This window comes from Nocardia sp. bgisy118, from assembly GCF_057708605.1.
In genome coordinates this window covers 1-57,671 of the sequence record NZ_JBYISM010000035.1, presented here as the reverse complement: position 1 = coordinate 57,671, position 57,671 = coordinate 1, and the positions used below count along the sequence as shown (strand labels likewise).

The window sequence follows — 57,671 nt, the reverse complement described above, 5'->3', positions numbered from 1 at the left end:
GCTTCATCGGCGACACAGTGCCTACCGACAAGTTCTTCGAGAACCGGCAGAGGTACGAGAGGCTGCACCGGATTACGGTGCGGTTGATGATGGGTGGGTTGGGGACGTTGGTGGTGGGGATCGCGGTGCTGGGGGTGGCGGCGTGGCAGTTCAAACATGCGGGGCGGTAACACCCACCTATCACTTTGCGCCGACAGTGCTCCTCAGCTCGGGCAAGACCGCCTCCAACAACCCTGGTGTCTTGCTGCCGCCGTACACCAGCTGACGATCCAGCAAACGATTCCCTGATTCACAGGACGTCTCGCTCACCAACGTGCATCCGTGACATGCCGAAAGATTCAACAGGGATGTCCCCTGACGATCGCTTTCGATGCACACGGGGTCATTCGAGCAGACATCACCATCGTCGAGTGCGGCAAGCATCAGTGGGATCAGGCGACCGGGTTCGCCGAGACGGACCAGGCCTCCTAGTGTGCCCTGGGCATCCCCGGCAGCAGTGTAGATAAGAATGCCCGCGGTCCGATCGGGGCGGCTCGAGTTCGCGTAAATCCGTTCCTGCAGGGACGCGGACGAATATCCGCTAGCGAAGGCGAGCCGACGAATCAGCAGGTGGGCAATAGTATGCAGAGCAATGTATCGAGGTTCCGGCTCGTCCAAACGGTGCGCCCACTGTAGCTCGCGACGTCGCGTCAGTAGCAAACCTGCCCGCTGTTGCACTCGGGTGTCGGACTCCCATTCGGCGATCCGGTCTTCGTCGAATCTGATGAAGAATCCCTCCCCGAACAGCTCGAGCGCCGGGAAGATCGGCCGTCGCTTCCGGTCAGGTCCGAGATCGGCCGGTATTCGCTCCGCTTGCGCGTTGTACCGCCTGAAGCCTCTGAGCGCCCTGACCTCACGCACCCTCCGGACCTGACCGATTCCCGAGATACACGCAGCCAGTGCCTGATTGCCCGACATCGTTGAATCGACCGGCCAACCATCGACAACGAAATTGCTTTCGCTGCAGTCTCGACGGGTGCCGAGTTTTCCGAGGAACGCAGACCACTCGCCGTCCTTCAAGTCGAGCACTAACGACTCATCCTCTTCGGTCGTCTTCTGGTTTGCGAGCGCTAGTACCATTTCTTTGTCGATGCCGAGTTCCTCGGCAATCCAGCCTGCGACTAGGTCGGCTTGTGGTCCGCCGTTGTCGCCCTCGACCCTCTCGAACAGCACATGGCCGCGGACGCGGTCTTCCAATTCCTTCGATTGCGGCCGCGCTTCGGGGATATCCAACGCGGATACCCGTTCTGCGATGTAGTTGCCCGTGGCGCCGCGCTGAACGGCGAACAACGGGTGTTCACACGGCTGCTCGACAAAGTCCCTGTCCTGCCACGGCTGCCGCCCCTCGCATCTGATCCCGTCGCGACGAAGCGAACCAGCGCCTACCAATTCCGCGAGCGATCGTGCTCGGTTGCAGCCTCCACAAGTGACACGCAGCGACGCGAGACCTTCGCCATGTTTCCTCGACCGGACGAACAGCAGCTCCTTGTACGCACGGCAGAATCGGACCTCATCGGTCACCCCCTCATCATGACCACGATGCGCCCATTGAAACCAGTTGATGTCCTGCACATGACTGCCGCCTTCGCAGATGGCCACGTAACGCATCGGAACCAGCACTCCACCGCAGGCGCAGGAGTTGCTCCAGCGTCCCTTGTTCCGCTCCGAATATCTCGACAGCTTCGAACAACGCTCACAGAACCGCCAGGCCGGGAACCTCCAATATAGGAGTGCCGCAGTATCCTTGGCGCTTCTGCCAGCATGCGCGGGCGGCTGCCGGAGTTCGCCTGGCCCAAGGCGCGAAAGCAATCGCTCACAGCTGATCTCCGGCGCCGACCGCCGGTCCCACCACGACGTATCGGACGCGATTATCGACTCGCCGCGCACATCCGCGATCGCACCTACACCGAACGGCGTGATCGTCTCCGAGAGCCGAAGGTCATGCTTGATCCGTTCCATGTTGTCCCTCCTCATTCGGCTCCCGAACCTCGACAGCGACATTCGGCTCCACCGACCGCATAGAGTCACCGACCAGCCATCCTTCGCCAGCCTGTCCGAATCGCTTCAGCAGCGCCTGATCGGCCTGATTGCGCCGGTCGTAGCGAAGCGAACCGTTCTCCTCCCGCGCGGCGCGAGCGCGGCGATCCCACTCACGAAGAAGCATCCATATCTGCTTCCTCGTCTCCTCTTCCTCGATCGAATCGGATCGCTCGACATAGGTCATGAACTGTTCGACCAATTTCTCGACTCGCGGCCGGAGCATGTCATTGTCGAGATCGAAGAAAATCGCCGCGGCGTCGGACGCGAGCATCGGAATGGTCTGCCGGACCAGGGCAACGAGGGCACCCGCCAGCGAACGTTCCCGTGAGGCCATCGACCACGGAGTGACACTGGTCGGCTCGACACTTCGATACAACGCTTCGTGATAGCCACGGAAGGTCTCGAACTGAGAGCGGTCCCGGGCGCGGTTGGACCGGAACAACGTAACGATGATGCCGTTGTTCTTTCCGCGCCCCACGCGACTGGTCGCCTGAATGTACTCGGCAGTCGTCTTCGGCTGTCCGACCATCAGCATCAGCGCGAGCCGTGGGATGTCGATCCCCACCGACAGCATGTTCGACGACAGCACGACATCGATCGCCTCGTCCGTTCTGTCCGCGGTTGACCTCAGTTCACGCAGGTCATTCGGAAGCTCCTCTGGGCCCTTTCGGCTCGTCAATTCCAGCACGCGGCCTGCCCGGACGCGCCGCAGCGGAATCCCGAGTCGATCCGCGCGCGTTTCCAAGCGTCCATTGACGTCATCGACCACCAACGTCCCCGATCGTCCGAGCTCTCGGAGACTGTTGTGGTACATGACCAGCGTCCAGAAAGCGTCCCGTGACGGCCCATCCTCGGATTGGCCGGTCAGCACTTCCGGAATCTCGACCAAGGGCGCGGTCGTCGCTACCAGGGCGGACGCTTGCGACAGCGACTGGGGCATGAGTCCCACGTACAAGCGCCCTTCGCCGGACTTGACCGGCCGAGAGAAGAATGTGCTGTCGTCGTCCAGACCGGCTGGTGGATACAGCTGAACAGAACGACCATACAGACCTTGAATCTGCTCACCGGAAGCGCGGATCGTCGCCGTCGAGGCCACGATCTTGGGGCTCGTGCCGCCGCGCGAGAGAAGTAGCTGGATCACCGCATCGAAAACCGCCACCGTGGTCCCGAGCGGACCGGACAACAGGTGCAACTCGTCTTGAATGATCATGGACGGCTGCTCGTAGTTCGTGGACAGCCCGAGCAGGCTGCCCGCTTCGGGTTTGAACTGCAGCCTGGCGAACTTGTCGACGGTGGCGAGCAGAATCGTTGGCGGATTCTGGTATAGGACATCGTCGATCACCGACAGCGGTAGCTCATCGTGAAACTCACAGTTCATATCCGTGCAGTGCATGATGACGTCGTGGCCGACCAGCTTGACCCCATAACTGCTGCGGTCGGACGACCTCTCCGCGGGTACCAGCGGAGTAAAGCACCACGGGCAGCTCTCGACCTGAAAGCTGTTCGCCTCTTCAGGACGCGCCGCGCGGTGCATCCGCTCCAGGGCTTTCTTGGCCTCACCGAGTGTCGCCGGTGTTGCCTCGTTTCCGACCCATAGGCCGATGGAGAAACGTGCCAGGCCCTTGGCTCGAGGATCAGACTTCCGCAGAATCTCCATCGCACAAATCAGCGCGGCCGCCCGCTGGAACTGCTGAGCTGTCAGTAGGCGAAGCGTGTACCGTGTGATGACTGCGGTTCCGCCCCCTTCGATGCCATACGCAAGGCGACGTCGGAAGACCTCGATGGCGGCTAGGCCGAGGTATGCCTCGGTCTTGCCGCCGCCGGTGGGGAACCAGATCAGGTCTACCACTTCGCGATCCGGGTGGTGTGCGTCGACGGTGGAAGCCAGCGAAACCAGAAGGAAGCCGAGCTGGAATGGCCGCCACTTCGGCTCTTCCGGCTCGTCGTTTCGAGTCTTCAGGGTTTGCAACATCTGCAGACGCATCGCTGCCATCCCCATCGAAAAAGCCTGCCGCAGTGTGCCATTGCCAGGCACACGGAGTTGCTTGACACCTTCCTCCATGCGCCGAACCGCAGAACGTGCGCGGCCCACGACCGCCTTCGCGACGGCGGTGTGGTCGTCGAAGGTCCCGACTCGTGCCTCCTGTTCCGTGACCCAAACGGCGAAGGCCGAGACGAACGCGTCGAGTGACGCGAGCACTGGCTCCGGTTCGGTGTCCATTCGTGCCAGTTCGTCCAGGCGAAGCGCTCGCGCTTCCGGCGAGCCCGGGGCAAACCCGGTTGTCTCGATTTGGGGAACGACGAACGACGGGACCGGATCGAGAAACACTTTGGCACAGCGACCAGCCTCGAACTTCCAGTCTGCTGCCATACCGTGCCCGACGCCGTAGATCTTGCGATTCCGGTAACGCAGTCGCAGCTCGGTGGCTTCCTCGTCGATCTCGAACGCTCGCGACGAGAAGTACTCCTGGATCTGCCCGCCTGCAGCGGCCGTCACCTCCAGCTCCACCTGGAACAGCATCCGTGGAATGTCGAGCTTGTCGTCGCCGGTGGTACTCGTGTGGACCTTGATGTGCACCGTTACCAAGTGGGAGTCACCGAAAGGTCGCCACAACGATCCGACTTCGAACGGCACTTCACCCGTCACCCGAAACTGCGAGCGTCGACCGACTCCCAGTCTGATGTCGGAGAACTCGAAGGGCTGCCGCTGCCAGCGTGGCGGGCCGTCGTCGACGATCGGGGCATACGTCCCACCTGCTACCCGACAGACAACCTCGGTGCTGTCGGTGACGAACGACAGCGCAACCGATGTCGGTCGCCACTCCTCGGCAAGAGGCACCCCTGCGCCCGACTCCTCGATTTCGCCTGCAGGAACGGTCGCATCAAGTTCTGACTCGTCCTCCGCACGGTCCTCATGGGAGCCCGCCGAACTGAATTGGGCTGGGAACAGCATGCCCACCGAGTACTGGAGGTTGGGACGATTGAAAAGGACTTCGTCGTAGTCACTCTCCGGCCCTATGTAGGCCGCCCGCAGGTGTTCGAGTGCACTCTTTTGCGTCTTGGTGAGGGTCATCTGATACCTCCTCGCTGCTGCGCGAGTTCCTGAAGTCTGCGCTTGTCGTCCTGGGTTGCGACGATGTGGAGCGACACACGGGCTCGGGTGATCGACACGTAGAACGCAGCGACAGCCGTATCGTCGAAGTCGATAGGCAGATCGCACACGATCACATGCTCGACCTCAAGGCCTTTGGTCTGCTTGGGGTGCTTCACCATGAAGCTGTCGAGGGGCATCTGCTGCGTTCGACCGGATACGGAGATGATCCAGATGTCCTTGCGTGCAGCACCTTCCGACGCCAGCTCCCGCGCGATACGAGCCGCCTCGGTGACTCCAAAGGTCTGATCCGTCCAGTGCCATTGGATTTTCTCGCCGTGCACGATGCCCGGATCTCCAACATCGGCACCCAGGTAACCCTGAACGACGTCGACGATCGCTTTGGTGTTGCGCACGTTCCGACTCAGGTCGAAGGACGGCGCCTCATCCGCGATCAGATCGAAAGTATCCTGGTCGAATCGACCGTCCACGTGCGCCTGGTTGTTCGGATCCAGGAACATCCTCCATCGACCCTTGGCCCGACCACCCGCGATGACGGTATCCAATCGGTCCATCGCGTCCGCCGTCATCAAGTCCTGTGCCTCGTCGACGAGAACAGCCTCGTATCGTTTGTCACCGGTCAGTCTGTCGAACGGCAAGACGTCAATCGTTCGCCCCGCGACAAGTGGAGCGAACAGGTCGGCAAGGGCATGCGAATGGAAGGTGATCAGAACCGATCGCCCCGCATCGGCCTCGAGCTTGGCGGCCTCGGCCAACACCAGCGACTTTCCTGTCCCCGCACCGCCGAATACGAACATCCGCTGGTTGCGAGCGAGCGAAGCCAGCACTCTGGCCTGCTCCTCGGTCGCCTTGTTCTGCTCCTCCAGAATTGCTCCGCGCTGTGCGTCGACAACCGGCATCCGAGTGAACTCCCCGAACAACCGTTCCATGAGGCCCTTGGCGGAGGCTTTCTTGACATTGCCGGGTGCTGAGCGGGCGCCGGCCACGACGGCATCGAGCGCTGCCCTGAGACCCGCGACAGTCATCTCGTTCTTGGCGAACCAGTGCGTCGGCGACCACCCGATCGAATGCGGAGGCGCATCGATGTCCGGCGTGATGACTACGGCCTCGTGCGCGAACCACCCAAGCCCTTCCTCTCGAAGGATGTCGCGGAGGGCGAACATCGCCGATTGCGCCTGTGTCATAGGCGATTCTGACAGCTTGTGCCACTCGCCGTGCCGATCAACGGACCACCAGGCGCCACTGTGCTTCCTTATGCCTCCCCCCTTCACTTCGACGACCACGACGACACCGCGCCAGAGGATGACGAAATCGGCTTCCGCCTGCTGTTTGTGGGCATGCGAACGAAGATTTACCGAGTGGAAAGCGACACTGTACTCGGGCCCTTCAATCGCCTTGAGCAGTTTGGCGACTCGCCGCTCCGCATCGCTCCGCGCGCTACGAACGACCTCCGCAAGATCCGGAACGATGATCATAGACGGTGTTCCTCCCACAGATCGGCGTACTTGCGGAACCCGAGAAAGTCGTTGTTGTCACCGAAGTTGTCCTCCAGATCCACAATTCGACACAGGGCGCTGCCCTGGTTCGCCGGACCACGCAGGCCACGCCCAGCCATCTGGATGTAGGCATTCGGGCTGAACGTGGGGCGCGCGATGTAGAGAGTCCGAACTCCGGGTGCATCGAACCCCTGGACCAGAAGGTCACAGTTCGTCAGGACGTCGATCTTCCCTTCCTTGAACTGCTGAATGACTTCCCGACGCCGTTGCCGACCCGTATCGCCGCTGACCGATTCTGCCGTGATTCCGCGATACGACAGGATCGCCGCGAGAACCTGCGCAGAGAGCACGCTCGGCATGAACACCAGGACAGAACCATCGGCAACAGTGCCTTGCTTGTGCTCAGTGCCGAGGATGTGTTCGACGAGAATTGCCATCCGCTTATGGTCCTGGCCGATCTTATCCAGGACGCTGGGTCGGATTGCCTTGAACTTCGTGGCGTGCTTCTTCTCCGCGTCGTCCATCACCACGGTATGACCCGTAGGCAACACCTCGTGTTGCACACGTGCAAGGATGCCAATGTCGGCCAGCTTCCGATACGCATCGTAGTCGAACGCCCGTAGGATTCGGTTCCCAAACCGTGAGGCCAGTCGCGCTGACGCGTGATCGGAGTTGCCTTTGAACGGTGTTGCGGACAGACCGACCAGCGGTCGTGCGTATCCGTGGCCCGCGACACCCAACCAATCGAGAATGCGGGTGTACCGCTCGGAGTCACCGGCGCGGTGGCCTTCGTCGATGATCACCGCGGCGGGTTCGCTGAGCCACTGATATTCGGGCCTGGTGATCGCCTCGTCGAGCTGGGCGTCGGTGGCGACCACGACACTGAACTCGGTGTCCGGTTCATGTATCTCGTTGCTACCCCAAAGCCGACAGATCGTCAGCGGGCGTTCGTCTTTGAGCCCACGCCAGACCGTGCTCCATGTCTGGACAGCCTGTTCACACAGTTCTTGCGACTGCGCGATCCACAGGATGGTGCCTCGCATCTCGTCGTCCCGGAAGAGCTCGAGCACGGTTTGGGTCGCGACACGAGTCTTTCCAGACCCAGTCGGCAGCTCGACCATTGCCTTGTAGCAGCGGCCCTTCTCGTCCTTCCTGGTGAGAACGTCCCGGAGCTGCACCCTGATCGTTCGCTGGAATTCATGGAGCGACGTCAATCTGGTTGCTCCGGGAACGATGAACTCCGCTTCCTCCCTACGGTTGGGCCGACCGGCGAACTCGGGTCCGAATCCCATCTTGCGTAGCCACGAAATAGTGGGTCCGCGACCGGCCCATTCCGTCGGGACATCGGGGAATCCTTCCCGGCGAAAGGCACCTGCGAGCCTCTCGATCGTGTCGGACCCGTAGACCGTCAGACACAGTTTGGCGACCGAGGTCGCCTGGTCTACCAAGCCTTGCGCTTCCAGTGCCTTCCAGAGACCACTCGGCAACGCGTCCCGGAGATCATCTTCACCGATGTAAATGTCGATGCGTTCGACGTCACCGTCCGCCGCCTGCGCGCGCTGGCGCAACGATTCGAGCCGGTGGTCGATGCCTGCCTGCCGAACCCTTTCGAGGTCAGCGTTGTTCATACGAAGCTCGAACGCCTCGTTCAGCGTCTCGAGGAGTGCGCGTTCCTCGAACTCAGACTGTACGAACAAATCCGAGCCGGACAGGTGCCAGTCGAGCGACTGATCCTCGACTCCGTCGGCGGTGGTAACACGCTTGATGATCTGTATCGCCCTTGTCACCGTTGCCGCCGAGAGCTCTTCGGCAAAAGTACTGCGGAGTCCAGTGAACACATCCAGCACACGTTCTGTGGCCTGCTGGCCATCGCAGTGCATCGAGAATTCGAAGGTGTCCTCGAACCGCTGGCAACCCACGGTGTCGATCAACTGCTCCGCGAGTTCCTCATCGGCCATCAGATACGGGCGATGCCGCCCAGCCAAGAAGGATCGTTGTTCGCCGTTCACTGCGATAAAAACAGATTTCGGAGAACGTGATTCGAATCCGCGACCTACATGTGCTGGGACTGCGGGTGGGTACCCCTCGGGGTAAGCGATACTACTTGCCACCACAATGAATTCACCCAGCAATCTGTCGCTTATCGTGGGCGGCAGCAGTGATGTCGCAAGTCCTTCCGCCAGTATCGATTCCGGGACGCTCTCCAACTCGTCGGCAAGCTCCAGTTTGTCGACGAGGTCACGCGCCCCCTCGAATAGCGGCAAGATCGCCTTGTACTGCACAAGCGAAGGAGCAACAACGCCGCTCGGCCTCCGGTAGCCGAGCGACGAACGTACGAGACCAGCTCGGTCGGCCGCCCAGTGCACGGGCGAGGTCACCTCGTAGGTGACACCGGAGTCGATGTCTTCGCAGTCCCACACAGCGTCGCTGAGCGACAGGAGATCACAGGTCCATTTCGTGCGGACTGCCTCGGATACCTCGGCCTCCTCCAGCATCATCAGCATGGAGAAGGGTCCCGGCGAGTGACCGGATTTGGGATACAAACTCATGCGCTCCACTGGTCGCTCACCAGCGCCGAGGATCTGGTTGACGACCTCGAGAACCCACTTCTCGTACTCGTCCTTGAAGGGCTCATCATCGAACGAATACTTCTTGACGGGCGTCTGAACGACTCCCAGCGCATGTGCTACGTCAGGCATGCATCGGGAGCGATCGAGAGAGCACTCTGGATAATGGTGGGCCAGCAATTGGTCGATGTCGAAGGTCTGCAGCGGCCACGCCCAACCACCGTCACACGTAGGCACTTTGATGACGTGCCGACGATGTGCTGTCAGCACTCGGACCGCTACAGGTACCGAGACATTCAGCACGGCGTCCCACAACCGAGTCAACTCATCGTCGGATGCCGACTCCGACAGCTGCTCGACTCGGGCGGTGAGGATCGCTTCGGGATCGAGCTTTCGAAAGCCAGCCTCCTGCAATATCTTCTGGACACCTGGCTGCGCGAGAAAGGCTGGCGCGACAAACTCTGCGCCATCGATCTCGAGATCTTCCTCGCGCTCGAGAAACACCATCGACTTGTCATCGAGCGACTTCATTCCGTCGGTAGTCGGGATCACCTTGGCGTGGACGATCCCCGGGATGTTCCTATGCTCGACAATGAACTTGAACGCAGCGAGCGTCGACTTGATGTCGTCTCCCTCAGCCCACTCCCGCAACCAGGAGAGCAGACCACGCTTGGGCATGGCCTCCAACGCCCGCTTCGCATCGCGGGTGTCCTCGTCGAGGATCGCCTCACCGACGCCCCGTACAAGTAGCGACCGAAGACGCGCGACCCGCTGCGGGGAGGAGTAACAACGCCAGTGGGGAACGTCGGAGCCAGTATTCGGTGATTCACTCCACTGCTTGTGCCACAAGTCCTTCTGTGGAACCGTCAGATCCAGTGGACGCAGAGAGCCACAGTGCTGAAAAGCTCCGCAAGCGTCCGGAATCAGCGCCATGGATTCGGACAGACGAGGCACCGCCGAACACAGGACGGAGTCGCCGAAGGAACGTTCCTCGCGGCCACGGGCAGGAAGGTAGTCGAGGTGTGCCGCGGGATCCTCGGAGGTGGGGATTCGCGACAACAGCCCGATGAACACCTCGGCGAGCGTCCCGAGTATCTCGCGGTTGTATTCATTGCGCAGCAACGTAGTTCGGTCGTCGTTGACACTCCATGGGGCATTGAACAGTGCCGATGCCGAAGTCTCGTCCTGCAATGGGAAATACGACCAGAAGCGACCGACGCGGCGCTGCGAGTGCCGGACCGGCACTGCGACTGTCACTTTTACCTTGTTCCGTGACACCGCTTCGCCGACCAGCTGCCGCGCCGCCTTCGACGGCGCGTGCATCTTGTCCTCGATGATCCATTCCTCACCGCTGCCATCAGGCCTTTCGATCTTCAGCAGACCGTTTCCGAGATCCCTGGATACGTGACTTGTCTCGAATCCACCCGCACCGAGCACACGGAGCCGGATCTCACGCACCGACCTGACGAACAGCAGGAACTCGGAAGCAAAGGTCTCGATCTCCCTCCGCAATTGTTCCAGGTTCACCGCGTTCGGAAGTTTGACGATTGTGGCTGCCCACTGCGACAAGTCGGCGAGAACCGGATCGATCGCGAAATGCTCATCCGGATCGATCAAGGTTGCGGTTCGCAGGATCGGGTATCGCTTCGCCCCGGAACCCACATCCACGAGGGCCGCGGACGCCCGTGGTGAGTTGAATTCGAACGATACGGAACGACTGAAGACCTGCGGCGCACGAGTCACGGCGAGAACCGACTTGAATCCGAGACCGAAACGCCCGATCTCGTCGCCTCGCTTCGCGCTGAGGTGGGCGTGTTCGATCGCTGTCAACCCAGACTTCGAAAAGGGGCGTCCCGCGTTCGCGCAGTATAGAGTCGATCTCTCTGGATCGAGGACGATCTCGACTCGCCCCGAGCTGTCACCGCCGCCCGCCATAGCGTCGGCGGCGTTCTGCACCAACTCGAGCAGGGTGCGGTTCGCGTAACCGCCGGTGCGAATCGATTCCTCGTGGTTTGCATGCTCGATCACCAAGTTGGGGTTCGCACGATATGAAGCGATTGCCCGGCCGAACTGGTCTTCGACATCCCGCATCAGGTCCGGATCCGGCGTCCATGCGCCCCCTGCTGTGTGATTCACTGCCATCCTTCTCGATCTTGGTCCAATGAAATTGTGCTGCGGCGAACGCGATACCAGCAGCACGAGCCGACTAATCGTTCACTGGCGAAAGGAAGCTCGAAGACCTTGGGCACCAACTCGATCGAAGCGCTTCGCTGTGACGTCGCCGGGCTAGACGGTTTAGGAAGAGCTCACCTCAGGTGCTGAGCTACGTCGAGCAACTCTCTGCGCGATCCACAAAACTGGTTGCTCCGGAGTGGCGACAGGATCGCCAATCGTGGTGACGGTTTGGGATGCGGGCCGACACCGCGTCTGGCCGGTGGTCGTGATCCGCGGCCAGAATCTCTGTCGACGGCCTGTAGGGCTGCGCCAGGCGGGATGCAAACGACAACGAGACCGCTGCAGAGATTGCGGTGCACGAGCAGCTCGCGAGCACCTCGGTAGGCGCGGCTTCGTCGGGAAACGTGGGCCGTCGTTCGGACCATCTGTCAACCCCTTCACCCCTCAATCCCACTGTCGCACAACTGAGTCGACGACGGGAGCTTTACACCCCCATGCCGGATAACCCTATGCCCTTTGGCTAGAAGTTTGTCAACGACTGTGCGCCGATTCCACGACGCGCACAAGGCCCATCGTTCGGCGAGCTGCAACTGCTACAGCGGCGGGATCTCGCACTCCCCGAGACTCCAGGTAGACCTCGCTGCCACGTGAACACGAGGCGATGCCCGAGCGCTAGTGCCTCGTCCAAGTAGGTTGCCTCGGTAACCGGGTGTCGGGTTGATCGTGGGCCTGTGGCCGGTGATGCTGCCGGTGGAGGTGGTGCCGGTGGCCCGGAAGCCGGAAGTGTTTGTGCGAGAGGTGACCCCGGAGGAGGGGCGCCGGTTGCAGAAGATCACCAAGACGAGCAAACAGCCGATCAGGACGCGACGAGCGATCGTGGTGATGGCCTCGGCCCAGCGGCAGCCGGTTCCCGCGATCGCTCGGTTGATGCAGGTCAGCGAGGCGTATGTGCGGCAGGTGATCCACGAGTTCAACGAACGGGGGTTCGAGGCTTTGGACCCAAAATGGAGCGCGGGCAGGCCGAAGAAGGTAGATCGGGCGACGCGTGAACGCATCGCCTGCATCGCCCGGTGCTGCCCGCGGGACCTGGGCTGGCCGTTCTCGGTGTGGAGTCTGTCGAAACTGCGAGAAGTGTTGCTCAGCAACGGAATCGCCGATATCAGCCGCGAAACTCTGCGCAAGATCCTCAAAGCCGAGGGGGTGTCGTGGCAGGCGGTCAAAACCTGGAAAGCCGGGACCGACCCCGAGTTCACCGCGAAGATGAACCGCGTCCTGGACCTCTACGACCACCGGCCCACCGATGGACGGGTGGTCTGCGTGGACGAGTTCGGACCGCTGAATCTGCAACCCCGCGCTGGTCGTGGCTGGTTCCCACGACGAACCCCGAAACGGCTGCGGGCGACCTACCGGCGCACCCAGGGCGTGCGGCACCTACTCGGCGCTCTGGATCTGGCGAGCGGCAAGCTCCACTATCGGATCCGGGATCGTAAGCGATGGCAGGAGTTCCTGTCGTTGCTGAAGTCGCTGCGGGCGCGCTGGCCTGGCGAAAGGCTCTACGTCATCGTCGACAACTTCTCCCCGCACAAGCGAGCCGAGGTCCGCGCCTGGGCCGCGGTCAACGACGTGGAACTGGTGTTCCTGCCGACCTATTCATCGTGGTTGAACTGGATCGAAGCCGAATTCGCCGCTCTCCGCTATTTCGCGTTGAACGGAACCGACCACCGCAGCCACAACGAACAGGACGCCGCGATCGGCGCCTACATCCGCTGGTACAACCAGCACGCCCAACCCAAACGCGACTTCGCCGTCAACTCCAAGATCCGGCAACCTGATTACCTACCGAAGGTTGCTTGACGAGGCACTAGAACAGCGGCCTCTGCTCAGGAAGCGGATTGGCGACGATCGGCGGCTCTCCGGAAGATGCCCGCCGACAAACTTCGCTCCAGCTGGTGTCAACAGCCCGCCGAGCGTCTTCGGGGTCCACCTGTTTGCCCAACGCGGCCGATAGCACGTGCAGCGCAAACACCGGAGGCACCGCATTGCCGATTTGCTGGGCTATGTCGCCGCCTCTCCACGGATAGTCGAGCGGGAATGTCTGCAGTCGACCTGCCTCCTCCGGGCTGAACCGCCCTTCGGCACCCCCTTGTAGGACTCGATTTCGGGAGATCTTTCCGGTGACCGTCGCCGAGGGCTGATCCGAAGTGCGTCTTCCACGCAGTTTCGGATTCCCTCCGGTGCCGTAGTTCGAGATCACTTCGAATGGGTCGGCCCGGTGCGGCAGCGCCTCGCCCATCGTTTCCCAAGGCCGACGTGTCGAGTCACCGGCCGAGCGCAGGACACCCTTGCGATATGGGCGGTGCGTAGCTTTCGGAAGCTTGTACTCACCTTCCCGCGATGCGATCAGTACTGCCCGACGGCGGGTCTGTGGTACGCCGAACTCCTCGGTACGAAGTACACCGTGGTCGACGTGATAGTTCAGCTTGTCCTCGAGAACCTCACGCATCGCTGCCCACACCGGTTCTACAGCAGGAACCTGCTCCAGGACAATGGTTTTGAACGGCCTCCGATCGCGATGAGCTTCCAATACCCACCGTAACGGCTCCAACACCAACCCGGTTCGCTCATCGTCCAGTTTCGCAACCTCGTCGCGCACGTCCTCGCCTGCCCCCATTCTCTCGATGAACCCCAGCACGCGATCCAGCGCTCGGCGACCGCTTCCGGTGCCTGCGACGGTGAAAGTCTGGCAAGGGGGCCCACCCACGAGAATCGTCGCCCCGGGCACGGATCGCGGACCGTACTTCCGCACATCGTGGACACTGTCATTCAGCTGGGCGGCGCCGCGGGTCGCGCAGGCATCAGCATCCCACTCGAGTCCGTAGACAGACAAGCCCATCCAGCGGGCAGCCACATCGAGCCCTCCGGGTCCCGCGAACAGATCGACCATGTCGATCTTGTCCTGTCCGATCAGGACCTCGGGAAGTGCAGGCATGACAGTGGATAATAGTCATGTGGCGCCAGTGCAGAGTGAACGGTCACCCGCTCAGTGCCGCACGTAGCGCCAATCCGATTGCGTGCGCCGCTGGCGGAGGCGTCGCGTTTCCGATTTGCCGATACCTGGCAGTCTTTCGCCCACATACCTGCCAGTACGATGGAAATCCTTGAAGCAGCGCGACTTGATCGACAGTCAGCTTCACCAACTGATCCCGTTCGCCGACAGGGTTCCAGTGGAATCCGGCTTCAGGAGGAGCGTCTATCAGCGATGCGCCGTTCACGCCCAATTTGGCCCAGGCCTGTTGCGATCCGCGGGGACCCAGGTCTGCGCCGCCGCGATCCCAGGAACCACCCACGACAGTCGGGGCCAGATCGTCAGCGTACGCGGCCCATTCGGCTGCTTGTTCCCAACCCCGTGATGCCATCGAATCTCGCAGTACCGACCCGACCGTGAAGTGTCGTGACGGCGCTCGCCTGGCCAGACCTGCCATGAACAAGTCGACACCCCCGTCGCGGAATGCCACAAGAATCCCGAGGAGGCGGTGCTGTGGCACGGCAAACTCGGAGGCGTCGACCATCATCCAGGCGTACTCGTATCCTACTGCGTCTAGATACTTCTCGACGTACGAGCGACTGGCGGCATACTCGGCTCGACGGACCAGGTCAGGAACATTCTCTACCAACAACGCGCGGGGTCGCAACTCCGAGACGAGACGGCCAGTAGCTTCGAGCAATTCCAGCTCTTCGCTGTCGCCCCTTGCCCGAGATGCCGTCGCGGAGGACTTCACCCTTGGCAGACCCGCCGAGATCAAGTCGATCTCATACCCCGAATAGAGGTCACGGAGTGGGTCCACCGCGTGGATACTGCGATGGAGAACAGCCCATTTCGGACGATTCGTACTCAAGGTTGCACAAGCCTCCTTGCGATAGTCCACGAGGACAACCGGGTCAAACCCTGCCTGCTCGAGCCCGAGTGCCAGTCCGCCTGCGCCCGCACACAACTCGATGGATCGGAGACACTTGATCGTGCCGACCAGACCACTGTCGATCTTGCCACCCATCGACGCCCACCTCCAGCGCCCTACATGTCAGATTGGTCCAGGGTAGCGAAGGACGGTCGTGCAGTCCCCGCCGCCGTTTATTCCTCCGATTCGACGATTGGTCGAGCCTGGCCGCATGCCCTACGTCCCCGGTCCCCGGTCTCGCACCACCTGCACATAACACCCCGTCGCCGTCGAAGGCGCGACAAAGCCGAACGTGATTACCACTTGCTTGGATCGATGTCCCGTTCGGCCCGGACCCAGCCGCCCTCACGGCTCGAGGCGCGGCGTGGAGCGCGCCGAACGGCGCTGCCGCATATCGTCGCCGAGACCGAGCAACTCGCGCGGCCTGCCAACATCCTCCACGAATCATGGACGGACAGAAGAGATGGGTCGAGAAAGTGCTGTGGCAGCCCGCAATCACCTGTGCCGCAATGACGCTCACGCTGGCAGGAGGCGGCTGATTACTTCCGTCAGCTGATGCACATTGCGGCATTCGTGCATCGTCACGTGATCCGCGTAGGTCAACGCGGCGGAATCCCCCGTGGCCCACGACCGGGCCGGTTCCGGGTTCAACCAGTGGGCGTGTTTGGCTCGGTCGGTCATCGCCTCCAGGGCGGGGAGGTTGGGGTCGGTGCGGTTGGTGCGGGCGTCGCCGAGGATGAGGAGGGAGGTGCGGGGGCCGAGGGCTTCGAGGTGGGTGTCGGCGAAGGTGCGGAGGGCTTCGCCGTAGTTGCTGCTGCCGAAGCGAGAGACGTTCGCCTCGCGGATGATTCGGGTGGAGAGGCCGGGCTGGGGTGGTTCGCCGGGGGTGAAGAAGCCGGTGATCTCGTCGCAGGTGTCGATGAAGCCGAAGCTGCGGACTTTGCTGAATTGGTCTTGCAGCGCTTGGACGAGTTGGAGGGTGAATTCGGCGAAGCCGGTGACGGAACCGGAGAGGTCGGCGAGGACGACGAGGTCGGGGCGGCCGTGTTTGCGTGCGCGCAGCACCGGGTCGACGGGGACGCCGCCGGTGGCCATGGAGCGGCGTAGAGTGCGGCGCATGTCGATCTGGCCGCGGACGGCTTTGCGGCGGCGGGCGGCGAGGCGGGTGGCGAGTTTGCGCGCCAAGGGGTTGACGAGGCGGCGCATTTCGGCGAGGTCTTGTTCGCGGGCGCCGAGGAAATCGATCCGGTCGGTGGCGGTGTCGACGCCCCGGCGGGCGATGTAGTCGGTGCCGCGCAGGTCGGCCGAGCGCAGGCGCGCCTCGGTTTGTACGGCGCCGCGGAAGGCACGCAGCCGACGTTGCGCCTCGATGGTCTGGACGGCGGAGTCGAGTTCACCCGCGCCGCTCATGCCTGCGACGATCCGGTCCAGAAGTTCTTCCGGGCGAAGGGCTTTCATGGTCTGGTATGAGGACCAGCCCGCTCCGGAGGCGGTGGTGACCGGTCGGGAGGGTTGACCCGCACCGCCCACTCCGCCGTAACCGCCTAGCTCGGTGAGTGTTTGGCGGGCGAGTTCGGCGAGGGCGGCCTGATCATCGGCGGCCAATGCGGCGGTCAGACGCTCGCGCAGCGTGTCGATGGATTCGGGAACCGTTGCGGGCGTTGGCCGCTCGGCGGTCAGGAAGTAGAGGTCGAAGAGTTGGTCGAAGACGGCGCGCTGGCCGTTGCGGCGGAGCAGGCAGGCGGCCAGACCCGAACGCAGGCGGTCGCGGTTCTCGATGCCGAGCGCGACGATCGCCGCCGCGGCGTCGACGGTTTCGCTGGGTCCCGCGTGGATGCCGTGTTCGCGCAGCAGGCCGACGAAGTCGACGAGACGGTCTGTCAGCGTCTCGTCGGAACCGACCCGCACGTCACGGTGGGACGGCGCGCTCACCATAGAGCCCTTTCCCCGGACCACCCGAGGCGCGACCTACCGCTGCCGCACCGACGGTCTCGCAGCTGGACGACACGAAATCCCCCACCGACGAAGGCGATTCGACAATTGCCCAGCTGCGGGACAACGCATTCGAGGCCGGATCCCTTCATCGTCCGTCGCGCTCCGCGTCCGACAACGCCAGCTTCTCGACCGCGATGCGGTGGTCCGACTGATACTTCAACAGCACACCCAGTGTCGAGCGCACAACGCCGTTGGTCAGGTTCCGCGCCCCCAGCGCCACGAGCGTCTTCGCCCAATCGACGGTCTCGGCGATCGACGGCGATTTGCGCAGCGGCAGTTCGCGCAGCGCGCCGACCACCCGCACGATCGGCTCGCCGAGCGCCTCGTCCAGCTCGGGCACCTTCATCCGGACGATCGCTCGCTCGAGTTCCGCCGTCGGGTAGTCGATGTGCAGGTACAGGCAGCGCCGCTTCAGCGCCTCGGAGAGGTCGCGGTTGGCGTTGGAGGTGACGAGGACGAACGGCTTGCGCACCGCGGTGACGGTGCCGAACTCGGGGATGCTGACCTGGAAGTCGCCGAGCACCTCGAGCAGCAGTCCTTCGAGTTCGACGTCGGCCTTGTCGAGTTCGTCGATGAGCAGGACGGTGGGTTCGGGGTTGCGGATGGCGGCCAGCAGCGGGCGGTCGAGCAGGAACTCCTCGGTGAAGACGTGATCGCGCGTGCGGTTCCAGTCCTCGCCGTCGGCGGCGGTGATGCGCAGCAGCTGCTTGGCGTGGTTCCACTCGTAGAGGGCGCGCGCCTCGTCGATGCCCTCGTAGCACTGCAGGCGGATCAGTTCGGCCTGGGTCGCCGCGGCGACGGCCCTCGCCAGCTCGGTCTTGCCGACGCCTGCGGGACCCTCGATCAGCAACGGCTTGCCGAGGTGTCCGGCGAGGAACACGGCCGTGGCGATATCCAGGGACGGCAGGTAACCCGCCGCGGTCAGACGCCGGGTCACCTCGTCGACCGAATCGAAGAACTTACTCATCGGTAGCCAGTGTAGAAGGACTCTTCGACGCCGCACGCTCGACCGCCGAACCGCACACCCCGCGACGGGCTCGGCCCGGTCTCACGCCTCCGGTTCGGCGGCGACGACGCGCCCGGTCTCGATCGCCTCGAGCAGCGCCTGGTGATCGTCGAGGGTCTGGTCCGCATACGCGAGGGCGAACGCCGCCATCGCGCGATCGAACGCATCACCGGTCCCGAGATACGCGGCGATGGCGACGCGATCGCCAGAGCGGGCGTGGGCACGCGCCAGGCTGTATCCGCACAGCGTGGCGTACTCGGTCAGCGCCGCGAAGGGCATGTCCTCGATCACCGCGGAGCCCTTCATGTCTCGCAGCTGACGCCAGTAGTAGTGGCGACCCTCCGGCCCGGTGGCCCAGCCGAGGAAGATGTCGCTGGCGGCCTGCATGAGTCGCTGCCCGTGGACCACCCGGTGGCCTTGGTGCCGGAACTGACTCTTCGTCAGATGCGGGCTCAGCACCGACTCCTGGGCCTCTTTGACCTGGAGGAACAGCGGACCGGAGGTGTCGCGGTCGACGAGCAGGCCGATGAAGCATCTGGTGCCGACGCTGCCGACGCCTACCACCTTGCGGGCGACCTCGACCAACCGGTGCCGGTCCAGCAACACCCGGCGCTCCTCGGGCAGGCTGCGACGGTAAGCGGCGAATACCGACGAGACCGCCTCCTCTTCCGCCGGTTCGAGGGGCGTGAGCAACGGCGGACGGTGCCGGATCCGGACGCGACCGTCGGCGCCGGGCTCGGTGAGCTTCTCCAGCGCTTGCAGGCTGGTGCGGGCGCGCGCCGACGCCAGCGTCCGTTCGACGCCCTTGCGCCGCTTGGGATTGCGCACCACCGCCGCGACAGCGTCGGCGTTGACCTGCTGGTACCAGACCGTCATGCCGTCGAGCGCGGCGAACCGGAGCATCGCTTCGCGGTAGCCGCGGGCGGCGGCAAGCACGGCTTGCTCCGCGTCGACGTCGGGGCGGCCGTTGGCCCGCGCGGCGACCGCGATGCTGGCGGCCAAGCGCTTCACATCCCATTCGAACGGACCCGGCAAGGTCTCGTCGAAATCGTTCAGGTCGAACACCAGCGAGCGTTCCGGCGAGGCGAACAGGCCGAAGTTCGACAGGTGCGCGTCACCGCACAGTTGCACGGTCAACCCGGTGTTCGGGGACGCGGCCAGATCGGCGGCCATGATGGCGGGCGCGCCGCGCAGGAACGGGAACGGCGCGGCGGCCATCCGCGCATAGCGAATGGGAACGAGCTCGGGGACACGGGTGGCAGCCTGGCGCTCCAGCGTGGTAACCGGATCGATGCGGTCGGCCGCAGATTGCCAGGCGCCGAGCGCGGAACGCGAGATCCGTTTGCGCGCCGCGCGTCCGAGCTCGGCGGCGGCCGAATCGGGTGACACCACAGACAGGGTTGTCATTTGCCCAGTCTGGCGCGTTGCGACCGCCGTGGCAAGGCTCGAGAGGCATCGTGGCGAGTCGGAACCGATTCGCGGGGAACCTTACACGCCGGGTCCATTGCCAGATAGTTGCTATTCGCGGGGTACAGGCACTGAGACGAGGTGAGCGCTCCGAACGCACGGGACGACGCGGCCGGTCGGCGGATACGTCTGCGGCGCAACGAGTACGCCAGGGCGGTCCGGTACAACCCCGGCGTCACACTCAGGGGATCCCCCCATCGGGGTAGTACTTCGGACTGAAAGTCTTCTCGAATGCCGATCTCCCAGTGACGTTTCGGCCCGAGTGGTGCAGAGTGTAGGCGTGCGGTCGCCCGCACGGCGGTATGTCCAGGGGGTCGCATTCCGGCGACGACGACGGCACGTCATGTCCCGACCCGTTCGCCCAGCTCAGGCGGACGTATCTCCGCGAGGGGATGGCGAACGAGCAGTTCGCCGCAGCGTGAAAGGATTGATGTTGTCCACCACAAGCAAGTCCGCGACCGGACGGATGCTGGCCCGCGTGGCCGTCGCAGGCGCGGTCGCCGCAATACCTTTGGCCGCCTTGGCCGTACCCGCAACGGCCGAGCCGGGCGCCCCCACCCTCACCGAGGTCCGCCACCACCCCAAGGATTGCCACGGGGACTGGGGCTGGGATCTCTGGGACAACGACTGGAACCGGTGGAACCAGTGGGATCGTTGCGACGGCTGGCACGACAACGGCTGGCACGGCAACGGTCACTGGGGCTGGCCGCGCGGCGTCTTCTTCGGCAGCAGCTAGACGCACAGCACCTGATAACAGAACGGCCCGGCACCTCGAGGTGCCGGGCCGTTCTGTGCCGCAACGATTACGCGGTCTCGGTGATCGGCCGGTCGACCCAGCTCATCAGGCCGCGCAGCTTGGCGCCGGTGACCTCGATGGGGTGCTCGGCGTTCTTCTTGCGCAGACCCTCGAGCTCCTTGTTGCCGCCCTCGACGTTGGCGACCAGGCGCTTGACGAAGGTGCCGTCCTGGATGTCCTTGAGGATCGCCTTCATCCGCTCCTTGGTGTCGGCGTCGATGACGCGCGGACCCGACAGGTAGCCACCGAACTCGGCGGTGTCGGAGACGGAGTAGTTCATCCGCGCGATGCCGCCCTCGTACATCAGGTCGACGATCAGCTTCAGCTCGTGCAGCACCTCGAAGTAGGCCATCTCCGGCGCGTAACCGGCCTCGACCATGACCTCGAAACCGGTCTTCACCAGCTCCTCGGTACCACCGCACAGCACGGCCTGCTCACCGAACAGGTCGGTCTCGGTCTCTTCCTTGAAGGTGGTCTTGATGACGCCGGCGCGGGTGCCGCCGATGCCCTTGGCGTAGGACAGCGCCAGCGCCTGGCCCTCGCCCTTCGGGTCCTGGTCGATGGCGATCAGGGCGGGAACACCCTTGCCGTCGACGAACTGGCGACGCACCAGGTGGCCGGGGCCCTTCGGCGCGACCATGCCGATGGTCACCTCCGCCGGGGGCTTGATCAGGCCGAAGTGGATGTTCAGGCCGTGGCCGAAGAACAGCGCGTCGCCGTCCTTCAGGTTCGGCTCGATATCGTTGGTGAAGATGGACGCCTGCGCGGTGTCGGGCGCCAGCACCATGATCACGTCGGCCCACTCCGAAACCTCGGCCGGGGTACCGACGGTCAGGCCGGCTTCCTCGGCCTTCGGGCGCGACTTCGAACCCTCAGCGAGACCGACGCGGACGTCCACGCCGGAGTCGCGCAGGCTCAGCGAGTGCGCGTGGCCCTGGCTGCCGTAGCCGATGACAGCGACCTTGCGGCCCTGGATGATCGACAGGTCGGCGTCGTTGTCGTAGAACATCTCGACTGCCACTTGGTTGGTTCCCTTCTAGTGATTCTTGATAGGTCTGTTTGTCCAGCGCGTCGCGGTGCTAGCGCGTCGCGGTGATCGATTTCGGCCCGCGGCCGACAGCGACCACACCGGACTGCACGATCTCGCGGATACCGTACGGCTCGAGCATGCGCAGCAGCGCGTCCAGCTTCGACCGGGTTCCGGTCGCCTCGACGGTCAGCGCGTCGGGCGAGACGTCGATCACCTTGGCGCGGAACAACTGCACCGCCTCGATCACCTGGGTGCGCACGCTGGCGTCGGCGCGCACCTTCACCAGGATCAGCTCGCGCGCCACCGAGGCGTCGGCGTCCTGCTCGACGATCTTGATGACGTTCACCAGCTTGTTGAGCTGCTTGGTGACCTGCTCGAGCGGCAGGTCCTCGACCGTCACGACGATCGTCATGCGCGAGATCTCGGGGATCTCGGTGCCGCCGACCGCGAGCGACTCGATGTTGAACCCGCGGCGCGAGAACAGGCTCGCCACCCGCGCCAACACGCCCGGCTTGTCCTCGACGAGGACGCTCAGGGTGTGGGTGCTACTCATGCCTGCCCCTCGCTGACGCTCGGTGCCGGCATGCGTAGCGCACGCTGGCACATGATTCGTTCGCTGCGCTCACTCACGCCTCGGTCCCCTTGTTCTTCTCGTGCGACATCGCCTCGTGGATGACGGCGGGCTCGGCGGCCTGCTCGTCCTCGTCGAACAGCGGCCGGATGCCGCGCGCGGCCATGATCTCGTCGTTGCTGGTGCCCGCGGCGACCATCGGCCACACCTGCGCGTCCTTGCCGACGATGAAATCGATCACCACCGGACGGTCGTTGATGGACTGCGCCTCACGGATCGCGGCCTCGACGTCCTCTTCCTTCTCCACGCGAATGCCGTGGCAGCCCAGCGCCTCGGCCAGCTTGACGAAGTCGGGGATGCGCAGGGTGTGCGTGCCGAGGTCGGTGTTGGAGTAGCGCTCTTCGTAGAAGAGGGTCTGCCACTGCCGGACCATGCCCAGGTTGCCGTTGTTGATCAGCGCGACCTTGATCGGCACGCCCTCGACGGCGCAGGTGGCCAGCTCCTGATTGGTCATCTGGAAGCAGCCGTCGCCGTCGACCGCCCACACTTCCTTGTCCGGCGCGCCCATCTTGGCGCCCATGGCGGCCGGGACGGCGTAGCCCATGGTGCCGAGACCACCGGAGTTCAGCCAGGTGCGCGGCTTCTCGTACTTGATGAACTGAGCGGCCCACATCTGGTGCTGGCCGACGCCCGCGCAGTAGATCGCGTCCGGACCGGCCAGGCGGCCGAGCGCGTCGATGACGAACTCCGGCGACAGCGAGCCGTCCTTCGGCGGGGTCCAGCCGAGCGGGTACTGCTTGCGAATGCCGTCCAGGTAGGCCCACCACTCGGTGAGCTCGAGCAGCGGCGCCTCGCCCGCGGCCGGATCGGACTTCAGCGTCTCGATCAGCTCGGTGATGACCTCGCGGCAGTCGCCGACGATCGGGACGTCGGCGTGCCGGTTCTTGCCGATCTCGGCCGGGTCGATGTCGGCGTGGATCACCTTGGCGCCGGGCGCGAAGGAGTCCAGCTGGCCGGTGACGCGGTCGTCGAAGCGGGCGCCGAGGGTGATCAGCAGGTCGGACCTCTGCAGCGCCGCGACCGCGCCGACGGTGCCGTGCATGCCGGGCATGCCCATGTTCAGCTGGTGGCTGTCCGGGAACGCGCCGCGCGCCATCAGGGTGGTGACCACCGGGATGCCGGTCAGCTCGGCGAGCTCCAGCAGTTCGGCCGAGGCGTCGGCCTTGATCACGCCGCCGCCCACGTACAGCACGGGGGCCTTGGACTCGAGGATCATCCGCGCGGCCTCACGCACCTGCTTGCCGTGCGGTTTGGTGACCGGACGGTAGCCGGGCAGCCGCATCTCCGGCGGCCAGCTGAAGGTGGTCTGCGCCTGCAGCACGTCCTTCGGGATGTCGACGAGCACGGCGCCCGGCCTGCCCGAGGCGGCCAGGTAGAAAGCCTCGGCGATCATGCGCGGGATGTCGACGCCGTCGGTGATCAGGAAGTTGTGCTTGGTGATCGGCATGGTGATGCCGGAGATGTCGGCTTCCTGGAAGGCGTCGGTGCCGATCAGGCTGCGGCCGACCTGGCCGGTGATCGCGACGATCGGCACCGAGTCCATCTGGGCGTCGGCGATCGGCGTCACCAGGTTGGTCGCGCCGGGACCGGATGTGGCCATACACACACCGACCTTGCCGGTCGCTTGCGCGTAACCGGTGGCCGCGTGACCCGCGCCCTGCTCGTGGCGCACCAGCACGTGGCGGACCTTGGTGGAGTCGAAGAGCGGGTCGTACACCGGGAGAATCGCGCCGCCGGGAATGCCGAATACGGTGTCGACGCCGAGCTCCTCGAGCGAGCGGACGACGGACTGCGCGCCGGTGACCCGCTCGGGCGGGACCTGGCGGCGGTTCGCCGCGGTCGTCGAGTTGCCAGCGGGCGATGCCTGCTGAGTAGCCGAAGGCGCTGACCTGCGGGCCGAGGGCCCGGGCCGTGCGGTTGGTGCGCTCACCGTCTTCGTTTCCTAACTTGTCGTTCTTGACCCCGGACAACACTGCTGTGCTTGACACGACCGGTCTTCGCGACCCGCCGCGCCGGAAAATGCCCGAACACAAAAAAGCCCCCGACCAGCGCTAGCTGTTCGAGGGTGGCGCGTCGCAACGCGAGCTGACGTATTCGACCTAGGTAGTCAGGCTCAACGCTGGACGCGCCGGCCGAGTACGAGCAACTCGTTTCGATTCACGCGCACGACGTTAAGCGGGCGTGAAGCGATGAGTCAAACAGATGACCCAGTGCATCCCATTATGTGGGACTCCAGTGGTTGCTTGTGTCCGATTACCAGGATGCGAGGATGGTGGTGTGTCATCACCGCATCAGTCCGTGCCACCGGCTAAATCGTCCCATACCTCCGACTCGGGATCGGATACGGGTCGACCGGAGGTGAAGGTCATCCGCATCCAGCCGCTCGCCTACCTCGGCGTGGTCGTGCTCGCGCTGTGCGTGTTCCTGTTCTTCGTCGGGTGGCCCGCGGGCCTGTGGTGGTTGCTGCTGCTTCCCGTGGTGGTGGCCGCCTGGGTGGCGCGCACCCGGACCGTCGTGTCCGACTCCGGACTCGACCTGCGCAGCCTCGTGGGATCGCGGCACCTCGACTGGGAGCAGATCAAGGGCGTGAGCATTCCCAAGCGCGGGTTCGTACGCGCGCACCTGACCGACGATTCGGAGGTGAAGCTGCCCGCGGTGAGTTACGACCAGCTGCGCACGCTGATCACCGCGTCGAAGGGGCGGCTGCCCGATCTGTTCGGCGCGGCCGCCGCTGCCGAGGCCGAGCGGGACGCCGAGGAGCGCGCGAGCGAGAAGCCGACCGGCCAGGACGCTCCGGAGACGGACAGCAAGTCGGAAGACGACTAGCGCCCGCGACACGACACGCGCCCCGCTCGCTCGCGCGGGACGAAACCCGATCGCGCACTCGGGTCTTCGCCGCGACGGAATATCGACTGGACGCGCGGCGCTAGTCTTGGCGTAGCCGCGCCGACGACGGACACCCGCCGCGCGGCTGGACGGTTCGAGTACCGACACACACTCGACGACACCGTCCGCGCCGACGACCACCACCCGCGGCGACCACGCGACGCGCACCACCGCCGCGGCGGATCGACTACCGCGACCGGCGAAATCGGCCCGCCACCCCCGGGAGTACCGTGGAACAGCCGCCGAGCGAGTTCCGCGCACGCCGAGCGAACTCCGCGCAGTCGCACCACAGCCCCCGCGACCCCCTCGAGGACCATCCATGCCACCGCTTCGTTCACGCACCACCACCGCCGGACGCAACGCCGCAGGCGCACGCGCGCTCTGGCGGGCCACCGGCCTCACCGATTCCGACTTCGGCAAGCCGATCGTCGCCATCGCGAACTCCTACACCCAGTTCGTGCCCGGCCACGTGCATCTGAAGGACGTCGGCGAGATCGTGGCCGAGGCGGTCCGCGCCGCGGGCGGCGTGCCGCGCGAATTCCACACCATCGCCGTGGACGACGGCATCGCGATGGGCCACGGCGGCATGCTCTACTCGCTGCCCTCCCGCGAGATCATCGCCGACTCTGTGGAATACATGGCCAACGCGCACACCGCCGACGCCCTGGTGTGCATCTCCAACTGCGACAAGATCACTCCCGGCATGCTGAACGCCGCCATGCGGCTCAACATCCCGGCCGTGTTCGTCTCCGGCGGTCCGATGGAGGCCGGTAAGGCCGTCGTGGTCGGCGGCGTCGCCCAGGCTCCGACGGACCTGATCACCGCGATCTCGGCCAGCGCCAACAGCAATGTCACCGAGGAAGGGCTGGACGAGGTCGAGCGCAGCGCCTGTCCGACCTGCGGCTCCTGCTCGGGCATGTTCACCGCCAACTCGATGAACTGCCTCACCGAGGCGCTGGGTCTCGCGCTGCCCGGCAACGGATCCACGCTCGCCACGCACGCCGCACGCCGCGCGCTGTTCGAGAGGGCGGGCCGGGTGATCGTCGACATCGCCAACCGCTGGTACCGCGAGGACGACGCCTCGGTGCTGCCGCGAAACGTGGCCAACGCGAAGGCGTTCCGCAACGCGATGGCGCTCGACGTGGCGATGGGCGGTTCCACCAACACGGTGCTGCACACCCTCGCCGCCGCCCAGGAGGGCGAGATCGATTTCGATCTGGGCACCATCGACGAGATCAGCCGCAAGGTGCCCTGCCTGTCGAAGGTCTCGCCGAACTCGGACTACCACATGGAGGACGTGCACCGGGCCGGCGGCATCCCCGCCATCCTCGGCGAGCTGCGCCGCGCCGGGCTGCTCGACTCCGACGTGACCACCGTGCACACCGCGAGCTTCGACGAGTGGCTCGACACCTGGGACATCCGCTCCGGCAAGGCATCCGACGAGGCCGTCGAATTGTTCCACGCCGCGCCCGGCGGAGTCCGCACTACCGAGCCGTTCTCCACGGAGAACCGGTGGTCCTCGCTGGACACCGACGCCGCGAACGGCTGCATCCGCGACAAGGAGCACGCCTACACCGTCGAGGGTGGTCTGGTCGTGCTGCGCGGCAACATCGCGCCGGACGGCGCGATCCTCAAGACCGCGGGCATCGACGAGGACCTGTTCTCCTTCCAGGGCCCTGCCGTCGTCGTGGAATCGCAGGAGGAGGCCGTGTCGGTCATCCTCGCCAAGCAGATCAAGCCGGGCGACGTGATCGTCGTGCGCTACGAAGGCCCTTCGGGCGGCCCGGGCATGCAGGAAATGCTGCACCCCACCGCGTTCCTGAAGGGCTCGGGCCTCGGCAAGCAGTGCGCGCTGATCACCGACGGCCGCTTCTCCGGAGGCACCTCGGGTCTGTCGATCGGCCACATCTCCCCCGAGGCGGCCAGCGGCGGCGTGATCGGACTCGTCGAGAACGGCGACCAGATCCGCATCGACGTCGCCACCCGCACCCTCGAGGTGCTGGTCGACGACGCCGTCCTCGCCGAGCGTCGCGCCAAGATGGAAGCCTCCGAGCGCCCCTGGCAGCCCGCCGACCGCGACCGCCCCGTCACCACCGCCCTGCGCGCCTACGCCGCCCTGGCCACCTCGGCCGACAAGGGCGCCGTCCGCCGCGTGCCCTGATCGCCCGCATGCGTAGAGGCCCCGGCACTCGCCCGGGGCCTCTACGCTGCGCGGTTCGCGGACGGGATCCGCGAAAAGGGTTGCCGCCGTGCGACTCAGCGCTGCTCACTGATCTCGACACGCGAGCGAATCGCTCGACACGCGGGTATCGAGTGCGGTTCCGGTGGATTGCCGAACACACTTTCGATCGGTGCCCTACTGTGGCCGCCATGGTCGGTTCCCCGCACGAAGCGATGCACCGGATCTTCCAGCACGACCCAGGCGTTTTCACGCGCGCCGTCCGGGCCCTCGGACTACCGTTCCTCGACCCTCTCGAGGTCGCGCTGCTACCCACCGATCTGACCGAGACCCGCCCGGTGGAACGCCGGGTCGACACTCTGCTGCGGATACGCACGGTCGACGGGGCGTTCCTGTTGTTGGTCGAAGCACAGGGAAAGATCGACCACGCCAAACCCGCAGCCTGGGCCTACTACCTGTCGCATCTGCACGCCAAATACCGGCTCCCGCCGGTGCTGCTGATCGTGTGCCAAGATCAGCAGACGGCCCACTGGGCGCGCAGGCCGCCTGCGATCGGCATGCCGTTCCGGCGCAGTCTCATCCTCGCCCCCATCGTCCTCGGTCCGCACAACGTTCCCGCCGTGACCGACCCAGCTACCGCGGCGGCCGACATCCCGCTGGCCGCGTTGTCCGCTGTCACCCACGCCAACGAGCCCGATATCAATGCCATACTGAAGGCGCTGGCTGCCGCGCTGCACGGATTCGACGAAGATCAGTCCATCTTCGCCGAACTCACCGAAATGGGGCTCGGGACCAGCCCGGCCGCCAAAACCTGGAGGAAGCTGATGTCTTTGGATCTGACGTTCTTCCGCTCGGAGAGCTCGCAGCGCCTGCGTGCCGAAGGGCACGCCGAAGGGCACGCCGAAGGGCACGCCGAGGGTGTCTGCGGAAGCATCTTGCGTGTGCTCGAGCGCCGCGGTGTCGAGGTTCCGGCCGAGGCCCACGACCGGATCAATGCGTGCACCGATCAGGACACGCTGCACGCCTGGCTGGATCGGTCGCTGGTCGTCACCGACGTGCAAGACCTGTTTCACGACTGATCCTGGGAACGCGGAGCAGCGAACGTCCATAGTCCTGTCCTGACCGGGCTCGTCAGCAGGGGCGCGTCTGACCCGAACGAAGGAAAGGCCCCGGCTACCGGGGCCTTTCGCGTGTCCGCGTCTTCTCGGGCCGGTGTCAGTCGAAGGGGCCGATGCCGGTGAGGGGGTTGCCGCCGTGCAGGTACCAGTAGGTGCCTGCGGCGGCGGTGAGGGCGGCTGTCAGGGCGGCGAAGGAGCCGTAGGAGGGGCGGGTGGACCAGCCGCGGCCGCGGTCGAGGGACCAGCGGCCGGGGCCGGTGAGGATGATGACGGCGGCCGTGCCCGCGAGGATGGTCTCTAGTTCGACGCCGGTGGGGACCGAGCCCTTGTACTGGAAGCCGGGGATCATGCCCTGCTTCCACGCCCAGGCGTCGAGGATCACGGCGAGCACCGCGCCCGCGGCGAGCGGGGTGGCCAGGCCGAGGATCAGCAGTGCGCCGCCGCCGATCTCGCCCATGACGAGCAGGATCGTGGCGACGATCGAGTGGTCCCAACCGCCCTCGGCGATCATGTCGCGGGTGCCGTCCAGGCCCGCGCCGTGGAACCAGCCGGTGGCCTTCTGCAGGCCGTGGTAGACGAAGGTGGCTCCGACCATGAGCCGCAGCAGGAACAGGCCGAAATCGAGGGTGCCGCGCCGGTTTTCGGCCGCGCGGCGGAGCGCCGCCTTGCTCGGCTCACCTGGCGGGTTGGCCGCGGGCGGGATGCTGGCGTAGGAGTACGCGGACTCGCCGGATTCGGCCTGCTCGACACTCGGCACGTCGGGGTCGAGGCCGAGTTCGTCGTCGGTGCGTGGCACGTCGGCCGGGCGCGGCTTGGACATGTTCACCACGGGAAGCTGCTGGGTCGGCGAATCGAACGGGCTCGTGACCGTAGTCCCCGTGGCGGGCTGTTCTCCCGTGACAGGGGCGGTGGGAGTCTGTTTCGGCTTGTCGGTCACGGCCGGGCCTCGCTGCCCCTCGGCGCCGTGTTCGGTGAAAGCGCGGTGCCGATGCTTCGCTCGCTCATGCCTGCGCCTCGCTGACGCTCGGCTCCGGCGTGCGCGCAGCGCGCTGGCACACGATTCGCTCACTGCGTTCGCTCATGGGTGTACACCCTATGTCGCCCAGCGCGACGGCGGGAGTCGACGTGTTGTGGCGTGTCAACACGCACCCGGGAGCGGCGCGGGCGACGGTATTTCCGTAACGTCTGGGGCATGAGGTTGGTTGTCGTGGGGCGTCTCGCCTGGAGTGTGGCGCTCGCATCCGCTCTGCTGGCGGGGTGCGCACGGTTCGACGATTCCGCGTCGAGCCCGTTCACCCCCGAGCCGACGTTCAGTCCCGCGGATCCCAAGCCGCCGAAGCAGTCGCCGCCGTCGACGACCCGGCCGAGCGGGCCATGCATCGACCCCGACCCGGCGGTGGTCGCGACCTGCCTGGACACCACCGCCGGGATGGTCGGCGTCGCCGAGGGCGCACTGGTCGCCGAGCGGCGCACCGGCCGCATCCTGAAGGTGATCGATCCGGATCAGCCGCCGATCGAGATCGCGCGCCTCGACGTGGACGGCTCGGCCGACGGCGGGCTCAGCGATATCGCGCTCTCGCCCACCTACCGCGAGGACGGTCTGCTCTACGCCTACATCACCACGGCCAGCGACAACCGCGTCGTCCGCATCGCGGAAGGCGGCTCGCCCAAGGACATTCTCACCGGAATCCCCAAGGGCGCCAGCGGTAATCACGGTGCGATCGAATGGGCGAGCCCGGACCAGCTGCTGGTGCTGACCGGCGACGCGGGCAATCCGGGACTGGCCTCGACCCCGTCCTCTTTGGCGGGCAAGCTGCTGCGGGTGAACTCCCCCGCGCCGGGCAATGCGGCGCCGTCGGTCGCGGTCTCCGGCATCGGCATCGCGGGCGATCTGTGCCGCGACGGCAAGGACAGCGTCTGGTTCACCGACCGCACCCCCGTCGAGGACCGGCTGCAACGGCTCGGTCCGGACGGCTCGGTCAGCATCGCCTGGACGTGGCCGGACCGGCCGGGCGTCGCGGGCTGCGCCGCTGCCGCCGACGGTGTGGCGGTCTCGCTGACCAACGCCAAGGCGCTGGCCATCGCGGCGGCCGACGAGAACACCCGCGCCGTGACCACGGCCCCCAGCCTGCTCGCCCAGGACCGCTACGGCCAGCTCGGCGGCGCGACCATCGGACCCGACGGCAACGTCTGGGTCGGCACCGTGAACAAGACCGACGGCCAACCCGGTCCCAACGACGACCGCGTCGTCCGCATCCCACCGCAGAGCGGGGGCGGCACCGGACCGGACTAGGCCGCGGCGCGCGGCACCGTGCACGTGCCGCGCTCCGGCCCGGCCGGGATTTGTCGGACCTCGACGCTAACCTCGCCCGCACATCGGTCGAGGGAAGGAAAACCGTGGGCGCTTGGGGCGAGGGACCGTTCGACAACGACGGATCACACGACGCGTTGGCCGGTCTGCGCCACCGCGACCAGGCGGCGGCGGAGGCGCACATCCGCGAGATCTGCGACGGCGTGCTGGGCGAGGAGTACGTGGAGGTCTACGAGGCGCAAGCCGCCATCGGTATCGCCGCGCTCCTCACCCATCTGGTCGCCGAGGACTGCGGCGACCCCGAAACCGCCCGCCTCGCAACCGATATCGCGGTGACCCCGACACGCGAACTGCGCGAGTCGATCGCGCGCTGCGTCCGTCGCATCCAGGACCCGGCCGACAACGAATGGTTCGACCTGTGGGACGAAACGAAAGACGGATTCGGCGAAACGATGGCGCGTTCCCTCGACCGCTACCGCGATGCCCTCTAGCGCTTCCGCACTCGAAATCGCTTGATCGGTAAGGGATCCCAGGCTGGTCCACGTGCAGCGGACCGCATCGAATACCCGCTGGGACGCCCTCGAGATCAGGGAGCGGTGACCAACGCGCCGCCCGCGACCGGAGTCACGGGCGGCGCGACAAGCACGATCAGGAGCAGGCGGCGAGGACGAGTTCGCGCACACGCGCGGCGTCGGCCTGTCCCCGGGTCGCCTTCATGACGTCACCGACGATCTTGCCCGCGGCCTGCACCTTGCCCGAGCGGATCTTCTCGGCGATGTCGGGGTTGGCGGCGAGGGCCTTCTCGACCTCGGACTGCAGGGCGCTGTCGTCGCTGACCATGCCGAGGCCCTTGGCCTCGACGATCGCGGCGGGCTCGCCCTCGCCCGCGAGGACGAAGTCGACGACCTGCTTGGCGACCTTGCTGTTGACGGTCTTGGCCTCGACCAGCTTGGTCACCTCGGCCACTTGCGCCGGGGTGATGGGCAGGTCCTCGAGCCCGACCTCGCGTTCCTTGGCCTTCTCGGTGAGGTAGTTGACCCACCAGGAGCGCGCCTCGTTGGCCGGGGCGCCCGCTTCGACGGTGGCGATGATGGCGTCCAACGCGCCCGCGTTCACCACGTCGCGCATGACCTCGTCCGACCAGCCCCAGTCGGCCTGGATCCTGGCCCGGCGCAGCCACGGGTACTCGGGGATGGTGCCGCGCAGCTGCTCGACCCATTCCGCGGCGGGCGCGACGGGTTCGAGGTCGGGCTCGGGGAAGTAGCGGTAGTCCTCCGCGGTCTCCTTGCGGCGGCCCGGCGAGGTGGTGCCGTCGGTCTCGTGGAAGTGGCGGGTCTCCTGCACGATGCTGCCGCCCTCGGCCAGCACGGCGGCCTGGCGGCGCATTTCGAAGCGCACCGCGACCTCGACGCTCTTGAGCGAGTTGACGTTCTTGGTCTCGGTGCGGGTGCCGAACTCGGTGGCGCCGATCGGCATCAGCGAGACGTTGGCGTCGCAGCGCAGCGAACCCTGCTCCATCTTGACGTCCGAAACGTCGAGCGCCTTCAGCAGATCCCGCAGCGCGGTGACGTAGGCGCGGGCCACCTCGGGCGCCCGCTCCCCGGCACCGGTGATCGGCTTGGTGACGATCTCGATGAGCGGCACGCCCGCCCGGTTGTAGTCGAGCAGCGAGTGGCTCGCGCCGTGGATGCGGCCGGTGGCGCCGCCGACGTGCACCGACTTACCGGTGTCCTCCTCCATGTGGGCGCGTTCGATCTCCACGCGGAAGATGCTGCCGTCGTCGAGCACCACGTCCAGGTGGCCGTTGGTGGCGATCGGCTCGTCGTACTGGCTGATCTGGTAGTTCTTCGGCTGGTCCGGGTAGAAGTAGTTCTTCCGCGCGAACCGGCCCCACGGGGTGATCGAGCAGTTCAGCGACAGACCGATGCGGATCGCCGATTCCACGGCCTGATGGTTCACGACCGGCAGCGAACCGGGCAGGCCGAGGCACACCGGGCACACCTGGGTGTTGGGCTGCGCGCCGAATTCGGTGGCGCAGCCACAGAACATCTTGGTCGCGGTGGACAGCTCGACGTGGACCTCCATGCCGAGCACCGGCTCGTACCGGGCGATGACGTCGGTGTAGTCCATCAGCTCGACGGTGGTTGTGCTCATGCCGATCAGTCTAGGTAAGAGTCCGGCCGGCACCGCGCCGACCTCCGCGGTTCGCGCCGGGTCGATCACTTCGCCGGGAACCGCTTGGCGAGCCAGTCCGTCACGTAGGTGAGGACCTGTGGATCGATGGTCGTCTCGATCGTCGTGTACTCGCTGGGCAGCCCGGTCTGGGTGGGCTGCATCAGGTGGTTGAGGCCCGGGAAGACGTGCACGGTGGCATCCGGGTCACCGGCCAGCAGGGTGCGGGCGGGCGGCTCGTTCTGGGTGGCGAGCACCTGGAGATCCTTGTCGCCGAAGAAGGCGAGCACCGGGATCCGCAGCGCGGACAGGGCGGGCGCTGGATCGTAGGCGATCAACGCGGCGAAGTACGGGGTGATCTCGGCGCCCACCTGGCTGTCCGGCAGACGCTGATCCTCGGGCAGCGCCGCGTTGTTGCGCTTGGCCAGCGCCTTGGCCCCTTCCAGGTCACCCTTCTTCAGCAGACCGACCATCTCGGTGGTGTCGCGCACCTGCTTGTCGATCTCTTCGGGGGACGCGCCGTTGGCGGCGAGCAGCGCCCTGGTCTGTTCGATCAGCACGTCGCCGCCGGGCACCGTCGGCCCCGCCATCAGGATCGCGAAGGCCACGCCGCTGTCGGGTTGCGCCGCCACCATCGGTGCGAGATAGCCGCCCTCGCTGTGGCCGAGCAGCCCGACGCGCGCCGGGTCGATGTCGGGCCGGGCACGCAGGAAGCGCACGCCGGCGGCGACGTCGCCGGACAGGTCGGTGTAGTTCGACTGGTCGAGGTTGCCGCTGGTGCCGCCGACGCCGCGGTCGTCGGTGCGCAACACCGCGTAGCCCGCGCGGGTGAGGGTGTCGGCCAGCAGCAGGAAGGGCTTGTGGTGCATCAGCTCTTCGTTGCGGTCCTGCGGGCCGCTGCCGGTGATCAGCAGCACCGCGGGAAACGGTCCCGGTCCTTCGGGTTCGGTGAGGGTGCCCGCGATGGTGATGCCGCCGCTGGGGTAGCTCACGTCCTCGGAGCGATAAGGGAACGGCGGTCTCGGTTCCTGCGGCCGGGCGAGCGGCGCGACGGCGCCGCGCTCCAAGGTCAGCGGGAACGTCTGCCCGAACTGCCTGAAATCACCGGTGATCCGGTCGGATCCGGCGTCGTAGCTGCCCTTGAACACCGGGTCGCCCGGAATGTCCGGGATGGTGAAGGCGACGCCGCCGCGGTCGGATCGCACGTCCTTCAGCGGCTCGTCCTGCACGCCCTGCACCGGGATGTCGATGGTGGCGGTACCGTCGCCCGCGAAGGTCACCCCGATGTCCAGTGGCTGACCGGGGATCTCGATCGCACCGTGCCAGTCCCCCGTGGTCGGTTCGGGCGGGTTGGATTCCTCGGTGCAACTCGTCACCAGCGCGGCGACGACGAACAGGACCAATGCGAGCACTCGACCGGTACGCATGCCAGCGACAGTACCGATGACGACGCCCGACCGGGATCAACCGCGAGTCGCACGCGCGTACGCCGCGGGAATGATCCGGCCGCCACGACATCCCGGAGGCGGGTCACTCCCCGCGCGCGTACCTGACCGCGGCGGCGACGGCCGCCATGTCCATGTCCGGGTCCGCGACCTCGCGGAACTCGAGCATCGCGTCTTCGGCGGTGGTGCGCCGCGCCGAGGCGATCAGCTCGCGCCGCGCGAAATCGCCGAGCGCGTATCCGGCGGCGTGCGCCCTCCTGCCGAGCACAGACAGCGTCTCGGCGGGCAGGTCGTAGGTCGTGACGAGCGCCGACGCGTCCGGGTCGATCGCAGGCGTGACGTCGCGCCCCTCCGACTCGAGGAACTCGACGACGGAGTCCTCCGGCGTGCGCATCCGTGCCCGCGCGACGAGCTCCGCGCGCAGGTAATCGGCGACGGGAAGTTCGGCGGCGCGGGCACGGCGGCGCAGCACGGCGGCGGTGTCGGCGGGCAGATCGTCGATGGCAAGACCCATGGCGGCCAGCGTAATTGCCGCCGGGGCTGGGTGTCAGCCGAAGAACGCCTCCGCTTCGCGGTAGCGGTCGGCAGGCACCCGCTTGAGCTGCTTGGTGGCCTCCGAGAGCGGCACAAGGTCGATGGAGGTGCCGTGCAGGGCGACCATCTGCCCGAACCGCCCGGCGTGCACCGCCTCGGCGGCGTGCAGGCCGAACCGGGTGGCGAGCACGCGGTCGTAGGGCGTCGGGCTGCCGCCGCGCTGAACGTGGCCGAGCACGGTCGTGCGCACCTCCTTGCCGATGCGGCGTTCGATCTCGACGCCGAGCTGCTGGGCGACACCGGTGAACCGCTCGTGCCCGAATTCGTCGATGCCGCCTTCGCGCAGCGCGAAGCCGGAGTCGGGCGCCGGATGCGAACCTTCCGCGACGACGCAGATGAAGTGCTTGTCGCCGCGCTGGAAGCGGCGCTTGACCATCGCGCAGACGTCGTCCACGTCGAACGGGACCTCGGGCACCAGCGTCAGGTGCGCGCCCGCGGCCATGCCGGAGTTGATCGCGATCCAGCCCGCGTGCCTGCCCATCACCTCCACCAGCATCACGCGCTGGTGCGATTCGGCGGTGGTGTGCAGGCGGTCGATCGCCTCGGTGGCGATGGAGAGGGCGGTGTCGTGGCCGAATGTGACATCGGTGCAGTCGATGTCGTTGTCGATGGTCTTGGGCACGCCGACCACCGGCACGCCCTCCTCGGACAGCCAGCTGGCGGCGGTGAGAGTGCCCTCGCCGCCGATCGGGATGAGTGCTTCGATGCCGTTGTCGTCGAGGGTCCGTTTGATCTGGCCGAGCCCGGCCCGCAACACGTCGGGATTGGTGCGAGCGGTGCCGAGCATGGTGCCGCCCTTGGTGAGCAGCCGGTCGGTGCGGTCGTCGTTGAGGATGTTGATCTTCCGGTCTTCCAATAGGCCGCGCCAGCCGTCCTGGAAGCCGACGATCGCGTCCCCGTACCGTCCGTTCGCGGTGCGAACGACGGCGCGGATCACCGCGTTCAGTCCTGGACAGTCCCCGCCTCCGGTCAAGACTCCGATGCGCATGGCCGCTATCTTCCACCGCTCGGCGATGTTCGGCAGCCCCGCCCCCGTGAACCCTGGGTAACGTCCCGCTCAGCGCGGCATTCGCCGCGCGAGTCGGGCGTACCTGCGCCTTTCGGCGGTGCTTCGACGGCTCTGGTTCGGCGCGGCGCTCAGGGCCGGCACTTGCCGCCGGACAGTTCGTCGAGGTGTTCGGAGATCAGCGTGGCCATCTTGTCCAGCGCGCTCATGCCTTCCGCGAACGAGCCCGAATCGGGTTGGGCGGCAAAGGCGACGGCGATCTTCCCGGTCGGGCCGTCGATGATGCCGAACTGACGCACCAGGTAGTCGCCTGAGGCGTCGGGTCCCCAGCCGCCCTTGAACTCCGCGCCGCGAAAGGCGCCGAGGCCCCAGCGGTGGTTCGGGACGATCTGGCCCATCAGGTCCATGACGGTCTCCGACTGCGGTAGGCAGGGCAGCCGCGAGGCGAAACGGGCCTGTCCGGACAACGACCATTCCGCCTGACCGAACGCCGAATGCTCGGCGCGGCTACGCGTCGCGGGCACAGCGGTCTTGCTGTCGCCGCCCTCGCGCAACACCGCCTCGACGGCCTTGGCCGCCTCTTGCGGACTGCCGAGGCCCTGCCACAGTGTGTCGGCCGCGGCGTTGTCGGAGGAGGTGATCGCGAGTGTCATGGCGTAGGTCGAGGCGTCGGGATCGCGGCGCTGCGCGGCGATGACCAGAGGCACCTTCATGGTCGACCAGGCGGGTCCGGTGGTCCAATCACCGAAGGTCAGGATCCGCTCACCACCCACCGGCATGGCCGCCATGCCGTAATGGCCGCGCAGCCCGGCGCGCAATTCCTGGAAGCCCGCCGCCAGCGTGCCCGGCAGCGTGAACTCCAGGTTCATCTGGTCGCTGCGCGCGGCGGCCTCGGTGATGGTCGTCGCCTCGGCGGAATCGCTGGAGCCGGTGCTGCACGAGGTCAGCATCGCCACGGCGAGCAGGCCCGCGCCCAGCGCCTTTCCGAAGCGCCCGCATCGATCAGTAGACATCTTTCGGTACATCCTCGTCGCGAACTCCCCCCGGTCTCGGTGTCAGTAGAGCGTGCCGACACCGTACTGGGGACGTCTGTCGATCACCCATTTCCGCCGGACGGCGGCCTATGCCGAACTGCCACGGCGGATTCCACGCGCCCTCTGGCCGCGGGTCGTCCGGCCGGCGCTCGGGGCGCGGACCAGCGAAGTTGTGGATCGGCCGGTTTCGGACACGCCGGACACGCCGGGCACGGCGCCCGGAACGCGGACGTGTACACGCGATCACGCGAGTACGCTCGTCGTCGCCGAACCGGGCGGGGACAACGGGAGAATCAGGAGGGGGCACCTTCACCTTCCAGCCAGGCTTCGCCGGGCGGTCGGAATCGGTACCGACACGCGCGTATTGCTGGCGGCCGATCCTACCCGGAACTCGCCCGTTGTGACCCCTTGAACCGCATGAGATTCCGCGACTCTGCCATGCAATTTCGACATCACCGCAGCGCAGAGCCTACGGCGGCGGCACTCCGAAAGTGCCGGCTCGCCATCCGACTGGACGGCTGGCCGCCAACGAAATTCGGGACGTCAGCGGTCGTAGGTCATCAGCACCGCCAACGACCCGACGATCTGCGCGCATCGCAACGGCGCGAGCTCCGGGGGAATCGTCACCGCGACTCCGCGCAGCACCTCCAGCGCCGTCGTGTGGCCGCCCCGCCGCTCCACCAACCGGGCGCCATGGACCGCCAGTTCCGCCATCTCCCGCCGATCCTCCAGGCACGCGGCGTCGGCGAGATCGAGAGCCGTTTGATATCGCCCGAGCTCCTCCTCGCTCGCCGCGGCGGCGAGATCGACGCCTGCCAGTTCGGACTCGAGCACGAGATCGGCGGGCTCGAGCGACGCGCCCGCGCGGTCGGGACGATCACCCGACGCAGCCCGCGGCCCGGCGTAGCCGAGCAGTGCGAGACAGGTCGCGAGGGCGAGGGCCGCCCCGAGGACGACCGTCCACACCTCCGACATCCGCTGCGGACCGTACGTGAGCCGCGTCGGAGATCGCCCCCGCGGGCTGCGGGACGTGGAGCGGACGATCGACGAGAGGGCGGGCATCGCGCCTCCTGCAGGGTCGCTGGCAGTTAACCAATCGATCGGTGTCGCGGTCGGCATCATTACGCCGCCCACCGCACCGAGTCCGCCGCCGATCGGCGCACTCTGGTCGCGGATTCCCATTAATACGCTTCCCACCTCGCGAAGCACGGAAAGCTACCAGTTCGTGACCTAGCAGGACACGCTGGTGGATTCGACGCACCTCATGCGCATTCTGGTCGCCGAACCAAGATAACTGGCCGTGCGCGATACCGATCTGATCGCCAATCGGCAAGCAGCAGGACGAACCGCCATCGCCTGACGCGAAATCACGTCAGTAGACGTAGACCACCGCGTTCTCACCGCCGGTGCAGACCACGACCTGCCCTTGGGCCGCGCACGTCATCGTGTAGCTCCGGCCGGTGACCGGGCTGACGGCTACCACCGACCGAGAGCCGCCCGCGCTGCCCGCCGCGGCGTAGGCCTTCCGCACTTCCTCGGCGAACGGGCAGCTGGTGACGGCGTTGCCGACTGCGGCCCTGGAGAACGCGCCGGATCCCTGACCCGCGCCGCACGGGGTCGCGCCGTCCGGGAGCCGCGCAGGAGCGGTGGACGTCGAGGCCGGAGCGGTCGTGCGCGCGGCCGAGGTGGCGGACGCGCCAGGCGGACGCGCCGAGGTCAGAGACGTGCCCGTGCTGCCTTCGGCGGCGGTGTCGACCACGCCGCCGCGGGAGCTCATCGTCTGCCAGACGACCGCGCCCGACACGGTGACCACGACGATCACCAGCACCGCGAACAGCAGCGGCAACACGATGGACCGGCGCGGCCCCTCCGCGGAATACGGAGAGGAATAGGGGTCGGCGTGGTCGTAGCGCTCGCCGTAGGCGTCGGCGCCGTACCCTCCGGGCGGATACGGTTCGCCGACCGGTCCCTGCGCGACGTAGTCCGCGTAGGTCGGCTGCGGGACGGGTTGCGCGCCGTGCCGCGGCTGGTGCGGCGGGGCGAACGGCGCTTCGGGGTACCGCTGGGTCTCGGGCGCGGGTTGCGGCACCTCGGGCACCGGGGAGACAACGTAGCGCTGCGTCTCGGGCGCGGGTTGCGGCGCCTCGGGCACCGGAGGGACCGCGTAGCGCCGGGTCTCCGGCGCGGTGAACTGCGCGGGCTCTTGCGGCGCCGGGTACGGATCCGCGTACCGGGGCTCGTTGTATCCGGTTTCGTGATTCTCGGCGTACTGGGGTTCGGCGTACCGCTGGGACTCGGGGTAGAGATGCGCGTCGGGAAACGGCCGCATTTGCGGCAGCGGTCCGGTCGCGGGCGGCGCTTGCGGCTGCTGGGGCGGCAGCGGGGTGAACTGGATGTCGGCGGGACGGATCTCGGTCGGCGCGGTCGGATGGATGATCGCGGGAACCGATAGCTCCCCGGTGGATTCCGGCGGCACCGTCGCCCCGCGCGCGGTGCGATCCGACTGCCCGAACCGAGCGGGATCGGGGGCGCGCACCACGAACATGGGCCCGGTCGCGGCGGGCGACGGCGATCCCACCACCGCGCGGGCCGCGCGCGCCAGCTCGCTCGCGGTCGCGAAACGGTCCGCGGGATCCTTGGCCATGCCGCGCGCGATCACTTCGTCCAGGGCGGGCGGGATCCCGGGACGCTCGACGCTCGGCTGCGGCGGTGGATCGGAAAGATGGGACTTGATCAGCACACTCATGCTCGCCGCCGGGAACGGCGTTGCCCCGGTGAGGCATTCGTGCAGCACGCAGGCCAGCGAGTAGATGTCGGCGCGGCCGGTCACCGGGCCGACGTCGAAACGCTCCGGCGCCATGTAGATGTAGGAGCCGACCGCCATGCCGACCTGGGTGACCGCCGAGTCGCCCTCGGTGTGCGCGATGCCGAAATCGACCAGGTAGGCGAAGTCGGCGTCGGTGACGAGAATGTTGGCGGGTTTGACGTCGCGGTGCACCAGACCGCTCTCGTGCGCGGCATCGAGCGCGGCGGCGATCTGTTCGACGAGGAAGACGGCGCGTTGCGGGCTGATCGGCCCCTGACCGCGCAGCACGGTGCGCAGGTCGACGCCGTTGACCAGCCGCATATCGATGAACAGGACGCCGTCGATCACGCCCCAGTCGTGGATCGGGATGACGTGCGGCTCGGCCAGTCGCGCCGCGGCCTGCGATTCCCTGCGGAAACGCACCTGGTACACAGGGTCTTTGGCGAGTTCCTCGGACAGCAGCTTGACCGCGACCACCCGGTCCTTCACCGTGTCATAGGCCTCGTAGACCTCGCCCATGCCCCCTTTGCCCAGCAGCGAGCGCAACTCGTACGGCCCGAACCGACTACCGACTCGCCATCCAGGTCCGTCCACCCCGTGCAACCTCCACATCCCAGGCGGCGACCCATGGGTGCGGGCTGCCCGTCAGGGGGTAGATTCTCCGGGTGCGACCACCCCGTGGTCAAACGCAAAGACGATCGCCGCGGCGCGATCTCGCAGGTCGAGCTTGCCGAATATGTGCCCGACATGGCTTTTCACGGTGACTTCCGAGATGCCCAGTTGCCTGGCGATTTCCGCGTTGGCGCGGCCGCGGCCGATGAGTTCGAGCACCTCGTACTCGCGCGCGGTCAAGTCCGCGAGCCTGTTGTCGGTGCGGGTGGGCACCGGCCGGGCCGTTCGATAGGTCGACAGCACCCGGTCGGTCACCGAGGGATCGAGCCATGCCCCGCCGGTGGCCACCATCCGCACCGCGCGGATCAGGTCCTCGGCGGGCGAATCCTTGAGGATGAACCCGGCGGCGCCCGCGCGCAGCGCGCCGGACAGCAACTGGTCGTCGTCGAACGTGGTGAGCACCAGCACCGGCGGCGCGCCCTCGACGGCGCGCAGCAGCCGGGTGGCGTCGATGCCGCCGACGCGTTTCATGCGCAGATCCATCAGCACCACGTCCGGCTTGTCGGCGGCCACCGCGGCAGGCACCTCGTCACCGTCGGCGCATTCGGTCACCAGGAAACCGTCGCGACGGCGCAGGATGCGGCGCAGACCGCCGCGCACCAATTCCTGATCGTCGACGACGAGGACGGCGATGGTGTCGGCGTCCGGCGCAGCGGCTGTCACGCACCCTCCCGCAGGATGTTCCGCGGCTTGGAGCCGATGGGCGGTACTGCGGCGGCGTCGGCGAACAGCCCCGGCAGCGAACACGCCCACGCCTTGGTGGCGGCCAGCGGAAATTCCGCCCGCACCGACCAGCCGTCCTCGGTGGGTCCCGCGGTCAGCCGCCCGCCGAGCAGTTCGGCGCGCTGCCACATGCCGGACAGACCCATGCCGTGTCCCCGCTGCGCGGGCAATCCGGCGGGCAGCGTGTTGCTCACCGTGAGCGCGGCCGTGGCATCGTCCACCGTGAGCAGCACGCTCGCCGTCGCGCCCGGCGCGTGCTTGACCACGTTGGCCAGCGACTCCTGGCCGATGCGGTACAGCGCGAGACCCACCGCCGCCGACACCGGGGACAGATCGTCGGTGCACCGGTATCGCACGTCGAGTCCGGCGCGCACGAAATCGCCGACCAGGTCGTCGATGTCGCCGACGCTCGGTTCCGGAACCAGCTTCGAGGGTCGCTTGTCCAGCAGTCCCACGGTGCGCCGGATGTCGGCCATCGCCTGGCGGCCGAGGCGTTCGGCGTCGACCAGTGCCTCCACCGCCTCGTCCACATCGCGGTCGGTTTCCAGCGCGTGCCTGGCCGCGGTGAGGTGCAGTAGCGTGATGCTGAGCGAATGCGCGATCACGTCGTGCACCTCGCGGGCTATCCTGCGGCGCTCCTCCTCGGCCGCCTGGGCGGCGCGCATGCTCTGATAGTGGCGTTCCTGGTAGAGGAAGCGGCGCTGGTATTGCAGCATCAGCCCGCACAGCAGCCCGAGCAGGACGCCGATGCTGTACATCGGCATCCCTTGGAAGCGTTCGTTGTCGGCGCTCCACAGCACGTGGCCGAAGATGTCGAAGGCCACCAGTTCGGCGATCGCGCCGACGGCCACCGCGATGCCGACCCGCACCGACGCGATCGCCGCCACCTCGCCGACGATGATGACCAGCACGAACGGCGCGACATCCGTCGAGACCGGCTGGAGCAGGAACAGCGCCGCCGCCGCCATCCCGCACACGCCGAGGGTGCCCGGATTGGGCACGACGCCGAGCAGGCAGAACGCCGGGACCGCCATGAACAGCAGCAACACGGCCACCAAGGGCAACGCCGTCGGGAAGTAGGCGTGCCGCTGCACGGTCGCCGCGACGCCGATCACGAACGTCATGATGTCGGCGATGATGATGACTTTCGGCGGATAGTCGAACGGCAACTCCGTCAGACTGCGGTGGAACATGCCGATCGGATCGCGCACGAACTCGCGGACGCGATCGCGCACCCGCCCGAGCTCGCGCAGCGGAATCGCCTGCCTGGCGCCCGTCTCCGAAGGGATGACCTGCGTCACGTCCATGTAGCCAGGTTAGTCGGCCGTCGGCCGCCGACGCATCGTCCCGGGAACGGTCCGGTTCTCCTACCACGGTAGGAGATCGATTCTCGTCTCCGGGACGACGACACCCGTGGCCGCGCTCCGTAGCGTTGGCCGCATCCTCGCCGTACGGCCCGATCGGCGGTGCGGCGGACGCATCACGAAAGGCCGATGTCATGTCCTGGGAAGATCAACACGCTCGGACCGAAATCGTGCACACCGTGCTCGCCCGCGCGGCGGCCGATCCGGAGAGTCCCGACCTGTTCGACGGGATACCGGGGCTGGATCGGCTGTTCGGCGGCCCGGAGGGGGTACTGCTCGCTCTGAAGTACCGGTGGCAACTGCATTTGGACGTCAAAATGGAGCAGGCCTTGACGCAGGGGCAGTCCGCGGTCGAGGCCTATCTCGAGCTCGCCGCGGAGCAGCCCGTGCTGCGCGCGGTGCTCGATTGCCAGTATCGTCGCCGCCACCGGGCGTCCGAGGCGCTGGCGCGATAGCACAGTCGAAAGAAAGTGGGGGAACCACATGTCGGAACCGGCCATGCTGGAACTGTCGGACATCATCAAGCAGTACCGGGTCGGGGAGCAGACGGTGCGCGCGCTCGACGGAATCGGATTGCGGATAGAGACAGGCGAATTCACGTCGATCATCGGACCGTCCGGCTCCGGCAAGAGCACGCTGCTGCATCTGCTCGGCGCGCTGGACAGTCCCGACGCGGGGTCGATTCGCTTCCAGGGAAACGAGATCGGCGCGCTGAACGAGGAACAGCAGTCCGAGTTCCGCCGCCACCAAGTGGGATTCATCTTCCAGTTCTTCAACCTGCTGCCCACGCTGTCCGCCTGGGAGAACGTCGCGATTCCGAAGTTGCTGGACGGCACCGGATTACGCAAGGCCAAGCCGAAGGCGCTGGAACTGCTCGAGCGCGTCGGGCTGAGCAACCGGGCCGAGCATCGTCCCGCCGAGTTGTCCGGCGGCCAGATGCAGCGGGTGGCGGTGGCCAGGGCGTTGATCATGGACCCGCCGCTCATCCTGGCCGACGAACCGACCGGCAACCTGGACTCCAAGACCGGCGCGGCGATCCTGGAACTGCTCGGTGACATTGCGGGCAACGGCAATTCGGTGGTCATGGTGACCCACGACATGGGCGCGGTGGAGTACTGCGACCGGGTGATCACGCTGCGCGACGGCAAGATCGGCTCCAACGACCGGGTCGAGCGAAGGGTCCGCACCGAGCCGGACGAGGACTCGGCGCTGAACGAGGGCTCGGTGCGCGCGTGATCAGGGCGGCATGGGATCGGCTGCGGCTGTTCAACTTCGGCGAACTGCTCGCGCACCGCGGGCGGACGATCATGTCACTGACCGTGATGGGCGTGTCCGCCTCGCTGCTCGTCGCGGTGCTGAGCATCTCCGGTTCGGTCACCGGGTCGGTGGACCAGCTCACCAAGTCGCTCGGCGGGAAGGCGGTGCTGGAGATCACCGGCATCACCGACGCGGGCTTCGATCAGCAACTGCTGCCGCGTATTTCCGCGACACCGGGCGTCGACAAGGCGGTGCCCATGCTGCGCGCCCAGCTCGGCACGGGCGAGGATCGCGCGCTGCTGCTCGGCGCCGACGCGAGCATCACGGCGCTGGGCAGCGAAATCGCCGGGCCGATGGGCGCGCAGGCAGGCAAGTTGATCACCACGCCCAACGGCGTCCTCGTCGGCGCCGCGATGGGGCACGCCGAGGGTGACCGGTTCCCGCTCGGTGCGGGCACTGTCACGGTGGCGGGTGTGCTCGACGCGGAGGCGTCGGACAAGCTCAACGGCGGGTACATCATCGCCGCCCCACTGGGTTTGGCGCAGATGCTGACCGGCCGGGCGGGCAAGCTGGACTCGGTGCAGATCATCGCGACCGACGGCGCCGACCTGGGCGCGTTGCGCACCGCGCTGACCGCGGCGGTGGACGGGCGCGCCGTCGTCGCCGATCCGGATCTGCGCACCGCGCAGGCGAGCGGGGCGATCCAGATCGTCCGCTACTCGACGCTGATGTCCTCGGCCGCCGCGCTGATCGTCTCGGCGTTCCTGATCTACAACGCGATGAGCATGGCGGTCGCCCAGCGCAGGCCGACGCTGTCGCTGCTGCGCGCCATCGGCGGCAAGCGCGCACCGATGGTGCGCGATCTGCTCGCCGAGGCCGCGCTGCTCGGCCTGTTCGGCGGCGCGGTCGGCGCCGTCATCGGTATGTTCATGGGCCGCACCGCGATCGACCGCCTGCCCGCGGCCATGGTGCAGTCGGTGGAGGCGCGCACCGAGTACATGGTGCCCGGCTACGCGATTCCGGCCGCCGTGGCGGCCTGCGTCCTGGCCAGCGTCATCGCCTCCGCCCTCGCCGCCAGGCAGGTCTACAAGGTGCAGCCGATCGAGGCGCTCGCGCCGGTCGGCGTCGGCCAGACCGACTCCGTCCGCCCGACGCTGCGCTGGGCCGCGGCGGCATTCGGCATCGGGCTCGCGGTGGCCGCCGTGTTCGTCGCCAGGGCCGACCTCGGCAGGCTTTCGCTCGCGTCCATCACGATGGCGTTCACAGCGACGGTGCTCGTCTGCTTCGCGGCCACCGGGCCTATCGTGCGCACCGCTGCCGTCATCGCCCGCCGGTTCGGCGCACCGGGCGCGCTCGGCTCGACCACCTTGGAACGCGCGCCGCGCCGGGTCTGGGCGACGGCGATGACCGTGATGATCGGCGTGTCCGCCACCGTGGCGATGGGCGGCGCGTCCGCCAACATGGTCGACTCGGCCACCGCCTCGTTCGAGGACCTGGGCCACACGGACGTCTACGTCAGCCCGACGGCGATGGAGCAGTTCCCGACCGGGCCGGTGTTGCCCGCCGGACTGGCGGACACCATTGCGCGCCTGCCGGGCGTCGAACAGGCGAATCCCACGCAGATGGCCTTCGCCACCCTCGGCACCGGGCGGGTCATGCTGCAGGGCTACCCGACCGTGCGTGGCGATGTGCGCACCAGCTCCGTCGATCGGAACATGTTGCCGCGCATGGCCTCCGGTGAAGGCGTGGTGATCTCCCGCGACGTGGCGCGTTCGCTCGGGGTGAGCGCCGGCTCGGAGCTGACCCTGCAGACCCCGACCGGCCCGCACCCGGTCGAGGTGTTGCAGGTGATCCCGTACATGTCCGCGATCTCGGGCATCGTGATGATGGACATCGAGTATCTGCGGCAGTGGTATCAGCGGCCGGGTGAGACCATCCTCGCCGTCGATATCGAGCCCGGCGCCGACCGGGCCGCGGTGCAGGCCGCCATCCGCGCTGCCGTACCGGAGGAGATCTACGTGACCTCGGGCGCGGACGCCGTGACCGCGATCTCGTCGAGTCTGCGGCAGGGTTCGGTGATGAGCCGGGCGATCCTGTGGATCGTGGTGCTGGTGGCGACCGTCGCGCTGCTGAACACCCTGATGCTCTCGGTGCTCGAACGCCGCCGCGAACTCGGCGTGCTGCGCGCCATGGGCACCAGTCGCAAGTTCCTGCTGCGCTCGGTGCTCGCCGAAGCGGCGGGCATCGGACTCATCGGCGCGGCAATAGGTCTCGCGGTCGGCACGGCGATCCAGTATCTGGCCACCGTCGCCATCGGCCACGCCATGACCATCGACATCGTCTACGAGCCGAGCCCGATGCTGCTGGTCTACGGCACCGCGGCACTCGGGCTCGCGCTGCTCGGCTCGATCCCGCCCGCGTTGCGTGCGGCGCGGATGCCGATCGTGGAGGCGTTGGCGGTCGACTGAACGACCGGGCGGTGCGGCGGCGCGTCGCACCACCGGTCACAGTGGCGTCGTCGTCCACCACTCCGCGAGCTCGTCCTCGGCGGGCCGCAGCGGCGACTGCGGATTCCGGGCCGGGCCCCGATGGCTCGCGTACACAAGGTAATTCGCGTGGTTCGTGTCGGTTGGAAAGCCGACCACGAGTTTCGCCGTGTAGTAATGCGACGGCACCGGTCCCGGCGGGTCCGCCCTGATCCACAGGTGCTGGGTGAACGGCACACCCGACTTGCGCCCGGGCGTCGCCGCGTTGGTGGGCAGCGTCTCGATCACCGCACGCGCCGCGGCGGCGGACTGGTACTCGAGCACGGTGTAGCTCATGCCGAACGGGTTGTCGACGTCGCGGCGGCATTCCCAGGCGAGGACCCACGGGCTCGAGGTGAGCGCCTCCTCGTCGATGCTCAACCGGTCCCCGCGCTTCTCGGCGTAACAGGTGGCCTCCTCGAAGCCCTCGCCGATGTTGCCCGCCTCCTGTGGTAGCAGCGTCGGAAACGCTCGTCTGCTCGCCGCCAGCGGATCCGGGGCGGGCGCGGGCGAGGCCGCCTTCGGTAGCGCGGTCGCCGGGGCGGCCGCGGTCCCCTCCCCCGCGTCGGACCGCGACACCAGCACGACGACCATTCCGACCGTCAGCGCGACGACCACCGCCAACCCCAGTGCCAGCACACCGATCAGCCCGGCGAGCCGACGTCGCGGCGGCACCGGCTGGGCCCCAGGGGGATTCGGCCCGTGCGGATACCCCGGAGGCGGACCTGACGCACCGTTGACCGGCCCCGGCCCCGGCATCGGCGGCATGGCCTGCGGCGGTGGCCCGCCGAGGTTCTGCGGTGGCGCGGAGGCGGAGCCCTGGTGTTGCGCGGCGGCTGCGGCACCGCCACTGGACGGCCGGCTACCCGGCGCGCCCGCGTGCTCGGAACGCTCGCTCGCCGTCGACTTCGCTTCGCCGCCTACGAACTTCGTTCGGTCCGCGGTCGACTCGACCGAACCCCCGACCTCCGAGCGTGACCGCGCCCCCTCCAGGCCCGACGCGGCCTCCTGTGGAGACGACTGCGATGGCTCCGCAGGACTTCCGGCCGTGGACGACTCCGAGTCCCCCGTGGCGCTTTCCAGCTCGCCCTGCGCACCAGGCGCCGCTGCCGTCTCCCCATCTGCTTGCGGCACAACGGCTTCAGCGCTTCGCCCCGGCACACTGTGCGGCGAGCCCATCGCGGCACCCTGCACTGACGAAGCGCCACGCGAACCCTCCCCCTCGACCGGCTGCACAGCCCCCGACGCAGGGTGTGCCCCGCCGCTCGCCTCGGATGCGTTCTGCGGCATCGGCAATGGGGTGGATACCGGCGAAACCGACTGCGCCATCGAGTCGGCCAACGGCTGTGCGGCGGCCGGTTGGTCCGATCCAGGCGGAGGCGCGTTGGACGGCAACGGTATCTGCATGGATTCCAGCGAACCCGGCGACTGCGGCACCGGCTGCGGCGCCAACGAGTCGGCTGACGGCTGCACTGCCGCTGGCCCGCCCGAACCAGGAAGGGGCGCGTTGGGCGGCATCGGCAACGGGGCAGGTTGCGGCGGAACCGGTGGCCGCGCCATCGGGTCGGCCAACGGCTGTGCGGCGGCAGGCCAGCCCAGGTCAGACAGAGATGCGTTGGGCTGCACTGACCTCGGGTCCGGCTGCGGCGGAACCGACTGGGACGCAGGGGCGGCCAACGGCTGAGGAGAGGCCAGTTGGCCTCCGCCACGCGCGGATGCGTTCGGCGGAACCGGAATCCGATCCGGTTGCGACTGAACCGGCGGTGGCGCCGACGAGTCGGCTGACGGTCGCACCGCGGCAGGCCCGCCCGACCCAGGGGGAGGCACGTTGGGCGGCATCGGCAACGGGGCAGATTGCGGCGGAACTGGCGGCTGAGCAATCCGGTCGGCCAATGGCGGCGCGGCGGCCGACTGGTCTGATCCAGGTGGAGACACGTTCGACGGCGGCGGCATCGCGCCAGGTTCCGGCGGCTGCGGCATCGGCTGCATTGCCGCAGGTCGGCTCGCGCCAGGCGCAGATGCATTCGGCGGCATCGAAACCGAGCTCGGTTGCGGCGTGCCCGGCGGCGCGGACTCGGGCAACGGCGGCGGGGCGGCAGGCTGACCCGCCCCAGGCCGATATGCGTTGGGCTGCACTGGCATCGGGGCAGGTTGCGCCGGAACCGACGGCTGTACAGCCGGGTCGGCCATCGGCTGCGGCGAAGGCGGTTGGCCGACGCCGGGCGCAGATGCGTTCGGTGGCATCGGAATCGGAGCCGGTCGCGGCAGGACCGGCAGTGGTGCCGACGCGTCGACTGACGGTTGCACCGCGGCAGGCATGCCCGGCCCAGGTGCGGATGCGGTGGGCGGAACCGGCATCGAACCAGGTGGCGGCGGTACCGGTGGTTGCGGCGCAGGATTGGCCGACGGATGCACCGCGCCAGGCCGACCCGGAGGCGCGTTCGGCGGAATTGGCATGGGAGCCGCGAGAGGTGGCGGCGGCATGGGCTGCGGTGGCGCCTGCATCGGCACCGGCTGTTGCGGCACGGGCGGCGGCGCAGGCTGCGGTGTTGCCTGCATCGACACCGGCTGTTGCGGCACCAGGTGCGGAGGAACCGGCTGTGGCGGCACCGGCTGAGATGGAACCTGCCTCGGAACCGGTTGCGGCGGAACGGGTTGCGGCGGCATCGCGTGCGGCGGCAGCGGCATGGGCTGCGGGTAGCCGGGTGGTGCGGGGTACGGCTGGGGCGGGTAGGCCGGTGGCGGGATGACCGGCAGCGGGGGCGGGCCGACGGCGGTCAGCGCCTTGCGGGCCGCGGCGGCGAACTCGGTACAGGAGCGGTAGCGGTGTTCCGGGCGTTTCGCCATGCCCGCCGCGAGCACCGCGTCCAGGGCAGGGTTCAGGTTCGGCCTGCGCAACCGGACCGAGGGCAGCGGGAGCTGGAGATGGCCGTGGATGATGTCGGCGGGATTGTCGGCGTCGAACGGCCCGACGCCGGCCAGCAGCCAGTACAGCGCGCAGGCCAGCGAGTACTGATCGGAGCGGTTGCCCAAGGGCGCGCCGGTCATCTGCTCCGGCGAGGCGTAGGCGAGGGTGGCGGTGAACATGCCGGTCTGGGTCAGGTGGGCGGAATCCTCGCGCAGCCTGGCGATGCCGAAATCGGTGAGGAAGACCCGCTCGCCCTGCCCGCCGCTGGACCTGGCCAGCATGATGTTGGCAGGCTTCACGTCCCGGTGCAGCACGCCCATGCCGTGCGCGTAATCCAGTGCGTCCGCGACGCCTTCGACGATCTGCACGGCCCGCTCGGGCGGCAGCGTCAGCGGATTCACCGCCGCCGCGTCGACCCCGTCGACGTACTGCATGGAGATCCACAGCTGACCGTCCTCGGAGCCCCGATCGTAGACCGCGACGATGCCGGGGTGATCCAGCTGCGCGGCCAGATCGGCCTCCCGCTCGAAGCGCGCCCGCACCTCGTTGTCCAGGAACAGCTCGCGGCTGAGGAGCTTGAGCGCGGTCCGCCGGGACAACCTGGGGTGCCGCGCGAGGTAGACCGACCCCATTCCGCCCTGCCCGAGCAGCCGTTCCACGGTGAATCCCGCGAACACCTCACCGCTAGTGAGCAAGGCGATCCCCTTCCGGTCCAGAACAGCCAGCCTAATTCACGGCCGTGCCGGAGGCGGGAGGTACGGACAGCGAGCACAGCCGGACACAGTCGCACGGCCGGAGCGACAGCGAGGAGGTACGCACGACGAGCGCAGCCGGACACAGTCCGCCGACCGCGCCGCGCACGGCCGGAAGGCGGAGGTACACGCATTCGCCCTGCTCAGAACACTCGGTTTCGAATTCTGCGCGATGATCGGCAAACTATGTACAGCACATCATCATCGCGTCACTTCCCACGAGCGAGCACGGTGGTGGGTTCTCGGCCGGTGATTCACCCGGACGGGTTGGACGGGTAGAAGGCACCGCCGAGGCAAGCGCGGGACGCGCAGGGCGGTGGGGAGGTGCACGGTGGTGGAGTCGGCTCGAATCGTTTCGCTATGTCGTCCGGTGCTGCGTGTCGGCGTCGCGACAACATTGCTGGCCATGGTCTCGTGCGGCCTCGGCCCCGAGCGGGCGGAGAAGCACACCACCGCGACCGTGGCCGCGCAGACGGCGGGCACCTGGGCCGCGGGACGCACGGTGAGCCTGCCGAACTCGCTGGCGGCCGACTTCACTCAGCTCCAGCCCAGCCTGCCGGGGCAGGTCGGCCTGGCGGTCATGCCGGTGGGCGGTACCCGGATCACCGTCTTCGGGGATTGGACCAGCGGCATCGCCTGGTCGACCATCAAGGTTCCGCTGGCCATCGCGGCGCTGCGCCACGACCCCGAGGGCGCGATGCTCGACGCCGAAGCGGCCATCACCATCTCCGACAACGCCGCCGCCGACGCGCTGTGGAATTCGCTCGGCGACGGGCTGGAGGCGGCCCAAGCCGTGCAGCAGGTGCTCGACGAGGCAGGCGACGCCGTCACCGGTGTGGCCGGCCCGCGCACCCGGCTCGACTACGAGGCGTTCGGCGCGACCGAGTGGTCGCTGACCGATCAGGTCCGGTTCGCCTCGCGCCTACCGTGTCTGCCGCAGACCGAGACGGTGACCCGGCTGATGGGCGAGATCGTTCCCGACCAGCTCTGGGGTCTCGGGACCTTGGAGGGCGCCGAGTTCAAGGGCGGCTGGGGTCCCGACGACGACACCGGGGTCTACACGGCGCGCCAGTTCGGGCTGCTGCCGTCCCGGTCCGGTCTGGTGGCGATCGCCCTTGCGGCGCAGGCGGATTCGGGCGGCTTCGCGGACGCGACGGCGCTGCTCGACAGCCTCGCCGCGCTGCTCGGCCGCCACGTGGACGAGCTGCGCGGCGGCAAGTGCCCGGACTGATCAGCCGGGAGTGACCAGACCGGATTCGTAGGCGAGCACGACGGCTTGCGCCCGGTCGCGCAGGTTCAGCTTCGAGAAGACCTTGGAGACATGGGTTTTCACGGTCTGCTCGGCCACGAACAGCGCCTCGGCGATCTCGGTGTTGGACATGCCCTTCGCGATCAGCTCCAGCACCTCGCGCTCCCGCGGCGTGAGCGCGGCCAGTTGCGGCGCGGGTTTGGTGCGCGCCGCGGCGCGGCGGCTGGTGACATCGGCGATGAGCCTGCGGGTGACGGTCGGCGCGAGCAGCGCTTGCCCATCGGCGACCACCCGCACCGCGCGCACCAGTTCCTCGGCGGGCGCATCTTTGAGCAGGAACCCGCTGGCGCCCAGACTGAGCGCCTCGTACACGTAGTCGTCGATGTCGAACGTGGTCAGCATCAGCACCCGCACCGGCGGGTCGAAACCCGCCGCGAGGATGGCGCGCGCCGCGTCCAGTCCGTTCATCTCCGGCATGCGCACGTCCATCAGCACGACGTCGGGACGCAGCCGCTTGGCCTCCGCCACCGCGACCTTGCCGTCGGGAGCGTCGCCGACGACGCTGATGTCCGGTTGGGCGGCGAGCAGCGCGCCGAAGCCTTGGCGCACCATCGCTTGGTCGTCGGCGATCAAAACCGTTATTGCCACGCGCCCACCCTAATTGCCGCGCCGAGTGTGCGAGCGTGCGCCCGAATCGCGGAGATCAGGACACGGTCGGCGGCGCGACCGCCGCCGTGACCTCGGCAGGCGCCGGGCCGAGCGGCAGGCGGGCCCGCACCTCGAACCCGCCGTCCGGGCTCGCCTCGGCGGTGACCTCACCACCGGCGGCCAACGCCCTGGCCCGCATGCCCGCGATGCCGTGCCCGCCGTTGCCGACCGGCCGCGCAGGCGTCGCGCCTGCCCCGTTCACGACCCGCAGGTGCAGCTCCGTACCGCAGACGATCTCCACCCGTACCGGGGCTCCCGGCGCGTGCCGCGAGGCGTTCGAGAGCGACTCCTGGGCGATCCGGTACAGCGCGAGCCCGGTGGTCTCGGGCACCGAGCCGAGCTCGCCCTCGACCGTCCAGTCGATGGTGACGCCCGCGCGCCGGGCGCCGTCGAACAGGGCGAGCACGTCCTCGGCCTTCGGCTGGGGCGCGTGTTCGGGCAGCTGTCCGTCGCTGCGCAGCACGCCGAGCATGCCGCGGATCTCGTTGAGCGCCTCGCGCGCGGTGGCGCCGATCGATTCGAATTCGGCGCGCGCGGCCGGGGTCACGCCCTCCACCCGGTACGGCGCGGTCTGCGCCTGCACCACCACCAGGGACATGTGGTGGGCGACCACATCGTGCAGGTCGCGGGCGATGCGCGCCTTCTCCTCGAGAATGGCGCGGCGGGCCCGCTCCAGCTCGTTCTCTTCCTCCTGACGCACCAGTTCCTTGCGCGAGAGCGCCAGCCACCGGACGAGCAGGGCGAACAGCACCACCGCCGCCAGCGCGATGGGCCAGCCCCAGGCGGCGTTGGCGAACGCCTCGCCCTCGCCCGGCATGGTGGTGCCGAACAACAGCGAGGTCGCGCCCCAGGCGACCGCCACGATCTGCACCGGAGCGCGCAGCCCCACCGCGAACAGCAGCGCGATCAGCACGATCACCTGCACCACCTGGAACGGCAGATCGTTGTTCGGCTGGTGCGGGATGGCCAGCGCGATGAGCAGCGCCGAACCCGCAGAGATGGCCCAGCCGAGTGCCGGGTTGACCCGCACCAGCAGGATCGGGAACGCGGCCAGCGCGGCGATGAACGGCTGCGCTCCCGGCGACACGGCGTGCGTGAGGTGCAGCGTCGGCCACGCCACCGAGTAGAGGATCAGCGCGGTGAGCACGACGGACACGTCGAACCAGGCGCGCGCGTCCATCCGCTCGGTCAGACCACGGGTCTTCTGCTTCATGATGACGACCCTAGGAACCCGGCCCGCCGCGTGCCTCATACCCACGGGTGAATTCGCACCCCGTACCTCGGTGGGAGGCGAAGGGGCCGCTCCCCCGACGGCACGGCGACGGAAACCGCACCGCGGCGGGAGGCCGGTGAGCATGGGCCGTTCCTAGCGTCGAGGCCCATGAGGATCGAGACCATCGCCGCCCCCGCCCGCCGCCCGGACGCCGCCCCCACCGGGCTGCGCCGGGTAGCGGCGCTGACGGCCGCGGCGCTGACCACGATGTCGGCCACCGTCGCCCTGGCCCCGGCGGCGCAAGCGGCGAGCGTCGCGCATCCCGTCGTCGAGAACATCGCGGCCGCCACCGCGATCGCCGCCCTCACCGCCGGCGAAACCGATTCGGCCGCAGCGCTTCCCGACGACTTCGCGACCGTGCTGGGTTATCGGCCGGTACCGATGCGCGGCCTGTTGACCAATCCGGGCGGTGACTGCTCCTCGCCCGTCCCGCTGCCCGCCGAGTTCGAGACCGCCTGCAAGGCACACGATCTCGGCTACGACCTGCTGCGTTACGCGGACCGGCGCGGCGAGCCGCTCGGCCCGTGGGCGAGGCAGGCCGTGGACGCGGCGCTGGACCGCAGGATGCGGGAGGCGTGCGACGTTCGCACCGAATCGTGGGGGCGGGCCAGGTGCTACGCGATGGCGGATATCGCCGATACCGTGGTGGATCTGAACTCGCGCCGCCAGCACTACGGCGCACCCGTCGTGGAGACGCTGCTCGGCGCGGGCGGTGCGGCGACCGGACGCAGCGGATGGCTGGTCGGTCTCGCCGGACTGGGCTTACTCGGACTCGGCGGGCTTTCGGCGCTGGTCCTCGGTGCGCTGCGATCGGCGGCCGACGGTCGATCAGCTCGTGCCAGCGACTTCACCAACAACGCTGTCGCCATGGAGGTTTCGGCGTGACGACGACGCGGCAGCACACCGAGCCCGCCGAAAGCCCCCGCCTCGAACCTGATACGCCGAAGTCCCGGCAATGGTCCGAATTCGCCACACCGCGCATCGGGACGACACTGGGAGTCGTTGCGGGAGTGTTCATCTCGCTCGCGCCGGGTCTGCTCCCCCGCACACCCGGTGCACAGGCGGTGCTCACCGCCCTGATGGTCGCGTGTTCGCTCGGACTCGCCGGCGCGCTACGATTCCTGCTGGGCCGCTGGAACTTCGACGTCGACGCGCGTTTCGGCCGCTACCGCCGTCCGCTGCTCGCGGTGGCCGGCCTGGTCGTGGCGTTCGCCGCCTGGCGCGCCGGGCATTGGCAGAACGAGCTGCGCGCCGCGATGGGGACCCCGCCGATCGGTCCCGGCTACTGGGTGCGCTGCGCACTGACCGCGACACTGCTCACCGCCGTTGTCGTCGGAGTGGCCAAGGCGCTGGGCTGGGCACTGCGCAAACTGGGCCTGCTTCGTGGACTGGTGATGGGACTGATCACCGCGGCGCTGGGTTACCTCGTGCTCGCGCCCGCGGTGGTCGGATGGCGGCAGCAGGTGTACGCGGCGGCCAATGTCGCGATGGATCCCGCTGTGACGCAACCTGTTTCGCACACCAGGTCGGGCAGCGCCGAGTCGGCGGCCAGCTGGCCGTCACTGGGCGCTCAGGGCCGCAAGTTCGTCAGCGGAACGCCGGAAGGACCGGTCCGGGTCTATGTCGGCGTGGATTCCGCCCCGGATCTGGACTCCCGTGTGGCACTGGCGATCCGGGAGCTGGAGCGCTCGGGCGGGCTGTACCGGTCCAATATCGTGGTCGCACTGCCGACGGGTTCCGGCTGGATCGACGCCAACGCGGTGACCGGCTTCGCCGAACGCTTCGGCGGTGACGTGGCGGTGGTCGGTCTCCAGTACTCCTACGCGCCGAGCTGGGTGACGTTCCTCTTCGGCCGCGCCGACGCGGTGCGGGCGGCGCGCGCCCTCTTCGACGCCGTGGAACGCCGCCTGCACGCCATGGCCGAGCCGCCCCGGCTGTTCGTCTACGGCCAGAGCCTCGGCGCGCTCGGCGGCAGCGCGATCTTCGCCGACGACGCCGAGCAGGACCGCCGCACCTGCGCCGCGCTCTGGGCCGGTCCGCCCGCGGGCGACGCGCACCGCGCGGGCGCGACCGTGCTGGCCAACAGCTCCGATCCGGTCGTGCACTGGTCGCCCGCGCTGCTGTGGCGCGCGCCCGACCTGACCGGCGTACGGGTCGACGCTCCCGTCCCGCGCTGGCTTCCCGTGGTGAGTTTCCTACAGACCAGCGCGGACTTGCTCGCCGCCCTCGACGCGCCGGCCGGCCACGGCCACCGCTATGGCACCGACCAGGGCACGGCGCTGGGTTCGTGCTGAGTGCCCAGTCTGCGCCAGGTTTCGTGCCGAGCGCTCCGGTCCGCGCCAGGTTCGCGCCGAGCGCATCGGTCCGCGCCAGGTTCGTGCCCAACGCACCGATCCGCGCCAGGTTCACGCCGAGCGCACCGATCCGCGCCAGGTTCATACCGAGCGCTCCGGTCCGCGCCGGCTTCGTACCGAGTGGGCCGGTCGGCGCCGAGTCCTGCCGAGCGCACCGATCGGCGCCATCTCCCGCTGAGCGAGCCGTTCATTGACGCAGCGGTAGAACTTGTTCTAATTTGCTCCCATGGGCTTTGTCATCGACGCGGCGGTGTACATCGACGCACCGGCCGACCTGGTGTGGCAGGTGATCACGGACCTCCCCCGTTACGGCGAGTGGAATCCCTTCGTCACCGAATGCGAGAGCACGCTGACGCCCGGTGCGCCGATCGACATGCTCGTGCAGGTCTACGGCTCCACCCCGCGGCGTCAGCGCGAATGGATTCGCAGCCACACACCGGGCCGCGAGCTCAGCTACTCGATGAAACCGGTGCCCCTCGGCGCGCTGCACAGCCTCCGCTCGCACACCGTCACCGCGGTGAGCCCCGAACGCACCCGGTACGAATCGCATTTCGAGCTCGGCGGCTGGTTCCACCCGGTGGTGGCCGCGGTGCTCGGCGCGAATCTGCGCCGCGGTTTCGAAGGCATGACCGCCGGTATCCAGCGTCGCGCCGAGACGCTGCGCACCGCCTGACACACGCCGGGAATCGTCTCGTCCCTCTCGTGGTTGTGTCGTCCTGTTCGGCGATTCGCCGAGTTCGACCACGAGAGAACGGATTACGTCGTGCGCGTCGTTCGAGCCCTGCTGGCTCTGCTGCTGATCCTGCTACCGTTCACCGCCGCGGGCGCGGCGGCCCGTCCCGCGGACCCGCCGGGCTGGACCACGGCGTGGGCGACGTCGCCGCATCTGCCGAGCCGCGCGTTCGTGACCAACTGGGCCAAGGAAGGCTTCGCGAATCAGACGCTGCGCCAGGTGGTTCGGGTCAGCGAGGGCGGGCTCACCACCCGGGTGCGGCTGACCAACCGCTACGGCGCCGCGCCGCTGACGATCACCGGCGCGACCATCGCGCGGACCGCGGGCGCGGGCGCCATCCGGCCCGAGACCTTGTCGCACCTGACCGTCGGGCTGTCACCCACTTTCGTGATCCCGCCGGGCGCCGACCTCCTCACCGATCCGGTCGCGTTGCCGCTCAACGCCTTCGACTCGATCACCATCACGCTGTTCTTCGCCGAGCCGACCGGCCCCGCCACGCAGCACGCGCAGGCCATCGCCACCACCTACCGCGCCGCGGGCGATCACCGCGCCGACCCGACCGCCGCGGCGTTCACCGAGACCACCCCGACCTGGTACTACCTGGCGGGCGTCGAGGTGGCCGATCTCGCGCCGAACCCGCCCGCCGTGGTGGCCTTCGGCGACTCCATCACCGACGGCGTCGGCTCGGCCACCGACGCGGACAACCGCTTCCCCGACGAACTCGCCGAACGCCTCGCCGCGGCGGGCGCCCCGCGCGCGGTGCTGAACCAGGGCATCGGCGGCAACCGGGTGACCGTCGACTCCGATTGGCTCGGCGAGAGCGCACTGCGCCGCTTCCAGCACGACGTCCTCGACCAGCCGGGCGTCGGCACGGTGATCATCCTGGAGGGCGCCAACGACATCGGTCTCAGCACGGGCGCGGCCAACCTGGGTGAACCGCCGGTGCCGGTCTCGGCCGACCAGCTGATCGCCGCGCACCGGGAGCTGATCGCCCTGGCCCGCGCCGCCGGACTTCGCGTCATCGGCGCGACCATCCTGCCGCTGGGTGGTTCGCCGTACGACACGCCGGAGGCCGAGGCCAAGCGGTTGGCCGTCAACGAGTGGATCCGCACCTCCGGTGAATACGACGCGGTCGTCGACACCGCCGCCGCGCTCGCCGATCCTGCGGACCCGAGCCGACTGCACCCCGCCTTCGACAGCGGAGATCGCTTGCACCCCAACGACGCGGGCTACCGCGCGATGGCGCAGGCCGTGAACCTCACCGATCTGCGCTGAGGCGACAGATCGGCCGG

At 67.7% G+C, this 57,671-nt stretch carries 41 protein-coding genes (1 of these 41 running past the window's edge); 16 read left to right on the top strand and 25 right to left on the bottom strand.

Going from position 1 to position 57,671, the window contains the following annotated elements:
- Window positions 1-170, top strand: the 3' portion of a protein-coding gene (locus AC3EO7_RS32465; protein ID WP_435593287.1) for a hypothetical protein. It extends 121 nt beyond the left edge of the window; the window shows 170 of its 291 coding nt (coding positions 122-291); its start codon lies off the left edge, out of view; its stop codon occupies window positions 168-170.
- Between the two features lie 10 nt (window positions 171-180).
- Here the strand turns inward: AC3EO7_RS32465 and drmB are convergent, their stop codons facing one another.
- From drmB to AC3EO7_RS32445, 4 genes are read right to left on the bottom strand one after another with little or no spacing between them, the layout of a single operon-like run.
- Entirely contained in the window at window positions 181-1,998 is a 1,818-nt protein-coding gene (gene drmB / locus AC3EO7_RS32460; protein WP_435593286.1) for a DrmB family protein, read from the bottom strand.
- Window positions 1,979-5,152 carry a helicase-related protein gene (locus tag AC3EO7_RS32455; protein WP_435593285.1) on the bottom strand — a complete coding sequence of 1,058 codons (3,174 nt, stop codon included), beginning with the start codon at window positions 5,150-5,152 and terminating at the stop codon, window positions 1,979-1,981. Before AC3EO7_RS32455 ends, drmB begins: the two co-directional genes overlap by 20 nt.
- Complete coding sequence (locus AC3EO7_RS32450; RefSeq protein WP_435593284.1) at window positions 5,149-6,666, bottom strand: NERD domain-containing protein; 1,518 nt, start codon at window positions 6,664-6,666, stop codon at window positions 5,149-5,151. Before AC3EO7_RS32450 ends, AC3EO7_RS32455 begins: the two co-directional genes overlap by 4 nt.
- Entirely contained in the window at window positions 6,663-11,390 is a 4,728-nt protein-coding gene (locus tag AC3EO7_RS32445) for a sacsin N-terminal ATP-binding-like domain-containing protein (RefSeq protein WP_435593283.1), read from the bottom strand. Before AC3EO7_RS32445 ends, AC3EO7_RS32450 begins: the two co-directional genes overlap by 4 nt.
- A 762-nt stretch (window positions 11,391-12,152) precedes the next feature.
- Between AC3EO7_RS32445 and AC3EO7_RS32440 the strand changes: the two genes are divergently transcribed.
- Window positions 12,153-13,283 (top strand): IS630 family transposase, encoded by a 1,131-nt coding sequence (locus tag AC3EO7_RS32440; protein ID WP_435593305.1) that lies wholly within the window; start codon window positions 12,153-12,155, stop codon window positions 13,281-13,283.
- A gap of 7 nt (window positions 13,284-13,290) precedes the next feature.
- Here the strand turns inward: AC3EO7_RS32440 and AC3EO7_RS32435 are convergent, their stop codons facing one another.
- The 5 genes from AC3EO7_RS32435 to AC3EO7_RS32415 form a co-directional block, all read right to left on the bottom strand.
- Complete coding sequence (locus tag AC3EO7_RS32435; protein WP_435593282.1) at window positions 13,291-14,418, bottom strand: DNA cytosine methyltransferase; 1,128 nt, start codon at window positions 14,416-14,418, stop codon at window positions 13,291-13,293.
- 43 nt (window positions 14,419-14,461) lie between these two features.
- Entirely contained in the window at window positions 14,462-15,481 is a 1,020-nt protein-coding gene (locus tag AC3EO7_RS32430) for a DNA cytosine methyltransferase (RefSeq protein ID WP_435593281.1), read from the bottom strand.
- A 420-nt stretch (window positions 15,482-15,901) separates the two neighbouring features.
- Window positions 15,902-17,317, bottom strand: coding sequence for a vWA domain-containing protein (locus AC3EO7_RS32425; RefSeq protein ID WP_435593280.1), 1,416 nt, complete (start codon window positions 17,315-17,317; stop codon window positions 15,902-15,904).
- 148 nt (window positions 17,318-17,465) lie between these two features.
- On the bottom strand, window positions 17,466-18,347 hold the full coding sequence (locus AC3EO7_RS32420; RefSeq protein WP_435593279.1) for an AAA family ATPase: 882 nt from the start codon (window positions 18,345-18,347) through the stop codon (window positions 17,466-17,468).
- Between the two features lie 81 nt (window positions 18,348-18,428).
- A complete protein-coding gene (locus AC3EO7_RS32415) occupies window positions 18,429-19,793 on the bottom strand; it encodes a DUF2252 domain-containing protein (protein ID WP_435593278.1) in 1,365 nt (454 codons plus the stop codon).
- Between the two features lie 490 nt (window positions 19,794-20,283).
- On the opposite strand from AC3EO7_RS32415, the gene AC3EO7_RS32410 reads away from it, so the two are divergent.
- On the top strand, window positions 20,284-20,589 hold the full coding sequence (locus AC3EO7_RS32410) for a hypothetical protein (protein ID WP_431972043.1): 306 nt from the start codon (window positions 20,284-20,286) through the stop codon (window positions 20,587-20,589).
- A 67-nt stretch (window positions 20,590-20,656) separates the two neighbouring features.
- Here AC3EO7_RS32410 and ilvC read toward each other — a convergent pair whose 3' ends face one another.
- The 3 genes from ilvC to AC3EO7_RS32395 form a co-directional block, all read right to left on the bottom strand.
- Window positions 20,657-21,658 (bottom strand): ketol-acid reductoisomerase, encoded by a 1,002-nt coding sequence (gene ilvC, locus AC3EO7_RS32405; protein WP_431972105.1) that lies wholly within the window; start codon window positions 21,656-21,658, stop codon window positions 20,657-20,659.
- A 70-nt stretch (window positions 21,659-21,728) separates the two neighbouring features.
- The gene (gene ilvN, locus AC3EO7_RS32400) at window positions 21,729-22,232 is read right to left on the bottom strand and encodes an acetolactate synthase small subunit (protein ID WP_067832673.1); all 504 of its coding nucleotides are present in this window, start codon (window positions 22,230-22,232) and stop codon (window positions 21,729-21,731) included.
- A gap of 73 nt (window positions 22,233-22,305) precedes the next feature.
- Window positions 22,306-24,240, bottom strand: coding sequence for an acetolactate synthase large subunit (locus AC3EO7_RS32395; protein WP_431972044.1), 1,935 nt, complete (start codon window positions 24,238-24,240; stop codon window positions 22,306-22,308).
- A 428-nt stretch (window positions 24,241-24,668) separates the two neighbouring features.
- On the opposite strand from AC3EO7_RS32395, the gene AC3EO7_RS32390 reads away from it, so the two are divergent.
- The 3 genes from AC3EO7_RS32390 to AC3EO7_RS32380 all read left to right on the top strand — a co-directional run bounded on the left by AC3EO7_RS32390 (window position 24,669) and on the right by AC3EO7_RS32380 (window position 28,454).
- Window positions 24,669-25,136 carry a PH domain-containing protein gene (locus tag AC3EO7_RS32390; RefSeq protein ID WP_431972045.1) on the top strand — a complete coding sequence of 156 codons (468 nt, stop codon included), beginning with the start codon at window positions 24,669-24,671 and terminating at the stop codon, window positions 25,134-25,136.
- Between the two features lie 379 nt (window positions 25,137-25,515).
- The gene (gene ilvD / locus AC3EO7_RS32385) at window positions 25,516-27,357 is read left to right on the top strand and encodes a dihydroxy-acid dehydratase (protein WP_431972046.1); all 1,842 of its coding nucleotides are present in this window, start codon (window positions 25,516-25,518) and stop codon (window positions 27,355-27,357) included.
- 209 nt (window positions 27,358-27,566) lie between these two features.
- Window positions 27,567-28,454 carry a hypothetical protein gene (locus AC3EO7_RS32380; protein ID WP_435593277.1) on the top strand — a complete coding sequence of 296 codons (888 nt, stop codon included), beginning with the start codon at window positions 27,567-27,569 and terminating at the stop codon, window positions 28,452-28,454.
- A gap of 136 nt (window positions 28,455-28,590) precedes the next feature.
- Here the strand turns inward: AC3EO7_RS32380 and AC3EO7_RS32375 are convergent, their stop codons facing one another.
- Complete coding sequence (locus AC3EO7_RS32375; protein ID WP_431972048.1) at window positions 28,591-29,430, bottom strand: DoxX family protein; 840 nt, start codon at window positions 29,428-29,430, stop codon at window positions 28,591-28,593.
- Window positions 29,431-29,685: 255 nt separating this feature from the next.
- Between AC3EO7_RS32375 and AC3EO7_RS32370 the strand changes: the two genes are divergently transcribed.
- Complete coding sequence (locus AC3EO7_RS32370) at window positions 29,686-30,786, top strand: PQQ-dependent sugar dehydrogenase (RefSeq protein ID WP_431972049.1); 1,101 nt, start codon at window positions 29,686-29,688, stop codon at window positions 30,784-30,786.
- A gap of 104 nt (window positions 30,787-30,890) precedes the next feature.
- Window positions 30,891-31,295 carry a DUF4259 domain-containing protein gene (locus AC3EO7_RS32365; RefSeq protein ID WP_435593276.1) on the top strand — a complete coding sequence of 135 codons (405 nt, stop codon included), beginning with the start codon at window positions 30,891-30,893 and terminating at the stop codon, window positions 31,293-31,295.
- A gap of 157 nt (window positions 31,296-31,452) precedes the next feature.
- Here the strand turns inward: AC3EO7_RS32365 and gatB are convergent, their stop codons facing one another.
- The 9 genes from gatB to AC3EO7_RS32320 all read right to left on the bottom strand — a co-directional run bounded on the left by gatB (window position 31,453) and on the right by AC3EO7_RS32320 (window position 42,563).
- A complete protein-coding gene (gatB, locus tag AC3EO7_RS32360; RefSeq protein ID WP_431972052.1) occupies window positions 31,453-32,958 on the bottom strand; it encodes an Asp-tRNA(Asn)/Glu-tRNA(Gln) amidotransferase subunit GatB in 1,506 nt (501 codons plus the stop codon).
- A gap of 65 nt (window positions 32,959-33,023) precedes the next feature.
- Window positions 33,024-34,403 carry an alpha/beta hydrolase family protein gene (locus AC3EO7_RS32355; RefSeq protein WP_431972053.1) on the bottom strand — a complete coding sequence of 460 codons (1,380 nt, stop codon included), beginning with the start codon at window positions 34,401-34,403 and terminating at the stop codon, window positions 33,024-33,026.
- A gap of 103 nt (window positions 34,404-34,506) precedes the next feature.
- A complete protein-coding gene (locus tag AC3EO7_RS32350) occupies window positions 34,507-34,935 on the bottom strand; it encodes a hypothetical protein (RefSeq protein WP_431972054.1) in 429 nt (142 codons plus the stop codon).
- 33 nt (window positions 34,936-34,968) lie between these two features.
- Window positions 34,969-36,003: an ATP-dependent 6-phosphofructokinase gene (locus AC3EO7_RS32345; protein ID WP_435593275.1), complete on the bottom strand. Its 1,035-nt coding sequence runs from the start codon at window positions 36,001-36,003 to the stop codon at window positions 34,969-34,971.
- Window positions 36,004-36,152: 149 nt separating this feature from the next.
- Entirely contained in the window at window positions 36,153-37,034 is an 882-nt protein-coding gene (locus AC3EO7_RS32340; protein ID WP_435593274.1) for a serine hydrolase, read from the bottom strand.
- Window positions 37,035-37,598: 564 nt separating this feature from the next.
- Window positions 37,599-38,117 carry a hypothetical protein gene (locus tag AC3EO7_RS32335; protein ID WP_435593273.1) on the bottom strand — a complete coding sequence of 173 codons (519 nt, stop codon included), beginning with the start codon at window positions 38,115-38,117 and terminating at the stop codon, window positions 37,599-37,601.
- Window positions 38,118-38,427: 310 nt separating this feature from the next.
- Window positions 38,428-40,455, bottom strand: a complete 2,028-nt coding sequence (locus tag AC3EO7_RS32330; protein ID WP_435593272.1) for a serine/threonine-protein kinase — start codon at window positions 40,453-40,455, stop codon at window positions 38,428-38,430.
- A gap of 51 nt (window positions 40,456-40,506) precedes the next feature.
- Window positions 40,507-41,196, bottom strand: coding sequence for a response regulator (locus AC3EO7_RS32325; protein WP_431972059.1), 690 nt, complete (start codon window positions 41,194-41,196; stop codon window positions 40,507-40,509).
- Window positions 41,193-42,563 carry a sensor histidine kinase gene (locus tag AC3EO7_RS32320; protein WP_431972060.1) on the bottom strand — a complete coding sequence of 457 codons (1,371 nt, stop codon included), beginning with the start codon at window positions 42,561-42,563 and terminating at the stop codon, window positions 41,193-41,195. The genes AC3EO7_RS32325 and AC3EO7_RS32320 overlap by 4 nt, the downstream gene beginning before the upstream one ends.
- Window positions 42,564-42,754: 191 nt before the next feature.
- On the opposite strand from AC3EO7_RS32320, the gene AC3EO7_RS32315 reads away from it, so the two are divergent.
- The 3 genes from AC3EO7_RS32315 to AC3EO7_RS32305 are packed head-to-tail and all read left to right on the top strand — an operon-like array spanning window position 42,755 to window position 46,345.
- Entirely contained in the window at window positions 42,755-43,075 is a 321-nt protein-coding gene (locus AC3EO7_RS32315) for a hypothetical protein (protein WP_431972061.1), read from the top strand.
- Between the two features lie 28 nt (window positions 43,076-43,103).
- Window positions 43,104-43,856, top strand: a complete 753-nt coding sequence (locus AC3EO7_RS32310; protein ID WP_431972062.1) for an ABC transporter ATP-binding protein — start codon at window positions 43,104-43,106, stop codon at window positions 43,854-43,856.
- Complete coding sequence (locus AC3EO7_RS32305; protein WP_431972063.1) at window positions 43,853-46,345, top strand: ABC transporter permease; 2,493 nt, start codon at window positions 43,853-43,855, stop codon at window positions 46,343-46,345. The genes AC3EO7_RS32310 and AC3EO7_RS32305 overlap by 4 nt, the downstream gene beginning before the upstream one ends.
- Window positions 46,346-46,381: 36 nt before the next feature.
- Here AC3EO7_RS32305 and AC3EO7_RS32300 read toward each other — a convergent pair whose 3' ends face one another.
- On the bottom strand, window positions 46,382-50,005 hold the full coding sequence (locus AC3EO7_RS32300; protein WP_435593271.1) for a serine/threonine-protein kinase: 3,624 nt from the start codon (window positions 50,003-50,005) through the stop codon (window positions 46,382-46,384).
- A 391-nt stretch (window positions 50,006-50,396) separates the two neighbouring features.
- Here AC3EO7_RS32300 and AC3EO7_RS32295 point away from each other — a divergent pair, with 391 nt between their 5' ends.
- The gene (locus tag AC3EO7_RS32295; RefSeq protein WP_431972065.1) at window positions 50,397-51,293 is read left to right on the top strand and encodes a serine hydrolase; all 897 of its coding nucleotides are present in this window, start codon (window positions 50,397-50,399) and stop codon (window positions 51,291-51,293) included.
- Here AC3EO7_RS32295 and AC3EO7_RS32290 read toward each other — a convergent pair whose 3' ends face one another.
- Both AC3EO7_RS32290 and AC3EO7_RS32285 read right to left on the bottom strand, forming a co-directional pair.
- Window positions 51,294-51,959, bottom strand: a complete 666-nt coding sequence (locus AC3EO7_RS32290; RefSeq protein WP_431972066.1) for a response regulator — start codon at window positions 51,957-51,959, stop codon at window positions 51,294-51,296.
- Between the two features lie 55 nt (window positions 51,960-52,014).
- Window positions 52,015-53,232, bottom strand: a complete 1,218-nt coding sequence (locus tag AC3EO7_RS32285) for a sensor histidine kinase (protein ID WP_431972067.1) — start codon at window positions 53,230-53,232, stop codon at window positions 52,015-52,017.
- Between the two features lie 168 nt (window positions 53,233-53,400).
- Between AC3EO7_RS32285 and AC3EO7_RS32280 the strand changes: the two genes are divergently transcribed.
- The 4 genes from AC3EO7_RS32280 (at window position 53,401) to AC3EO7_RS32265 (ending at window position 57,654) form a co-directional block, all read left to right on the top strand.
- Window positions 53,401-54,177, top strand: a complete 777-nt coding sequence (locus tag AC3EO7_RS32280) for a hypothetical protein (protein WP_435593270.1) — start codon at window positions 53,401-53,403, stop codon at window positions 54,175-54,177.
- On the top strand, window positions 54,174-55,586 hold the full coding sequence (locus AC3EO7_RS32275) for an alpha/beta-hydrolase family protein (protein WP_435593269.1): 1,413 nt from the start codon (window positions 54,174-54,176) through the stop codon (window positions 55,584-55,586). Before AC3EO7_RS32280 ends, AC3EO7_RS32275 begins: the two co-directional genes overlap by 4 nt.
- Before the next feature lie 286 nt (window positions 55,587-55,872).
- On the top strand, window positions 55,873-56,319 hold the full coding sequence (locus tag AC3EO7_RS32270; RefSeq protein ID WP_435593268.1) for an SRPBCC family protein: 447 nt from the start codon (window positions 55,873-55,875) through the stop codon (window positions 56,317-56,319).
- A gap of 90 nt (window positions 56,320-56,409) precedes the next feature.
- Entirely contained in the window at window positions 56,410-57,654 is a 1,245-nt protein-coding gene (locus AC3EO7_RS32265) for an SGNH/GDSL hydrolase family protein (protein WP_431972071.1), read from the top strand.
- The last annotated feature ends 17 nt before the right edge of the window (window positions 57,655-57,671 follow it).

Coding starts and splice junctions, on each gene's coding strand:
- AC3EO7_RS32345 (WP_435593275.1), bottom strand. CDS start 36,003: ATGCGCATCGGAGTCTTGACCGGAGGCGGGGACTGTCCAGGACTGAAC.
- AC3EO7_RS32420 (WP_435593279.1), bottom strand. CDS start 18,347: ATGAGTAAGTTCTTCGATTCGGTCGACGAGGTGACCCGGCGTCTGACC.
- AC3EO7_RS32370 (WP_431972049.1), top strand. CDS start 29,686: ATGAGGTTGGTTGTCGTGGGGCGTCTCGCCTGGAGTGTGGCGCTCGCA.
- AC3EO7_RS32450 (WP_435593284.1), bottom strand. CDS start 6,666: ATGATCATCGTTCCGGATCTTGCGGAGGTCGTTCGTAGCGCGCGGAGC.
- AC3EO7_RS32315 (WP_431972061.1), top strand. CDS start 42,755: ATGTCCTGGGAAGATCAACACGCTCGGACCGAAATCGTGCACACCGTG.
- AC3EO7_RS32430 (WP_435593281.1), bottom strand. CDS start 15,481: ATGGGTGGCAAGATCGACAGTGGTCTGGTCGGCACGATCAAGTGTCTC.
- AC3EO7_RS32335 (WP_435593273.1), bottom strand. CDS start 38,117: ATGCCCGCCCTCTCGTCGATCGTCCGCTCCACGTCCCGCAGCCCGCGG.
- AC3EO7_RS32270 (WP_435593268.1), top strand. CDS start 55,873: ATGGGCTTTGTCATCGACGCGGCGGTGTACATCGACGCACCGGCCGAC.
- AC3EO7_RS32380 (WP_435593277.1), top strand. CDS start 27,567: ATGGTCGGTTCCCCGCACGAAGCGATGCACCGGATCTTCCAGCACGAC.
- AC3EO7_RS32415 (WP_435593278.1), bottom strand. CDS start 19,793: ATGACAACCCTGTCTGTGGTGTCACCCGATTCGGCCGCCGCCGAGCTC.
- AC3EO7_RS32355 (WP_431972053.1), bottom strand. CDS start 34,403: ATGCGTACCGGTCGAGTGCTCGCATTGGTCCTGTTCGTCGTCGCCGCG.
- ilvD (WP_431972046.1), top strand. CDS start 25,516: ATGCCACCGCTTCGTTCACGCACCACCACCGCCGGACGCAACGCCGCA.
- AC3EO7_RS32280 (WP_435593270.1), top strand. CDS start 53,401: ATGAGGATCGAGACCATCGCCGCCCCCGCCCGCCGCCCGGACGCCGCC.
- ilvN (WP_067832673.1), bottom strand. CDS start 22,232: ATGAGTAGCACCCACACCCTGAGCGTCCTCGTCGAGGACAAGCCGGGC.
- AC3EO7_RS32455 (WP_435593285.1), bottom strand. CDS start 5,152: ATGACCCTCACCAAGACGCAAAAGAGTGCACTCGAACACCTGCGGGCG.
- AC3EO7_RS32350 (WP_431972054.1), bottom strand. CDS start 34,935: ATGGGTCTTGCCATCGACGATCTGCCCGCCGACACCGCCGCCGTGCTG.
- AC3EO7_RS32320 (WP_431972060.1), bottom strand. CDS start 42,563: ATGGACGTGACGCAGGTCATCCCTTCGGAGACGGGCGCCAGGCAGGCG.
- gatB (WP_431972052.1), bottom strand. CDS start 32,958: ATGAGCACAACCACCGTCGAGCTGATGGACTACACCGACGTCATCGCC.
- drmB (WP_435593286.1), bottom strand. CDS start 1,998: ATGGAACGGATCAAGCATGACCTTCGGCTCTCGGAGACGATCACGCCG.
- AC3EO7_RS32340 (WP_435593274.1), bottom strand. CDS start 37,034: ATGTCTACTGATCGATGCGGGCGCTTCGGAAAGGCGCTGGGCGCGGGC.
- AC3EO7_RS32410 (WP_431972043.1), top strand. CDS start 20,284: ATGTTGTCCACCACAAGCAAGTCCGCGACCGGACGGATGCTGGCCCGC.
- ilvC (WP_431972105.1), bottom strand. CDS start 21,658: ATGTTCTACGACAACGACGCCGACCTGTCGATCATCCAGGGCCGCAAG.
- AC3EO7_RS32285 (WP_431972067.1), bottom strand. CDS start 53,232: ATGAAGCAGAAGACCCGTGGTCTGACCGAGCGGATGGACGCGCGCGCC.
- AC3EO7_RS32310 (WP_431972062.1), top strand. CDS start 43,104: ATGTCGGAACCGGCCATGCTGGAACTGTCGGACATCATCAAGCAGTAC.
- AC3EO7_RS32435 (WP_435593282.1), bottom strand. CDS start 14,418: ATGCCTGCACTTCCCGAGGTCCTGATCGGACAGGACAAGATCGACATG.